Below are 56,021 nucleotides of genomic sequence, written 5' to 3'. Positions count from 1 at the left end.
CGGGCAGCGCCCACACGTTCGCTGGAGCTGCCGCCAGCACCCGCGCCGTCGCAGGAGCTGCCACTAGCACCCTCGGTCAAACCGCCACTGCCGCTTGCATCGGTGTCGCTGGCGCCGGTGCCGTTGCCGAGGATCGCGTCGGCGAAGGTGTCGGCCCGGAGCTGGGTCAGGGTCCTGCCCTCGCCGGGGCCCCGCAGGTCCCGGGCGGTCGCGGTGAGCCTGTTCCACCCCGCCAGGGCCTGGTCCGCGGGAAGGCACGCGGAGAGCCAGGCCATCCCGTCCTGGTCCGCCCGGAACTCCACCCGCCGCTCAGACACCCCCTTGACGTGGCGTGCCTCGATGCTCTCGGCGTGGTGGCGTTCCCGCCAGGTCCGGGCCTTGGCCTTGAACCGGTGCGCCGGCAACGCACCCACCGGGCAGCCCCGTGCTGGGTCCGGGGCGTCCGGGTCCAGGAAATGGCCTTCCAACGCCGCCGCCCCCGCAGCATCCAGGCACGCCGTCTCATCCGCCATCACCACCGCGTGGCGCCAGGAGATCACCCCGCCCTGCAACGCCGACAAGGTCAGCGGCAACGAGGCAACAACGGCGTGGGAGGCCGTCAGGAACGACGACGCGGCGCGCGGCCCCAGGGCCAACACGCACCCGATCTCCGCCGCGACCGCCATCTCCTGCGCCCGCACGGGAACATCCGGCCCGGCAACCACGTCGGCGCTCTCCGCGTACGTCACCGCAGCCCTGGCCTTCAGGCCAGCGAACCCGGCCTCGACCGCCCGGGCACCGGCCAGAATGTCCAGGCACCCAGCCGCCACACCAGCCAACGGATCAGCCGCAGAAAACGGCTCCGAACCGGCTCCTTCCACCTCGGCATTCAGCACCGCCAGGGCAGCACGGATGTCCTCATAAGCCGTAGCCACCGCTGCCCTTCTTATAAACCAATCATGACGAGGGGGTACGACATTCAGAGGACTGCCGGGCTTGTCCCCGGCAGTGGGGGGTCAGTTAAACATGGGTTCCGGTCCCGGATTCTTTACGTTCAGGGATGGCAGTCCTCCGTGCCACCGACCATGCTTTTTCGTCATATCCGAAATTGATTGACAGTGAGCGTGGCTGGAGTCACACTGTTGCATATGGTGATTGGTGTTGCGTTAGGTGCTTCCAGATTCTTCCGGTGTCATCGCTTCTTTTGCTGATGGACCTCCCCGCATTCGCGAACAGGACGTCTTGGCACACCCTGTTGCCCCGTCTGCTCCGTAATCACCGCAAATCGCTTATTACACAGCCCTATCGGGAGGAAACACATGACTACCTCAGTGAACGCGCCCCTCAGCGCACGCGGAAAGCTCGCCTCAGCATTGCCTGCCGAGCAGCTGGCTGAAATTACCGAGTTGTTCGCCCTGCGGCGCACCGGCTACTCCCTTGACGCCCCGTTCTACACTGACCCCACAATCTTCAAGCTCGACATGGAGGCCATTTTCGGCCAGCACTGGATCTTTGCCGGCAGCGTTGCCGAGCTGCCGGAGCCGGGCGACTACATCACGGTCGACTACGGCCCCTACTCCCTGATCGTGCTGCGTAACGACGACGGCGAGGTCAACGTCCTGCACAACGTCTGCCGCCACCGCGGTGCACGTGTCCTGACCGAAGCTGCCGGTTCCACTGGAAACCTGGTCTGCGGCTACCACTCCTGGACCTACTCGCCCGAGGGCAACCTGATCCACGCCTCCGCCCCGGGGGAGGCCAAGTTCGACAAGAACTGCTTCGCGCTCAAGCGTGCCCACAGCCGTGAAGTTGCCGGCCTCATCTTCGTCTGCATCGCGAACGAGCCGCCGGCGGACTTCGACGAGACCGCCAAGATCTTCGAGCCCTACCTTGCGCCGCACGACCTGTCCAAGACGAAGATTGCCTACCAGCAGAACATCATCGAAGAGGGCAACTGGAAGCTCGTCATGGAGAACAACCGTGAGTGCTACCACTGCGACGGGCACCCGGAACTCGCCTGCTCGCTGTTCCCCACGTGGGGCCTGACCGAGGGTCTGATCCCGACCCACCTCGAGGAAGTATGGGACCGCAACAAGGAAGCCCAGTCCGCCCTTGAGGAGCGGTGCCGCCGCTATGGCCTGCCCTACGAGGTGGTGGAGGAACTCGACACCCGCATTGCCGGTATCCGCATCTCGCGGGAATCCCTGGACGGCGAAGGCGAATCGTTCTCCGCAGACGGCCGCAGGCTCTCCAAGAAGCTGCTCGGCGACCTTCGGGACTTCCGCCTGGGCCGCTGCTCGATGCACCTGCAGCCCAACAGCTGGTTCCACTTCCTGGGTGACCACGTCATCACGTTCGGGGTTTTCCCCATCAACGAGCACCAGTCCTTGGTCCGCACCACCTGGCTGGTGGCTGACGACGCCGAGGAAGGCGTTGACTACGACCTCGAAAAGCTCACCTACACCTGGAAGCAGACCAACCTGCAGGACAAGGCGTTCGTCGAGCTGTGCCAGCAGGGTGCTGCCAGCCCCGCGTACGAGCCCGGCCCTTACATGAAGAGCGAATACCAGGTGGAGGCCTTCATTAACTGGTACGTGCAGCGGGTGCAGGAGCACTTGGCATGATTGACGTCCTCACTCAGGCGCCGGTCCGGGAACCACAGCGCATCCGCGGCCTTGAAATGCCGTGGAACCGGGTGATGGGCAGCATGGAAGGACCGGCCAGCGCAGCCAAGGCGCTGGGCCCGTGGCATCCGCAGGAGTTCATGGCCGAATGCGTCGAAACCGTTCCCGAAGCGGGCGGCATGATGACCTTCGTCTTCCGCCGTTGCGACGGCGCGCCCCTGGCGTTCCGCGCGGGCCAGTACGTGAATATCGCTTTCCCCGTGAACGGCGAGGACCAGGAACCGGTGGACCGCAGCTACTCGCTGTCCAGTTCACCCACGGAACCGTGGACCTTCAGCGTCACCGTCAAGCGCGACCCGGGCGGACTGGTTTCCCCGTGGGTGCACGGGAACGTCAGGCCCGGAACTGTCCTGGACATGCTGGGACCTGTCGGGGCCTTCCACCTGCCTGACGCCGATCGGCGGGCACGGTACCTCTTCCTGGCCGCGGGCGCAGGCATCACACCCATCATGTCGATGCTGCGGACCATCCACTCGTTGCCCGGAACCGCCGATGTGGTGGTGCTTTACCACGGCGCGGAAGCCGGCGGCTTCGCCTTCCACCGGGAATTGGCCTACATCGCGTCGGTGGACTCGCGCGTCAAGGTCTTCTACGCCCTTGGCGACCGCGGCAGGCCCGAGGACTGGGAGGGCTTCACCGGAAGGCTGACGGCGGCCATGATCGACGAGGTGGCACCCGACGCCAACGGCCGGCAGGTGTACGCCTGTGGACCCGAGGGGTATTTGAACACCGCCACCGAACTGCTCAAGAACGTGGGCGTCGACGATACGTCCATCTACATGGAGTTCTTCTCCGGCGACCGGCAGACCCTCCTCGAATACCAGGCCGAGCTCGCCCTGGCGGCGGACATCGCCGAGGAAATCGCGGACGAGATCGCCGAGTCCGCCGAGGACTATTTCGAGAGCCAGCCGGCGGCGTTCGGGATCTATGAACCCGGCTACGACGATGACGGAACCCTGCAGGCCACGGGACTGGCGCTGGAAGCTGCAGCCCCGGCCTCCGCGGAAGCCGCCTCCGTGGACGCCGCCGGAGCCGCAACCGAAGCCGCCACCCCGGATGCGTCCAGCTTCGACACCGTGGGAACCGGAAGCCTCACCCTGTCTTTCATGCGCACCGGAATCAATGTGCGGATCGACCCGGAGGAACCCATCCTTGGGGTGGCGCAGCGGGCGGGTGTCCGGATCGGCGCCAACTGCAAGGAGGGCATGTGCGGCTCCTGCAAGGTGGTCAAGCTGTCCGGGGAGATCGACATGAACCACCAGGGTGGAATCCGCAAACGGGAAATCGATGCCGGCAAGTTCCTTCCCTGCTGCTCCACCGCGCGCACCGACATGGTGATCGACGCCTAGCCGCTTCCCTGAGCCGCCGGCGCCGCGCGCCGTCCCAAGTTTCACGCAAGTGAAAGTCATAACCACACGGAAGGTCTGATGCAGCCGGCGTCAGGCCTTCCGTGGCAATTGAACCCTAACCATAGGAGCCACGCCCATGTCAGGTAACAAAGCCGTTGCATACAAGGAGCCGGGGGTCGTCGAGGTCATCGATACCCCGTATCCGTCGTTTGAACTGAAGGCCGGCCCCGGTGTCAATCCCGCCAACGTCGGCCGGAAGGTGCCGCACGGGGTCATCGTGCGCACCGTGAGCACCAACATCTGCGGCTCGGACCAGCACATGGTCCGCGGCCGGACGACGGCCCCGGCCGGCCTCGTACTGGGCCACGAAATCACCGGCGAAGTCATTGAGGCCGGACCCGACGTCGAATTCATCAAGGTGGGGGACATTGTCTCCGTCCCCTTCAACATCTCCTGCGGGCGGTGCCGGAACTGCAAGGAGCGCAAGACCGGGATCTGCCTGAACGTGAACCCGGACCGCCCCGGTTCTGCCTACGGCTATGTCGATATGGGCGGTTGGGTGGGTGGGCAGGCGGAATACGTCCTGGTTCCCTACGCCGATTGGAACCTGTTGCGGTTCCCGGACCGGGACCAGGCCCTGGAAAAGATCATGGACCTGACCATGCTTTCCGACATCCTCCCCACCGGCTTCCACGGCGCAGTCACGGCAGGCGTCGGCGTCGGGTCCACCGTCTACGTTGCCGGTGCTGGCCCCGTCGGGCTTGCCGCGGCCGCCAGCGCCCAACTGCTGGGAGCTGCGGTGGTCATCGTGGGCGACCTCAACGAGGACCGCCTGGCCCAGGCCCGGTCCTTTGGCTGCGAAACCGTCAATGTGGCCAACGGCGACCCGGCAGACCAGATCGAGCAGATCCTCGGCGTCCGGGAGGTCGACTCCGGAATCGACGCCGTCGGCTTCGAGGCACGCGGCCACGGCCACGGCGCCCAGGAAGCACCTGCCACCGTGCTGAACTCGCTGATGGACCTCACCACCGCCGGCGGCTCCGTGGGTATCCCCGGCCTCTACGTCACGGGGGACCCGGGAGCCGCGGATGAAGCCGCACGGAAGGGCAGCCTGTCCCTGTCCCTGGGAACCGGTTGGGCGAAGTCCCTGTCCTTCACCACGGGCCAATGCCCGGTGATGAAGTACAACCGGCAGCTGATGATGGCCATCCTCCATGACCGGATCCAGATCGCCAAGGCGGTCAACGCCAAGGCCATTTCGCTTGACGACGCCCCGCGCGGGTACGCGGAGTTCGACGCCGGCGCGGCAACGAAGTACGTCCTGGACCCGAACGGCTACCTCAACAACTGATGCGCGGTTCCCGTTTGTGAAGAACGGCAAGGTTCCAACGGCGGCGCCCCGCTCAGCAGGGGTGCCGCCGTTGGCATGCCGGGGTGGAACAGCGCGCGCTCCGCGGGCAACAAAAGAGGCGGTTGGGCCTGCCGGTCTCAAGCAGGCCCAACCACCTTGTGGTGGATGGGGCAGATCAGCCGCGGAGGCGCTCCATGCCCGGGTCAAAGAGCGGCTCGGCGCTGACGGTGGCGGCTACGCGCCGGCCGAAGTACTCGATCTCCACGGCGTCCCCCTCGGACACCGACGAGGGCAGCCAGGCGTAGGCAAGGGGCTTGCCGACGGTGAAGCCATACGCCGCGCTCGTGACGTAACCAGCGGCTTCCCCGGCCACGTACACCGGTTCCTTGCCCAGCACCACTGACGTGCCGTCGTCGACCGTCAGGCAGCGCAGCATCTTCGCCGCCGGCTGCTCGCGGAGCGACGCCAGGGCCTTGGCGCCCACGAATCCGGTCTTGTCCTTGGCCACGGAGAAACCGAGGCCCGCTTGGTACGGGTGGTGCTCGGACGTCATGTCCGTGCCCCACAGCCGGTAGCCCTTCTCAAGGCGCATGCTGTTGAAGGCGCCGCGGCCGGCAGCGATGATGCCGTGCTCCTGGCCCGCCTCGAACAGCAGGTCCCAGAGCTTCAAACCGTACTCGGCGGTGGTGTAGAGCTCCCAGCCGAGTTCGCCGACGTAGGAGAGCCGCATGGCCGTGACGGGGATGCCGCCCACCGAGATTTCCTTGGTCCGGAAATACTTCAGGCCGTCATTGGTGAGGTCGTCGGTGCTGACCTTGCCAATCACTTCGCGGGCCAGGGGACCCCACAGGCCGATGCAGCAGGTGCTGCCGGTGATGTCGGTGACGTGGACCCACTGGCCGGGGTCGGCGGCGGACTGCCGGCGGGCTTCCACCCGGAGGTAGTCGAAGTCAACGTTGCTGTTGACGCCCAACTGGAACTCTTCCTCCGCCAGCCTGGCCACGGTCACGTCACTGCGGATGCCGCCGTCGTCCGCCAGCAACAGGCAATAGGTCACGGCACCCGGCTTCTTGGCGATGTTGCCCGTGCTGAGCCGGTGCAGGAGTGCCTGCGCGCCCGGGCCGGCGACAGAGAGGCGCTTCAGCGGCGTCATGTCGTAAAGTCCGACGGCGGTGCGCGTCTTCCACGCTTCGGCGGCGGAGATGGGGGAGTGGAACATTGCGGACCAGGAGTCCCGCTCCGGGGTCTGCCATTCGGCTGGGAGTTCTTCGAGGAGCGCGCGGTTGGCTTCGAACCAGTGCGGGCGTTCCCAGCCGGCGGATTCCAGGAAGAACGCGCCCAGCTCCTTTTGGCGGACGTTGAAGGGGCTGACCCGCAGGTCGCGCGGGGATTCACGCGGCTGCAGCGGGTGCATGACATCGTAGATTTCCACGAAGTTCTGTTGCGAGGTTTCGCTGACGTAGGCGTCCGAGGTCTGCACCTTCTCGAAACGGGTCAGTTCGCAGCCGTGCAGGTCTGTCTGCGGCTGGCCGTCGATGATCAGTTCTGCCATGGCCTTGGCAACGCCGGCCGAGTGCGTGACCCACACGGCTTCGGCCACGAAGAAGCCCTCGAGGTCAGGCGCCTCGCCCATGAGCGGTCCGCCGTCGGGGGTGAAGGAGAAGATGCCGTTGAAGCCATCTTGGATTTCGGTGCTGCGCAGTGCCGGCAGCAGGTCCTGGCTGTCCTCCCACGCGGGAACGAAGTCTTCCAGGGTGAAGTCCAGCCGGGAGGGCATGCGGTGGTCGGACATCTCCCCGGCCGGGACCTTCGGCAGTGCAGACATGTCCACCGGCATCGGCCGGTGCGCGTAGCTGCCGATGCCGATGCGGTCGCCCCACTCGCGGTAGTACAGGTCCTTGTCCTGGTAGCGCAGGATGGGCTTGCCGGCTCCCTTCGGCAGCTCGTTGACGCCCTCAAGTTCGGCGAGCGGCGTGGTGACCGCGTACTGGTGGGCCAGCGGCAGCAGCGGAACCTCCAGGCCCACCATCTTGCCGAGCTCACGGCCCCAGAACCCTGCGCAGGACACCACGATATCGGCAGGGATGAGACCGGCGGAGGTCTCGACGCCCGTGACTTTGCCGCCCTCACGGGCGATGCCGGTGACGGTGGTGGACCCGCGGTAGGTGACGCCGTGTTCGCGTGTTCGCTCGATCAGCAGCTGGACGGCGCGGGCCGCCAGGGCGAGGCCGTCGGTGGGGATGAGCAGGCCGCCCAGGACTTCCCGGCCGCCGCTGAGCTTCCCCGTGTTCAGCAGGGGGTAGATCTTTTCGCATTCGTCGGCGTCCACGATCCGGCTTTCGACGCCCCAGGAGGTCATCACGCCCATCTTGCGTTTGAGGTCCGCCAGGCGCTCCGGAGTTGTTGCCAGTTCAAGGCCGCCCACCTGGTTGAAGCAGGACTGGCCATCCTTGCCCAGGGCGAGCAGCTTGTTGACGGTGTAGGTCGCGAATTCCGTCATGGTCCTGGACGGGTTGTTCTGGAACACGAGGCCCGGAGCGTGCGACGTGGAGCCGCCGGCCAGCTCCAGCGGGCCCTGCTCGACGACGGTGATGTCGTTCCAGCCGCGGCTTGCCAGCTCGTCGGCGATGTTGGTGCCGACGATGCCGGCTCCGATGATGACGACGCGGGGTGATGCGCTCATAGTTCGTGGTTCTCCTGGTTGGTGCGTGGCTCCGCGCTTCGCTATAAGCAACGCGCATCACTATATGCAACACGGTGGCGCAGCTCACAGGGAATGTCAAGGGTTTAAGGCTTTGTTGCGTCGGCTGCCGTCACTGTTTCAGCGGTGTTTAGCCGGCTCCGTGACAGGCGCGCTGGATGCAGAACGGAGGCCTCCGCCGCTGGTGCGGCGAAGGCCTCCTGTGTGTTGCGGCGGGTTGCCCGGTGTCAGTGCGAGAAGTTGGTTGAGATCTCGGCGAGGGTGCGCCCCTTCGTCTCAGGCGCGAGCCATTGCGAGAGTATTGCGCCGAGTAATGCGACCGCCGCGGCCACGACCATGCTTGGACCCATACCGATGTTGCTGATCGCCCAGGGCAGGGCGAAGGTGCCGAGTGCGGCTCCAATACGGCTGAAGGCTGCGGCGAAGCCCATGCCGATGCCGCGCAGGTCGCCGGGGAATACCTCGGCCGGATAGACCTGGGTCAATGTGGTGTAGCCGGCATTGAAGAAGGAGAAGGCGAGGAACAGGGCGAGCACCAGGATCGCCGGTGCGTCCGCCCAGACCCCAATGACCAGCAGGATGCCTGCGCAGAGCCACTGCCCGGGCACGGTGAGGATCCGGCGGCCGAGCCTGTCGATCAGAAGCACGCTGGTGACGACACCTGCGGCCGCAAGGGCGGACAGCCCCACTCCACCGGCCCAGCCGCCGCCGAAGCCGAACTGGGTGAGCACGTCGTCGGCGAAGGTCGCGATCGCGAAGTACGGGGTGACCGCGCAGAACCAAAAACCCGAGGTGAAGACGGTGGCGCGCCAGTGTTCCTTCGAGAACAGCATTCCGAAGGAGGCGTTCTTGATTTTGGTCCTGCCCTTTGCGGCCTGGGCCTCCTGGATCATCCGCAGGTCAATCTCCTCGGTGATGCTGTCGTGCATCTGCGGCGATTCGACATATTTGTGGGCGATTGCGAGTGCTTCGTCACGCCGTCCCTTGGTGATGAGCCAGCTTGGCGATTCGGGGAGGCCGATGCGGGCGAGGAACAGGACGAACGCGAGGATGGTGCTCGTCCCGATGACGACGCGCCAGGGGGTGCCGGCCTCGTGCAGGAGCGTGCCGATGATGAATGCCATCATGAAACCGACGTACCAGGCGATCAGGGTCAGCCCGAGCAACCGCCCGCGGAGCTTCGGAGGGGAGAACTCGGACAGCAAGGGGCCGCCGATCGAGTACTCGCCGCCGATCGCGACACCCATCATGAACCGGATGATGGCCAGCTGGATCACGGCACAGTCTCCGGAGGTTACGAAGAACTGGGCCGCTGAGGCAACCAGGAACAGACCCATGTCCACCAGGAACATGGGCTTGCGTCCGAACTTGTCAGTAGCCCAGCCGGCCAGCGGGGAGCCGACGAAGATCCCGGCCAGCGGGCCCGCGGCGATCATGCCCAGGGACAGTGCGTCGAGCTGGAGGTCTGACCGCATGGGGCCGGTGACGGGTCCGATGATTCCGAGGATGTAGCCGTCGAGGAACATCCCGCCGATAAAGACAGCGACGAGCCGCACCATGAAGCGGCGTTTGAATTTGGCTGGTCCCTTCGGCACTGCCTTGATCGATGGTGCTGGCACCTTTGAAAGTCATAAACAGTTTCCTTTAGTGATCTGGCGCTGCGGCATGGATGCGGACAGCGTGTGCGGCCGATGCGCGGGCCGGGCTCCCCTTCGGATCGGCCTTCATAAGTTTGTCCGTCTGCTTCCAGGGCCATCGCGGATGGCGTCGGAAGGGCGGGAGGAGCATATCCAGGTGAGCTACGTTCCGTGATAATCAACAACGTTCGCTGTATGCAACAAGATCGTGCGCTAGCTCACACTCAATGTCAAGAGTGTGTCCTGTGGAAGACGAAGCACGTAAGCGTCCTGCCGCGTGCTCCGGGGGCACGCCCGTGGCGGGGTCCCGTTTTCCGAAAACGGTGCTTCGATGAGGAATACCTCCCCAGGTCTTAGGCCCATCGAAGCACCTTTCACGGAGAACGGGACGCCCGTTGCCAACGCCGTGGCGTTCTTAGCCCGCGGCTTCCAGGACCCGCGTCTCCAGGGCCTTGGGCGCCGGCGGCGCGGATGACACTTGCCTGCGTGCGGCCTCCACAGTGTGAAGGAGCAGCAACGCCGTGGTCACTGAGCCCACGCCGCCGGGAACCGGAGTGAGCGCCGCTGCCGTCCCGGTGACGCTGGCTTCGTCCACGTCACCCACCAGCGAGCCGTCGGGAAGGACGTTCGTGCCGACGTCGACCACCACCGTCCGGGAGGAGACGTCGCTGCCTCCCAGCAGTCCGGCGCGGCCGGCGGCCACCACCACCACATCGGCATCCTTCGTGTAGCGGGCCAGCGGGCCCGACCTGGAATGGCAGACCGTCACGGCGGCGTCGCGTGCCAGCAGCAGGAGGGACAAGGGTTTGCCCACTACGGCGGACCGGCCCACCACCACAACGCCCTTGCCCGCCAGCGGAATCCGGTAATGCTCCAGGATTTCGACGACGGCGCGCGCGGTAGCGGGTGCAAAGGCCGGCTGACCGACGGCAAGGCGTCCCAAGCTCAGTGGATTGGCGCCGTCAATGTCCTTTTCCGGGGCGATGAGGCCCACCAGGTTGTCGGTCCGGACACCGGGAGGCAGCGGTGTCTGCAGGATGATGCCGTTGACGGAAGGTTCGGCGCTGAGGTCCCGCAGGACGCTTGCCAGCACCGGCTCCCTTGCGTCGTGTCCCAGGTCGATGATCCGGCAGCCGACGCCGGCGCGGTCTGCTGCCCGCTCGATGGAACGGACGTACCAGTGCGTTGATTCGTCGCCGGTTGCCATGACCACTGCCACGACCGGTCGGACGCCCTCACGTTGCAGCGACCGGACCTCTTCCTGGACCTCCTGCTGGAATAGACCGGCCAACGTCTTCCCCGAAAGTACTGTTGTGCTCAACCAAGGATCCTTTCGCGCACGCGGGCCGAGAGGGCATCTGCCGCCAAGACCACCTTTTCCTCAATGCCGTCCGTCTGCCGCGCAAGCCGGGCGCGTGCCTCCGGGTCCTTGACCGCCACGACATTGATGTCGATGTTCACGCGTGCAGTAGTGGCGGCTGCCCTGGCGGCATCGGCGGCCGCCGCCACGTCGCTGATGACGTTGGCGTTGGCGACCTCGAACAGCTCCGTGGCCAGGTCCACGATGTCGCCGGACACCTTGACCAGCCGGGCGGGTGTTTCTGCCGCCTGGATGAGTGCGGACTGGATCCCGGCTGCACGTGCGGCCTTGAAGTCATCGGTGCCGGACGGGAGCTTGTAGGAGTCGATAACTGCCTGGAACGCCGCCTCGTCCGCCTCGGCCAGCTGCAGCGCCTCCTCGATAAGGCCGTCGGCTTCCGCCGTGATGCGCTGCACCAGGGGCGCGTGCTGCTCGTACTTGGCGCCGGTGGTGTACCGCGCCACCATGGCCACCAACGCTGCACCCTGTGCGGCGTGCAGCGCCGCGGCAGCACCGCCGCCAGGCGTCGGCTGCTTGGCGGCCAGCCGGGCGAGGTAGCTGCCGATTGACTCTGAGCTGATCATGGCCCTACCCGCGGAGCCGGGTCATGGTCGGGTCGTACAGCGGGTCCTGGGTGACCGTGGCGACGATCCTGCGCCCGAAGTACTCGATCTCCACGGAGTCGCCGATCGAAACTTCGGCGGGCAGGTAGGAGTAGGCGATCGGTTTCCTGACCGAGTAGCCGTAGGCGGCGCTGGTCACGTAGCCAACTGCCTGGTCCTTGTAGAACACCGGTTCCTTGCCGAGCACCAGGCTGCGGCCGTCGTCGACCGTGAGGCAGCGCAGGCGACGCGCGGAGTTCTCCTCGGTGCGGCCTTCCAGGGCCGCCTTCCCGACGAAGTTGTCCTTGGCCATCTTCACCGCGAAGCCCAGTCCGGCTTCGAAGGGATCGTGCTCGGTGGTCATGTCCGTGCCCCAGGAGCGGTAGCCCTTTTCCAGGCGGAGCGAGCTGAATGCGGCCCGCCCGGCCGCGATGACGCCGAACGGCTGGCCGGCCTTCCACAGTGCATCCCAGAGGCGCTGGCCGTTGTCGGCGCTGGTGTACAGTTCCCAGCCAAGCTCACCGACGTAGGACAGTCGCATGGCGGTGACCGGGACGCCGCCGATGACCACCTGCTTGGACCGGAAATACTTCAGGCCGTCGTTGGAGAAGTCGTCGCTGCTGACCGCACCGACCACCTCCCGGGCCAGCGGGCCCCAGAGGCCGATGCAGCAGGTGCCGCTGGTGGTGTCGCGGACCTGGACCCAGTCTTCGGCGCTGCCGCTTGCTGTCTGGTGCCGGGCTGCCCGGTCGAAGTAGGCGGTGTCGATGTTGCCGTTGGCGCCAAGCTGGAAGGTCTGCTCGTCCAGGCGGGCCACGGTGATGTCGCTTCGGACCCCGCCCTGCCCGTCCAGCAGCAGCGTGTAGGTGACGGCTCCGGGCTTCTTGTCCATTTCTGCGGTGGTCAGTTCCTGCAGCAGCTTCAAGGCGCCGGGCCCGGAAATTTCGAGGCGCTTCAGCGGGGTCATGTCGTACATGGCGACGGCGGTGCGCGTCTTCCAGGCCTCAGCCGCGGCAATGGGCGAGCTGAACATGCCGGACCAGGAGTCGCGGGCCGGCGGCTGCCAGTCAGCGGGCATTTCCTTGAGGAGTTCGGCGTTGGCCTCGAACCAGTAGGGCCGCTCCCAGCCGGCACCTTCCAGGAAGAAGCCGCCCAGCTGCTTGTGCCGGGCGTGGAAGGGGCTGACGCGCAGATTCCGCGGCGAGAGCTTGGGCTGCAGCGGGTGCAGGACGTCGTAGATCTCCACGAAGTTCTGCTGCGAGGTTTCGCTGACGTATTCCGGGGTCAGCTGGACGTCCTCGAAGCGGTGGATGTCGCAGTCGCCCAGGTCGATGGAGGACTTGCCGTCCACCAGGAGCTCGGCCACGGCGCGGGCAATGCCCGCCGAGTGGGTGACCCACACGGCTTCGGCCACGAAGAAGCCGTCCAGTTCCTTGGACTCACCCACCAGCGAGCCTCCGTCCGGGGTGAAGGAGAAGATGCCGTTGAAACCGTCCTCGATTTCGCTTTCGCGCAGGGCAGGCAGAATCTGCTTGGTGGCCTCCCACGCCGGGAGGAAGTCTTCCACGGTGAAGTCCAGGCGGGACGGCATGTGGTGTTCGCTGATCTCGTCCGGCTTGAAGCTGCCGAGTTCATCCAGGTCCACGGGCATGGGCTTGTGGGCGTAGGAGCCAATGCCGTACCGGTCGCCGTGTTCGCGGTAGTAGAGGTCCTGGTCCTGGTGGCGGAGGATGGGGAGCTGTGCACCGTTGGGCAGCTCGTTCTTCCCCTTCAGGGCCGGCACCGGCGTGGTCTTGACGTACTGGTGTGCCAGCGGCAGCAGCGGCACGGACATGCCGATCAGCTCTCCCACCTTTGCGCCCCAGAACCCGGCGCAGGAGACCACGATGTCTGCCGGGATCACGCCGTCGGGCGTCTGGACTCCGGTGACGCGGCGGCCTGACTGTTCGAGGCCGGTGACTTCGGTGTTTCCGATGTACATAACGCCGGCTGCCTCGGTGCGCTTAATCAGCAACTGGACCGCGCGGGCGGCGCTGGCCAGGCCGTCGCTGGGAACGTGGAGGCCGCCCAGGATGTCCTCGTCGTTGATGAGCGGGTAGAGCGCCTTGCATTCTGCCGGGGAGAGGATGAAGCCCTCGATGCCCCAAGCCTGCGCGTAGCCGAGCTTGCGCTTCAGGTCCGCGAGCCGGGTTTCGGTGGTGGCGACTTCCAGGCCACCCACCTGGTTGAAGCAGCCGACACCGTCTTCGGTGAGGGACAGCAGTTTCTCCACGGTGTACTTGGCGAACAGGGCCATGGACTTGGAAGGGTTGGTCTGGAAGACCAGTCCCGGAGCGTGCGAGGTCGAACCGCCGGGCATGTTGAGGGGCCCCTGGTCCAGGACGGTGATGTTGTTCCAGCCCCGCGTGACGAGTTCATCCGCGAGGTTGGTGCCGACGATGCCGGCTCCGATAATGACAATGCGTGGCGACGATTCCAAAGTGGTTTCTCCTGCTGCTTTACGGATTGTGCCTGGGTAAGGGCCGGTGCTCACCGGAACACCACGGTGCTGGTCTGGTCCAGCAGCACCCGGTGCTGGCAGTGCCAGCGGACGGCGCGGGAGAGGGCCAGCGCCTCGGCGTCCTGGCCCACGGTGGACAGTTGCGCCGGGCCATAGGTGTGGTCCACGCGGATCACTTCCTGCTCGATGATTGGACCCTCATCCAGGTCCGCCGTGACGTAGTGGGCGGTGGCACCCACCAGTTTTACGCCGCGGTCGTAGGCCTGGTGGTAGGGGCGCGCGCCCTTGAAACCGGGGAGGAACGAGTGGTGGATGTTGATGGCTCGGCCCTCCAGGGCGCGGCACAGGTCATTTGAGAGCACCTGCATGTAGCGGGCCAGGACCACGAGGTCGGCGTTGAACTCATCCACCAGCTCCAGGAGCCGGCGCTCGGCGTCGGCCTTCGTGTCCGGGGTGACGGGGACGTAGATGAAAGGCAGCCCTGCGGCTTCCGCCATGGCGCGGTGGGTTTCGTGGTTGGAAACCACCGCTACCAGCTCTGCGCCGAGGCTGCCGCCGCGCCACCGGAAGATGAGGTCGTTCAGGCAGTGGCCGAACTTGGACACCATGACCAGGACGCGCTTGGGGGTCTGGCCGTGGAAGCTGGCCTTCATGTCGAAGCGGCTGGCGATGCCGGCGAACTCTTCTTCGAGCATCGCTGGCGTGTAGCTGGGGGAGCCGGAGAACGCTGTGCGCAGGTGGAGCGTCTCGCGCAGGCTGTCGTCGAACTGCTGGTGTTCGTCGATGTTGAAGCCACGTTCGAAGAGGAACGTGGTCACGGCCTGCACAATTCCGGCCTGCTCACGGCAGGACAGGGTCAGCACGAACTTCTGCGTCTGCTCTTCCTTGAGCGCCGGCAGGGTGGCGGTTGCTGAAGCTGTTTCGATGAGGGTCATGTCCCTCCTCCTTCTTCTAGATATATTCAAAAGCTGCGGACTGATATATTAGATTGGATGCCAGCGTATACTGGTCCACAAGCGAGGTCAATAGTTTTTTCCAGGTTGCGAAGAAGGGGCTCAGCATGGCAATCGAAGCTTTGGCGGCGGCGGACGACGCCGGCAGGAAATCGCTGGCGGATGTCGCCTATGAGAGCATCCGCGACTGGTTGCTGATGTTGGAAATCAAGCCGGGCGAACTGCTCAACGACGAGCCCTTGCCAAGAATCTGGGCATGGGGCGGACTCCGGTGCGCGAAGCCCTGAAGCGGCTGGAGCTGGACCGGCTGGTGAAGACCTACCCGCGGCGGGGTACTTTCGCCACCCGGGTGGACGTGACGGACCTTTCCTTCATCTCCGAGATCCGGGCCCAGCTTGAGCCCGTTGCGGCCGCCCGGGCCGCCCGGGTGGCCTCCCCTGCGGTCCGGGACGGGTTGCGGGCCACGCTCGAGAGGGTCGAGGCATTCGACGTTGCCGCGGCAACCGTGACCGAGACACTGCAACTGGATGCCCGGGTGCACCGGGGTATCTATGCTGCCGCTGCCAACCCCCACCTGGAGGACATCCTGATCCGGTACGACAACCTGGCAACGCGGATCTGGTGCATGGTGATCGACCGCCTGCCTGACCTGTCGCACCACGTGCGCGAACACCTCGATCTGCTCCGGGCCGTTATCGACGGCGACGAGGAGCGGGCTTCCGAGCTTGCCAAGGTCCACGTGAGCGGCTTCGAACATGCGGTGCGCGAGGCGCTCTTCAACGCCTAGGTCCACTGCATGGGCCCGGCTGCCCGGCCGCAGCGTGGAAGCCTGGCTGCTCAGTGAGCTTGCGTGCGCGGCTGCAAAGACCAAGGGAAGCAGTCCGGCGCTGAAGTCCTCCGGGCTGCTTCCCTTTGTATGTCACTGGGAACGCGTGTCAGCTAAGCCAACCATCCACCACGCTCTGGTGGGCATCCACCCACTTCTTTGCCGCCGCTTCAGGCGTCATGCCGCCCTGGATATCTGTCGCAACCGAGTTCTGGTCCTCGTTGGTCCAGGTGAATGCCTTCGCCAGCTTGGCGGCCGGCGAGCCGCTGTCCGCCAGCTTTTTCGACATGACCTTGTTGAGCTTGTAGGTCGGGTAGTCGCACGCAACCTTCTCGGGGTTGGAGTCGCAGCCCTCGGTCCACGCCGGCAGGTTCACCTTCTTCAACGGAACCTCGGAAAGGAACCACTGCGGCTCGTAGAAGTAGCCGAGAAGGGGGGTCTTGTTCTGCTGCGCCGTCCGGAATGACTGGATGAGTGCCGCTTCCGATCCGGCGAAGACCACCTTGTAGTCAAGGTTCAGGTTCTTCACCAGTGCCTCGTCGTTGGTTACGAAGGCCGGGTCGCCGTCAAGGACCTGTCCCTTACCGCCGGACTCCGATGTGGTGAACATCGAAGCGTATTTATTGAGGTTCTGGCCGTCGGTGATGTCCGGGTACTTCTCTGCCATCCATGGCGGAACGTACCAGCCGATGTGCCCTTCATTTCCGGTTGGGCCGGCATCGACGGCCACCTTCTGGTCGGTGATGTACTGCTTCGCCAGGTCGGCGTGCCCCCAGTTTTCGATAATGAGGTCCACCTCCCCTGAGGCGAAGCCCTGCCAGGAGACCTGCTCATTGAGGTCCTTCTGGACGACGCTGCAGCCGAGCTTGTTTTTCGCCACGTAGCTGTAGACGGCCGCGTCAGCGGTGTAGCCCACCCACGCGTTCATGGCGACGTTCACGTTGCCGCAGGGCGTTCCCGTGGCACCGCCGGCCGCAGCGGCCTGGTTGACCGATGCACCGCCACAGCCTGCGAGGAACAGGGCGGCGGCAGCAGCTCCGGCCATTGCCGGCAAGGTGCGTTTTATCAGCCTTTCAGCTTTCTTCATGGTGGGTCTCCTTGATAGGGCATACGGGACTTCTCGCCTGCGAGCAGGCAAGTTTTCAGGGGGAATTCGGGGGTAAGCGGCGCTGGAACGCTTACGTGGCGGACGTGGACACCGGGATTCTGCGCGCCGGGGCGGCCGCGGCAGCCTGCGTCATCCTGTCCATCATGATTCCGAGGAACACGATGGCCAGGCCGGCCGCGAGGCCCTTGCCGAAGATGGAGCTCTGGACGAAGCCTGCCACGACGTCGTAACCGAGCCCGCCGGCGCCCACCAAGGCTCCCACCACCACCATGGCCAACACGTAGATCAGCCCCTGGTTCGCCGCGAGCGCCAGGGATTGCCTGGCCATGGGCAGCTGCACCTTGGTGATCACCTGCCACGGCGTCGAACCGCTGGCGATTGCCGACTCGACGACAGTTGGGGAGATCGCCGCGATTCCATCGGCGGTGATCTTGATGGCGACCGGGGCGGCGTAGATGATGCCCGCGATGATCGCGGTGAAGCGGGTGGCTCCGAAGAGGCCAAGGAAGGGCACGAGGTAGACGAAGGAGGGCATAGTCTGTCCCGCGTCGAGCAGGGGCCGCATGAGCTGGTCAACGCGGCTGGACCGGCCCATGGCCACGCCAAAGACAATTCCCAAAACCATCACCACGGCGGTGGCAACGAGGGTTCCGGCGAGGGTAACCATGGCGTCACTCCAGAGCCCGAGGTAGATGATGACTCCCAGGCAGGCAGTTGTTACGGCAGCGAGCTTCCAGCCGCCCAGTGCGTAGGCCACGATGGCGATGACTGCGACGAGGATGAAGAAGGGCGTCTCGGTCAGCAACGACTGGAACGGGTTGAGGATTGCTCCGGTAACACCTTCACGCAGGGAGACCGTGAACAGCGACACGTTCGATTGCAGCCAATGGCTGGCCGTGTTCACCGCCTGGACGATGGCCGGTCCTACGTTGAGGTCCTGGGGAAAGGCTGCTGCCCACAGCATGGTCCTGGACAACTGCACCATGACCAGGACCACGGCCAGCGCGATCCCGAGGAGTCCCGCGCGCGCCTTGCGGCCCAGGCGGCGTTTGGCGGCTGCGCCGGGTTCCGCGCGCCGGCTGGCTGCTGTGGTCACCCGGTCCAGCACGATGGCCAGCAGGACGATGGAGAGGCCGGCATTGACTGCAGTACCGACGTCCAGGGACTGCAGGGCCCGGACTACCGTCTGGCCAAGGCCCGGAGCGGCGATCAGGGCGGCGATGGTCACCATGGACAGGGCGGCCATGGTCCCCTGGTTGATACCCATCACGATGGTCCGGCGCGCCATGGGCAGCTGCAATGTCAGCAGCCGTTGCAGGCCGGTGGTGCCGAGCGAGTCGGACGCTTCGCGGGTGTTCTCCGGAATGCGGCGGATACCGTGTGCGGTGAGGCGTATGACGGGTGGAGCAGCGTAGATCACCGTGGCGATCACCGCCGACGCCGGCCCGATCAGGAAGACCAGGGCAAGCGGAGCGAGGTAGACGAAGGTGGGCAGCGTCTGCATGAAATCCAGCACGGGGGTGATGACCCGGGCTACCCTGCCGTAGATGCCGGACAGTACGCCAAGCGGGATGCCCACCAGCAGGGTCAGCAGCACGGACGTCAAAACCAGGGCGAACGTGTAGGTGGCTTCCACGAACAGCCCTTGAAATCCGAAGAAGACAAAGACCACTGCCGTCAGCAGGGCTACCCGGACATTGCCGACGGCGAGTGCGATCCAGGTGAGCAGGCCTACCGTTCCCAGCCAGCCGATTTCCGGAAGGCGCAGGCCGGTGGAGGTTGCTGCGAAGGTGGTGGTAAACAGGTTCGCTACCGCATCCACGGCGGTCCGAAGCGGCGTGAAAAAGTAGAGGAAAACCGGGTTGTCAGCACGGTTTGCCGCCACCCAGGCGTTGAATTGGTTCAGCGAGCGGTGCAGGTCCGTCAGTTCAGAGGCCGGCAACGCCAGGGTTGCCGTGCCGTTGAGGAGCAGGAATCCCAGGATCCAGAGTGCGCCGGCGGCCAGCAGGAGGACTGTCTTTCGGCTCGGCCTGCGGCGTGCTTCAAGGATGATGGGGGCAGCCTGGATGGTGTTCTGTTTTTCGAGGAGGGCAGACATCAGGCCGCCGCTTCTGCCGGTTGCAGCACCGAAAGAATGCTGTCGCGGTCGATCTGTCCGGTGATCCTGCCGCCCTCTTCGACCAGGACCGGGCAGGTGGAGTGCATGACGGCCGGGATGGCGTCGCGGATGATCATCCTGGAGTTGAGCACCGCTGCGTCCCTGGGCGTGGTGTCGGCCAGCGGTCGCGTGATCCATTTGAGGGTCAAGACGTCGGCACGGGGGACTTCCGAGACGAAGTCCTCGATGTATTTGTCCGCCGGGGAGCCTACAAGGTCGTCACCGGTGCCGCACTGGACAGGCTCTCCGTTGCGCATGATCAGGATCCGGTCTCCGAGTTTCAGCGCTTCGGCGAGGTCGTGGGTCACGAACACCATGGTCTTGCCCATTTCCTTGTGGAGCCGGATGACTTCCGCCTGCATGTCACGCCGGATGAGCGGATCCAAGGCCGAAAAGGGTTCATCGAAGAGAATGGTGTCGGGGTCTCCGGCCAATGCCCGGCCCAAGCCGACCCGCTGTTGCATACCGCCGGACAGTTGGTCCGGGTAGTGCTGTTCGTAGCCTTTAAGCCCAACCAGTTCAATGATTTCCCGGGCCCTGGCGTGGCGTTCGTTCTTCGCCGTTCCGCGTATCTGCAGTCCGTACGAGACGTTGTCCAGGACCGTTCTGTGCGGCAGCAGGCCGAAGTGCTGGAAAACCATCGACACTTTCCGCCGGCGAAGCTCCCGAAGTTCAGCCACGCCTGCCTGCAGGACATCGTTGCCGTCCACCAGGACCTGTCCGGATGTCGGTTCGATGAGCCTGGTAAGGCAACGGATCAGGGTGGATTTGCCTGATCCGGACAATCCCATGACCACGAAGACTTCGCCTTTTGCCACGTCGAAGCTCAGGTTGCGGACCGCGGCAACGCAGCTGGTGCGTTCGAGCAGTTCTGCGGAGCCAAGGGCGGACAGTTCCCGGTCTCCCGGGATCTTCTCTCCCCCTGGTCCGAAGACCTTCCAAAGGTCGCGAACTGAAATGGCGGGGTTGTTCATGGCTGTACTCCTGCTTGGGTGGAGGCTGGAACCGCATGCTTCGGGTGGGGTAGAGATTTTGCCGCGCGCCGGCGCAGGGAGAATCCGTTCCGGCTTCGGGCCCAACGTCGGGGACGTTTCGAGTTGTGCTCGCTGCACGTCGTCGAAACGGGGGTAGGGCAGCCAGGCTGCGATCGACTCTTCTGCAATTCGGGTGACTAAATGAGTTGTGTTAGCAGCAACGCACTTCGTCTTACGCAACAGAGTGATTTACGCCACCCCCTTTGTCAAGGGTTCTTCTTTGAAATCCGGATGTTACGGTGCTGCCGGCCGCGCCCCCGGAGAACTATTGACAGCGCCGTATTCCAGGGCTAGCAGTTGCGCAATGCGCTATTAGTTGCGCAAGCAAGGTCAGTTGAGCCAACAACGGGCGCGGCAGAGGCGCGGGGTGTGGTGGTGGAATGAGCCCGCGCTGATCACCGCACGGGTCGTTAAACGCAGCCGGTGGATGGGCTTGTCGGAACCGGATTCCGACAAGCCCATCCACCGGTATGGCTTTAGTGGCCGTGGTAGCCCATGTTGGCGCTGACCTTCAGGCCTGCTTCCTTTAATGTATCCAGCAGGCCTGGAATTTCTTCCGGGTCGAAGCGGAATGCCGGCCCCGAAATACTGATGGAGCCAATCACTGTTCCCTGGTGGTTGCGCACGGGAACGGCAACGGCATTCAGGCCGATCTCGAACTCCTCGCGCACCACGGCATACCCGTCGGACGCTGCCTTGAGCAACTGCGCGTCCAGTTCCTTGCGGCTGGTGATGGTCCGGGCGGTCCGGGCAGCCAGGCCGGTCTCCTTCAGGATGCGGTCCCGGTCGTCGGCTTCCAGCGCGGCCAGCAGGACCTTGCCGCTGGACGTGGCGTGCAGCGGCGTCAGGCTCCCCACCCAGTCGTGGGTGGCCAGCGTTGAGGGTCCCATTGCCTGGTCAACGTTAACGGCGTAATTCGAACGCAGCACCGCCAGGTTGACGGTCTCCTTGAACTCGTCCGCGAGGCTTTCCAGGACCGGCCTTGCCTCATGGACCAGGCTGAGCCGCCCGGGAATGGAACTGGCCAGCCGGAGGATCCCGAAGCCAAGCTGGTACTTGCCCCGTTCGCTGTTCTGATGGACCATTTGGCGGGTCACGAGGGAACCCATCAGCCGCGAGACGGTGGACTTATGGATCCCCATTTCCTCGGCGATCTCGCTCACGCCCGCATGGCCGTCCCGGGCCAGGATCTCCAGGACGGTCAGGGCGCGCTCCACGGATTGCACCCCGCCGGACTGGCCGCCCTCGGCGTCGGTATCAGATTCAGGGTCTCTATTCGAAGCCATACTTCCAGATCCTATGCCGGAACTGTGACCGCCGTGACATTCGGTTTACGTGCTTGACACGCCGGCCCTGACGGCCGGGCTAGCTCCCGCGGTACGTTGAGTAGGCAAACGGGCTCAGGAGCAGGGGGACGTGGTAGTGCTCAGGGCCGGTCACTTCGAAGACCAGGTCCACTTCGGGGAAGAAGGTGGCTGTCTGCAGCCCGGCGTAGTACTTTCCGGTGGCGAAATTCAGTTTGTACTGCCCGGGTGCCAGCTGCTCGGGGCCCAGGTCCTTTGCCCGGCCGTCCGCGTCGGTGCTGGAAGCGGCCAGCTCGCGCCAGGTGCCGGCGTCGTTCCTTGAAAGGACGACGGCGACCCCCGCCGCCGGGCGCCCTGCGCCGGTGTCGAGGATGTGGGTGGTGACGTGGGAAACGCTCATTCGCTGATCAGTCCTTCAAGCCGCAGCACGGCAATTTCGCGCAGCTGCTGGGCCACGATGGTGTCTTCTTCTTCGGGGGAGTTGGCGAGCCGCCGGTTCAGGGCCTGCAGGATTTCCGGCGCGGTGCGTCCGGCGGCCCGGATCAGGAAGACCCGGCCGAATTTTTCCTCGTATTCCCGGTTCCCCCTGGCGAGGGCCTCTGCGGCGTCAGTATCCGCGGGGTCAACCCCGGCCTGCTCGGAACGGGACATGGACGCCTCGGTGCCGGCCGTCGTCGGGCGTTCCCCGATCCGCGGGTGGTGGGCCATGGCGGCCTCGACTTCGGCGGGTGTGAACGGCTTGGCCGCGTCCGCGGCGAAGGCCAGGAGCCCGTCGCGGCTGGCGAACGGCCGGGCTCCAGCCACGGCCTCCACCCAGCGGGTGACGTCGATGCATGGCCGGAGGGTGGCCTCGGCCGCGGCGGGCTCCGCGGTGTTGAATTCGGCAAGCTTCATGCTGGCGTATTCCTTGGTGGTGATGCTGGCATCCATGGTGACGGCTATGCGGATGCCGGGTGACCCGGCGCCGATCATCCGAGCGGCTTCCGCATCATGGAACTGTTATTTCAGCATACGTAATATCTAAGGACAGGCTGGCGCCCGTGTCAAGAGCGTACATCAGCCGTTTGGGCCAGCCGGTAGGATCACGGAAGGGCCACGTGCCCACGCTGATGATACTGGGGGCATAAGGGAATTATGGACGGGGCGGCTATGCAGATGCTGACCGATCAGGAAGCAGGACGCGACGCGGGCCTGTGGGCGTACGGACTTGTGCCATTGACGGCGGGAGACACGGCGGGCCTGATTGATGTCGGGGCCCGCGAGGCGCTCGACAACCTGGTGCGCCTCGCCGCCTCCCTGTGCGGGGTGCCGTACAGCGTGGTCAACATCATCACCTCCAGTGAACAGGTCCAGATCGCTGCGTATGGCATCGACCCCGGAGTTTGCGCCCGCGAGGATTCCATGTGCGCCGTGGTCTTCCTCGACCACAGCACCACGGTGGTCCAGGACGCCTCCCGGGATCCCCGGTTCGCCGCCAACCCTTTCGTCACCGGCCGCATCGCCGACGTCCGCTTCTACGCATCAGTGCCGTTGGAGACATCCTCCGGACTGGTCCTTGGGTCGCTGTGCGTGTTCTCCGATGAAGCGAAACTCCCCGCGCCGGAGCAGATCGAACTCCTGGAGGTGCTGGCACACCAGGTGGTCGAACTCCTGGAACTGCAGCACCGCACCCTCCAGCTCAACGACGCCCTGGCCGAACTTCGGCGCAGCAACGACCTGCTCTCCGAATTCGCCGGCCGGGTCAGCCATGACCTTCGCACTCCACTGACTACCATCCTGGGCTACGTGGAGCTGGCACAGGACGATCCCGGAATCACGCCGTCAGACCCCTCCGCGGAATACCTGGACCTCATTGGCACCGGCGGCCGGCGCATGCTGGCCATGCTGGAAGAGGTCCTTTCCTATGCCAGGGCCGACGGCGAAATCCGCCCCGAACGGGTATCACTGCTGGCCGTCACCGCCGAGGCCGCGCAGGACCTGGGGGTGGACCTGGGCTACGGCAGCGGCATCTCGTGCGAGGACGCGGAAATCTTCGCGGACCGGGCCCAGCTGCGGACGCTGGTGCAGAACCTGTTGGCGAATTCCTTGAACTACGGCCGCGCCGACCGTGCGCTGCGAATATCCGTCAGCGCCAGCGAAGGACCCCAAGGCGCCACCCTCACCGTGGCCGACAACGGCAAGGGGATCCTGCCCGCTGACCGGGAGCGGGCCGTCCAGCCGTTGGTCCGCCTGAACCGGCCCGGCGACGGGCCAGGGACCGGGCTGGGGCTGGCGACGTCCCGCCGCATCGCCCAAGCGCACGGCGGCGAACTCGCCATCGGTGACACGCCGGGCGGGGGCGCAGCGGTATCGGTGCTGTTCCCCGCCCGGCCGTAGCCGGCCGGGACCCTCGTCCTGAGAGGACGGCCCGGGACCCTAGTCCTGGGAGGACGTCCGGGACAGCACCCACGTGTTGGTGCCGTCCTGGCGTTCAAACGTCACTGTGGTCACCAACGCCTCGATCAGCGCCAGGCCCCGCCCTGATTCGGCGTCCTCGTCCGGGGTGGAAGCCTCCATCGGACCGAACGGCGGCTTGGCATAGTAGGCACTGACACGGGCCTGCAGCAGCGCGGGCTGCACGGTGGTTTCCACGCCCAGCTCCACGTCCCGTTCCCCGGCCGGCTCGGCATGCTGGACGATGTTGGACGCGGACTCGATCACCGCGGTGGTGAACGTCATCTGGTCCATGTCGTTGACGAATGGAACGTCCAGCCACAAGCTGTCGAGGTCGTTGTGGACTGCTTCGATGGCATCCTCGGCGGCCGCTCCCCGGAAGCTGCGCGAGGCAAGGATCTCAGTCATTGCCGAACGCCTCTTCGGCCGTGGCGTACGCCGTGAGGACCTTGTCCATGCTGGTCAGCTTCAGGACCATGTTCACCTGAGGCTGCACCGCGGCGATCCGGAGGTCACCGCCTGCCTGCCGCGCCGCCTTCAGGCACCCGATCAGCGCGCCAAGGCCCGAGGAGTCCATAAACGCGGTGTTTTCCAGGTTGACCACGATCCGGTTCGATCCGCCGGCGATTACGTCGGTGACGAACTCCCGCAGCTTTGGCGCGGAGACCATGTTCAGCCGTCCGTCCGCCTTGACCTCCGCGTATGAGTCTTTGACCTCATAACTGAACTCCATCAGGATTCCTCTCTTGTTTCAGGTTCTGCGGCCGGTTGGTACCCCTTGTAGAGCACGGCGCGGACCAGGATGCTCATGACCACCAGGTCAAAGACCACCCAGATGACATTGACCAGGGTGCCCAGCGGTTCCGCCAGCCCGGTGGCCAGGCGGATGATGCCGACGACGGCGGCGACGGCCAGCAGGATGGACACCACGATCTGGGGCCGGATCAGGCTCCAGCTGGGTCCACCGCTTTGGCGCGCCTTGGGGGTGACCGCAAACCCGAGGGGACGGCCGAACCATACGTTGCGGGCCGCCGTCGTGCATGCCTTGATCCACGTGGGGAACAGGGCAAGGCTGTACTGCTGGCCGCGCCAGGTGGGGATGCCGCGGCCGGCCACGGCGAACAGCAGCTGGTTGACCACCATGAACGGGATGAACCGGATGAAGAAGTCCCAGCTCAGGCTGCTCACCGGCAGGATGCCCAGCAGCAGGTAGATGATGGGGGCGGCAAAGTAGATGACGGCAGCGAACCCGCTCAGGTACGTCCACATGGTGGCGAAGTACATCAGGCGCTGGCCCAGTTTCAGCCCCTTCTGGACCAGCGGGTTTTCGCGGAGCAGCACCTGGATGGTTCCCTGCGCCCAGCGCAGCCGCTGGGTGAGCATGGTCTTCAGGTCCTCCGGCGCCAGGCCATAGGCCAGGATTTCGTGGTGGTAGACGCTCTCCCAGCCCATCGCGTGCATGCGCATGGCGGTGGCCATGTCCTCGGTCACGGAAATGGTGGCCAGCGGCATCACCGGCTGGGCCTCGCCGGTCCGCTCCACGGTCAGGGCGTCCAGCACGGCCTGGACGGACTCCAGCGCGCCCAGCGGCGACCAGTCGCGGGCGGACATGCGCTGGACGGCGTCGTCCGCCACCACGGGCACGCCGGACTCACCCACGTGCGCCAACTCCATGGCGGCGATCTCTTCGAGGTCTGCCTGCAGCGCTGCGACGTCGGCCTGGACCAGGGTCTGCACCGCGGCGTCCACGCGGCGGCGTACCCGGTAGGTGACCTCGGCAAGTGGCCGGCCGGCATCCACTTCCTGCTGGGCTTCCCGGGTGGCGGCCTCCACCTCGTCCAGCACCTCGGCCACCAATGTTGATTCGATGTCAGTGGACTTGCGGGCCTGCCGGATGGCTGCGCGCGACGCGGCCAGGGCACGCCGGATGCTCTTTTCGGTTTCCTTGACGTAGCCCACCAAGCCCAGCTGCATCAGGGCCTCCCGGCGGAGGATCGCGTTGGAGCCGCAGAAGAACGCGGCGTTCCAGCCGTCCTTGCCCTGCTGGATGGGGCCGTAGAACAGGGGCGCCTGGCTGCCCAGGGGGTCGCTGGCCGGGACGTTGCTGAAGTACTGGGGAGTCTGGACCAGGGCCACCCGGCGGTTGTTGAAATAGCCCAGGGTCTTTTCCAGGATGTCGGGTTCGGGGATCTGGTCCGCATCCAGGATCAGGAGGAACTCGCCGTGGGTGACCATCAACGCGTTGTTGAGGTTTCCTGCCTTTGCGTGCCGGGGGAGGTCCTTGGTCCAGTCCTCGCTGCGGGTGACGTAGCCCAGGCCGTGCTGTTCGCAGAGGGCCTGGAGTTCCGGCCGGGCACCGTCGTCAAGGATCCAGGTGCTGTGCGGGTGCCGGATCTTCTGGGCCGCCAGCGCCGTGGTCAGGACCATGTCCAGGTCCTCGTTGTACGTGGTGATGAAGACGTCCACAGTGGCGTCATGGGGCGGATCGGGGGCGCCCTTGCGGATCTTAAGGTTCCACACGGTCATCCCGAAGAGCATGACGTCGATGAGGCTGTAGGTTTCCGCGGCCACCAGCGGCAGCGCGATCCACCACGCGTCCCAGTTCAGGGAGGACATCCAGCGCCAGGCAATGTAGTTCAGGCCCGTCAGGACGGTGAGGACCACCACCAGGCGGGTCCAGAAACGGGTCATGCGGCCGCGTCCTCAGCGGGCAGCCGGCGGACCACGACCACCGTGACGTCGTCCTCCGCCGTGTCGGCCGGAGCCAAGGCCAGGATGGCGCCGCTGGCCTCTTGCGCGGAGCCCGCGGACTGCGTGGCCGTCCGGACGGCGTCGGTGAAGTCCTCCACCGATGCGAAGACGTCCAGGACGCCGTCGCTCACCACCACCAGGGTGTCCCCGGGGGCCAGTTCCAGTTCCGCATGCGGCCATTGTGTCCCGGGCCAGGCGCCTACCGGTGGTCCGCCGGAGGGAAGGCGTTCGGCCGGCCCGACGGGCTGGATATGCAGCGCCAGGCCGTGGCCGGCGTCGACGTAGCTGACCTTTCCGGAAGCTGCGTCGAGCCGGGCATGGAACAGGGTCACGAAGGAGTTGGAGGAATCCAGGTCCGTGGCGATCGCCTTGCTGGCGGAGGCGAAACCGGCGTCGAGGTCCTGCCGCTGGCCGGTGGAGCGCATGACGGCCCGGACGGTGGCCGCGATCAGTGCCGCGCCCATGCCCTTGCCCATGGCGTCTGCGAACGTCAGATGGAGGCCTTCCGGCGTTTGGTACCAGTCGTAAAAGTCGCCGCCCACGTTGCGGGAGGGGCGGAAGATGCCGGCCACGTCATAGCCCTCCACCCGGATGTCCTCCTTGGGCAGCAGGCTCTGCTGTACCTCGGTGGCGCGTTCCAGCTCGCCCCGGGCCGCGGATTCGGCGGCGGCGGAGGGCCGGCGCCGGAACAGTGCGTTGATGCGGGACTGCAGTTCCCGCGGGCTGAACGGCTTGCTGATGTATTCATCGGCACCGTTGTCCAGGCCCGTCAGCTTGTCCAATTCGTCGGCCCGTGCCGTGAGCATCACGATGAATGCGTCAGAGAATTCGCGCAGGAGTTTGCACACCTCCAGACCGTCGAGGTCGGGCAGGTTCAGGTCCAGGGTCACCAGATCAGGCTTGCGGCGGCGGACTTCCTCCACCCCCGGCAGGCCTGCGCCGGCGTGGGTGACATCGAAGCCCTGCTTCGCCAGGACACGGACCAGCAGGCCGCGGATGTCCGGGTCATCTTCGATGACCACCGCACGGCGGGATTCGGAGGGAGAGACCATAGGCTCTACTTAACCGTATTAAGTCGCACGGAGCATGTCTTATGCTTCACAGTTTCCGGTGACTTGCCTGACAGGGCGGTTTGCGGTCCCTCTGCCCCTGCAAAGGGGCCCCCACCCAGCAGATCTTGCGGAAATCTTGGCACCTGCTTGCCGCGACGTTGAGGAACCCCGCGCACACTCGAAGGAACGCAGCAGCTTCCGGGCATCAGGATACGACGACGACCGCGCGGAGGCTGTACAGCTTGCGGAAGGCGGGGAAGCCCATGGAAGAAGTCAGGAACAGAGGGGCGGATAAGGCCAGGGCCCTGGTCCGCCTGTACTTCCACTCACGGAAAGTCCGGGCCGCGGCCAAGGACCTGGAGCAGGCGCTCGCCGAATCGCGGGAGGTTTCGAGCTGGCCCGGCGACCGCCTCCCCGTGGGGGAGGAAATGTCCCGGCTCGTGGAGAAGCTGACCCGGCGGCTCAAGGTGGAGACCGAGGCGCACAGCAGGTTCGCGAATCTCTTGAAGACTGCGGGAAGTGGGCATTCCTTAGCGGCACTGTAGGTGCCAGACTTAGCAGCAATCGATTGGCTGGGGATAGTCAGGAGATTGCAGTGGGCTTGTTGGCAGGCTGGGCGTACCTTTTGGCGGGACTCATGACCATGGACGCGCTGTTGTTGGCGCTGTGGGCCATGGAGGTTGACTGGGGGAAGTACTGGCGCCGCAAGTAGTACCTGCCACGTCCGGGTCCCGGGCCGGGAAGGTTCAGGCCAGCTCCAGCCTCATCAGCACACGGGGGAAGCCATTGAGCACCGACCCCGTGTCCGCGGCCTTGGCGAACCCGGCGCCTTCGAAGAGTTTGCGGGTGCCCACGTAGGCCATGGTGAGGTCGACTTTCCTGCCGCCGTTATCCACCGGATACCCCTCAATGGCCGGCGCCCCGTAGGAGCGGGCCATCTCCACCGCACCGGCCAAGAGGACGTGCGAGATGCCCTTGCCGCGGTGTCCGGGACGGACGCGCAGGCACCACACGGACCAGGCGTCCAGTCCGTCCACGTGCGGGATCTTCCGGTTCCGGGCGAAGCTGGTGTCCGCACGGGGGTGGACCGCTGCCCACCCAACCACCTCGCCACCGTCGTACGCCAGGACACCCGGCGGCGGGTCCTGGGCCACCAGCTCCTTGACCAGCGAGCCACGTTCCTCGGCGCGCAGCGCGACGTTCTGCCTGGACGGAATCCGGTAGCTCAGGCACCAGCAGACCGTCGCGTCCGGGCGCTTGGGCCCCACCATGGTCCTGACGTCCTCGAATACAGTTGCCGGGCGTACCTCGATGGCCATCCCGCCATCCTTCCACCGGCTCCTGGCCGCAGGCAACGCACGCGGAAGTGCCGCCCCGGGAACGCCGAACGCCCTTGCACCAAGTGCAAGGGCGTTCGGGAAAAGCTCCGGGAAGCGGTGGCGGGCCTAGATGCCGAGGGCTTCCTTCAGGCGGGCGACGTGCCCGTCGGCCTGCACCTGGTACTGGGCCAGGGTGACCTTCCCTTCGGGGTCCACCACAACGGTGGAGCGGACGATTCCTTCGTGGATTTCGCCGTTGACCAGCTTCTCGCCCCAGGCTCCGTAGGCCAGGGCGACAGCGTGGTCGGGGTCCGAGAGCAGGGGAAGGTCAGGGAGAAATCACCGGTGAAGCCGGCCAGGGCCTCCTGGGCGTCGGGGGAGACGCCGACAACCTCGTAGCCCTTGCCCTGCAGGGAGGACAGGCTGTCGCGGAAGTCGCAGGCCTCGGTGGTGCAGCCGGGAGTGGCGGCTTTGGGGTAGAAGTACACGATGACGTTCTTGCCACGGTAATCGGCCAACGAGGTCTCGCGGCCCTGGGCGTCCCGGAGGGTGAACTCAGGAGCCGGCGTACCGGGCTGAAGCTTGGTGGTCAGGGTGGGGCTCATGGCGTTCCTTTGTAAGACTCGGTCAGTGATGGCCAAACATCCAGTGAAGCGGTTTGCCGCTTGGTGATACAACTCCTGCGTCATATGCAGTATTCCGCCGGACCACGAACGGTTGCGTGCGGACCGGGAACAAACTGGTAGCCGCCGCCGCGGACGGTGGCCACGGCATGGCGGGCATTGCCCAGCTTCCTGCGGATCCTCCCCACATACACGTCGATGGACCGTGCGGTGGCTCCGGGAAACGCCAGGGACTCCAGGAACTGTTGCAGTTCCTCCCGGCCTACCGTGCGGGACAGGTGGGTCACCAGGTAGTGCAGCACCTTGTATTCGACGCCGGTGAGGGCCACCGGCGTCCCGTCCAGCAGGACGGCATCGGCCGCGAGGTCCACGGCCACCCGGCTGACGGGACCGGCCGACGGCGGGAGCAGGGTGCCGTCGTCGTCCCCCGACTGTGCCGGGCACGGATCCTCCGCCGCGGAGGGAGTGCGGGAGGAGTGGTTTGCGGCTCCCTCCGCGGCGGACGTGGGGGCTCCGGCGGCAGGCCAATGGACTTCCGCCTCCGGAGCAGTCTGCAGGGCTTTGGCGAGGACCATACGGGCGGCGTGGCGCAGGAGTTCCGGGCTCGCGCCTTCAGCCGGAACCACCCACAAGGCCAGCCCGTAAGCGGTGGCCCGCCTGGCTGGAACCTGGTGCGCGGCCGCCGGCCGCGGATGATGGGCTTCCACTGCCATGGCCGGTCCTTATACGCCGCCGCGGCGGATCAGCTTGCCCGTGGGGGTCTGGCCGTCCACCATGGCGCCGCGGAGGAAGGTCTTGCGGACCACGCCGGACAGGGCCTTGCCGTCGTAGGGAGTGATGGGGTTCTTGTGCTTGAGCTTGGAGACGTCCACCACGAAGGCCTCGTCCGGAGCGAAGACGGCGAAGTCTGCGTCGTAGCCAAGGGCCAGCTGGCCCTTGTTGCCGAGCCGGGCCAGGTTGGCGGGCTTTTCGGCCATCCAGGACACTACCTGCTCCAGCGGGATGCCGCGCTGCCGCGCCTCGGTCCAGATCAGGGACAGGCCCAGCTGCAGCGAGGAGACGCCGCCCCAGGCCACGGCGAAGTCGCCGTTTTCCAGGTCCTTCAGGTCCAGGGTGGAGGGGGAGTGGTCAGAGACGATGCAGTCGATGGTGCCGTCCTGCAGCCCCTCCCAGAGGAGCTCCCGGTTGGAGGCCTCGCGGATGGGCGGGCAGCACTTGTAGGCTGTGGCGCCGTCGGGGATTTCCTCCGCCATCAGGGTCAGGTAGTGCGGGCAAGTCTCCACGGTGAGCTTGACGCCGTCGCGCTTGGCGCTGGCGATCATGGGCAGGGCGTCCGACGACGACAGGTGCAGGATGTGCGCCCGCGCACCGGTCCAGCGGGCCCGTTCAATCACCTCGGCGATGGCCTTGTTCTCGGCGCCGCGGGGGCGGGAGGCCAGGAACGTGGAGTAGTGGTCGCCGCCGGGGTGCGGTGCGCGGTCGATTGCGTGCGAGTCCTCGGCGTGGACGATCATGAGCGAGTCGAAGGACTTGAGTTCGGCCATGTCCTCCTCCATCTCGTCCGCGTCCAGGTGCGGGAACTCGTCCACGCCGGAGTGCAGGAGGAAGCACTTGAAGCCGAAGACGCCCTCATCGTGCAAGGGCCGCAGGTCGGCCTTGTTGCCGGGGATGGCGCCACCCCAGAAGCCGACGTCGATGAACGCCTGGTCCTCGGCCACCTCGCGCTTGAGCTTGAGGTTTTCCACGGTGGTGGTGGGCGGGACGGAATTCAGCGGCATGTCGATGATGGTGGTCACCCCGCCGGCTGCCGCGGCCCGGGTGGCGGACGCGAAGCCCTCCCATTCGGTGCGGCCGGGCTCGTTGACGTGGACGTGCGTGTCCACCAGGCCCGGGAGCAGCGTCTCGTCGTCAGCGAGTTCGATGACTTCGGCACCGGCAAGGCCGTTGCCGAGCGGTTCGAGGGCCACGATTCTGCCGTTGCGGACCCCCACCTCCCGTGGGGCAATCCCGGCGGTGGTCAGGATGCGCCGGCCCCGGATGACGAGGTCAAAACGTTCTTCAGACACGGAGGTCCTCCTTGGTACTTGCGGTGGCAGGCCTGTTGGCCGCCAGCCCCGCACTGATTTGGGTGCCCAGCTGCTCCAGCAGCGGCCCTGCCTCTGCTATGCACCTGTTTACATCTGATTCGAGCGCCGTCAAAGCGTAAACATCGTCGAATCCTGCGGCCGCCGCCTGCCCGTGGTCCAGGGTGGTCCGGCCGCAGACGGCGATGACCGGAACGCCCTGCGCCGCCGCGGCCCGGGCAACACCCATGGGGGTTTTGCCGAGCAGGCTTTGTTCGTCCAGGCTGCCCTCGCCGGTGATGACCAGGTCGGCGCCGGCCAGGCGGTCCGCCAGTCCCGTGAATTCAAGCACGACGTCGATGCCCGGCCGCCGCGTTGCGGCCAGGACGGCGATGGCGGCGTAACCCACGCCGCCGGCCGCCCCGGCTCCGGGAGCCTCTGCGGCCTTGACGGCGCGGAATCCGATTTCCCTGGCCAGGACTTCGACAAACCTGGCCAGGGCGGCGTCGAGCATGCCGACGTCTTGTGGTGTGGCACCCTTTTGCGGGCCGAAAACCGCCGCGGCGCCCTGGGCGCCCAGCAGGGGGTTATCGACGTCGGATGCCAGCACGAAGCGGGTGTCCACCAAGCGCGGTTCAAAGTGGGTGAAATCGATGCTGTGCAGGTTGGCGAGCGCCGCACCGCCGGGTGGGAGTTCGTTGTTCCTGCTGTCGAGGAACCGGGCGCCGAGCCCCTGCAGGAGTCCCGCGCCGCCGTCGGTATTCGCGCTGCCCCCAACGCCCAGTACGATGCGGCGGCAACCGGCGTCCAAGGCTGCCCGGATCAGCTGCCCGGTTCCCAGGGACGTCGCCGCGGTGGCTGCTGCCGAGTCCGGCCTGCCGCCCTTGCTGGTCCGCGGCACCAAGGCGAGCCCGGACGCGGTGGCCATTTCGATGACCGCCTCGTGGCCGCGGACCGCGAAGTCCGCCTCCACCGGCTGCCCGGTGGGCCCGGTGACCGTTGCCGTGCGGCGGGTGAAACCGGAGCCGACGGCGGCGTCGAGGGTGCCCTCGCCGCCGTCGGCAACCGGAATCCGGACCACGTCAAGGTTGCCGCCCGCGCCTCGCTGCAGGCCCTTCGCAAGGTGGGCACACACGTCCGGCGCGGAGAGGGATCCTTTGAACTTGTCCGGGGCAATAACCACGCGCATGGTTATGCCTGCAAGGCCAGGATGGCGGTGGGGGCGTCGGCGCTGCTCTCTGCCAGTTCCTCGAACTCGTTCACGGCGTTGATTTCCACGCCCATGGAGATGTTGGTGACCTTCTCCAGGATCACTTCCACCACCACGGGAACCTGGAACTCGCCCATCAGGGCCTTGGCCTTGTCGAAGGCGGCGGCGAGGTCGCTGGGGTCCTCCACGCGGACGGCCTTGCAACCCAGTCCTTCGGCCACCTTGAGGTGGTCCACGCCGTAGCCGCGGGTGTCCTCGGAAAGGTGCGCGCTGTTGATGTTCTCGAACGCCAGGGAAACGTTCTGCTCCATGTTGAAACCGCGCTGGGACTGGCGGATCAGGCCCAGGTAGGAGTTGTTCACCACCACGTGGATGTACGGGAGGTTGAACTGCGCGCCCACGGCCAGTTCCTCGATCATGAACTGGAAGTCGTAGTCACCCGAGAGGGCCACCACAGTCTGGTCCGGGTTGGAGCGGGCGACGCCGAGGGCGGCCGGGGCGGTCCAGCCCAGGGGGCCTGCCTGGCCGGCGTTGATCCACTTGCGCGGGCCGAACACGTGCAGCATCTGCGCGCCGGCGATCTGCGACAGCCCGATGGTGGACACGTAGGTGGTGTCGCGGCCGAAGGACTTGTTCATCTCCTCGTACACGCGCTGCGGCTTGATGGGGATGTTCTCGAAGTGGGTCTTGCGGTGCAGCGATGCCTTCCGGTCCTGGCATTCGGCAACCCAGGCGCTGTAGTCCGGCAGGGAACCGGCAGCAGCCCGTTCCTTGGCGAGCTCAACCAGCCCGGCCAGCGCCGCGCCGGCGTCGGACGCGATGCCCAGGTCAGGGGAGAACACGCGGCCGATCTGGGTGGGCTCGATGTCGATGTGCACGAACGTGCGGCCGGCCGTGTAGGTTTCCAGGCCGCCGGTGTGGCGGTTGGCCCAGCGGTTGCCGATGCCGATCACGAAGTCGCTCTGCAGGTAGTTCTCGTTGCCGTAGCGGTGCGAGGTCTGCAGGCCCACCATGCCGGCCATCAGCTGGTGGTCATCCGGAATGGTGCCCCAGCCCATCAGGGTGGGGATGACCGGCACGTTCAGGGTTTCTGCCAGCTCCACCAGCTGCGCGGAGGCGCCGGCGTTGATGATGCCGCCGCCGGCCACAATCAGCGGGTGCTTGGCGGCGAGGAGCATGTCCAGGGCCTTTTCCAGCTGTTTGCGGGATGCCCTGGGCCTCTCGACGGGAAGGGGCTCGTAGGTGTCGATGTCGAATTCGATCTCGGCCATTTGCACGTCGATGGGCAAGTCCAGGAGAACCGGGCCGGGGCGGCCGGACCGCATCAGCTGGAACGCTTTCTGGAAGGCGCCCGGAACCTGGCCCGGCTCCAGGATGGTCATGGCCATCTTGGTGACGGGCTTGGCGATGGACTCGATGTCCACGGCCTGGAAGTCTTCCTTGTGCAGCTTGGCCACGGGTGCCTGGCCGGTGATGCAGAGCATGGGGATGGAGTCGGCCCACGCGGCGTAGAGGCCGGTGACCATGTCGGTGCCGGCGGGGCCGGAGGTGCCGATGCAGATGCCGATGTTGCCGTCCTTGGCGCGGCTGAAGCCGTCGGCCATGTGGCTGGCACCTTCGACGTGGCGGGCCAGGGTGTGGCGGATGCCGCCGTGGGCGCGCATTGCGGAATAGAAGGGGTTGATGGCGGCGCCTGGCAGGCCGAACGCCTCGATGGCGCCTTCCTTTTCCAGGATGGCCACCGCTGCATCAACGGTACGCATCTTGCTCATGGGGTGCTCCTTGAAAGCTTGTGGTCGGGCCCGGTGGTTGAGCCCGTCGAAACCTGTTTTTGGGTGTGGTGGTGGGACCGCCGTCGTAATCCACGACGGCGGGCTCCCTGCTTCGGTGCTTGTTCCCGCGCTTTTTTGTCCCGGCTGCGCGGGGGAGTGGTTACTTCCTGCCGCTGAGCTGGAGGACCTGCTTGAAGAGTCCGGAGTGGTCCAGTGCGCCGTCGCCCTGGTTGACGGTGGCGGCGACGAGCTGGGCGGCGATGGCGCCGAGCGGGATGGCCACGTTGGCTTCGCGGGCGGCGGAGGTGACGATGCCCAGGTCCTTGTGGTGCAGGGCAAGGCGGAAGCCGGGGTCGAAGTTGCGGTCCAGCATCTTCTGGCCCTTCTGCTCCAGGACCTTGGAGCCGGCCAGGCCGCCGCCGAGGACTTTGAGGGCGGCGTCGGTGTCCACGCCGTAGGCCTCGAGGAAGGCGATGGCTTCGCCGAGGACTTCGATGTTGACCGCGACGATCAGCTGGTTGGCTGCCTTGACGGTCTGGCCGGAGCCGGAGGGGCCCACGTGCACGATGGTCTTGCCGACGGCGTTCAGGACGTCCTGGGCGTCGTCGAAGTCTGCCTTGTCGCCGCCCACCATGATGGAGAGGACGGCGTCGATGGCGCCCTGTTCGCCGCCGGAGACCGGGGCGTCGAGGGGGCGGATGCCGGCTTCCTTGGCGTCTGCGGCGAGGCGGACGGCGACGTCGGGGCGGATGCTGGAGGCGTCGATCCACAGGGCGCCCTGCTTGGCGTTGGCGAAGACGCCGTCCTTGCCGCTGACCACACCTTCAACGTCGGGGGAGTCCGGCACCATGGTGATGACGACGTCGGCATCCTTGACCGCGTCCGCGATGCTCGACGCGCCCTGGCCGCCTTCGGAGACAAGCTTCTCGATCTTGTCCTGGCTGCGGTTGAAACCGGTGACGGAGTGGCCGGCCTTGACCAGGTTGATGGCCATGGGCAGGCCCATGATTCCGAGTCCGATGACTGCGACGTTGCTCATGATGGTTCTCTTTCTGAAGTCTTGAGGATCTTGCGTTTGTGCGGCGGTGGTTACCGGACGGCGTGTTCGCGGATGGCCCAGCTGAAGGCGGTTTCCTGCGGTTCCTTATATTCGAGGCCGATGTACCCCTGGTACCCGAGTTCGCGGCTGCGGGCGATCCATTCTCCGAGCGGGAGGGTCCCGGTGCCGGGTGCGCCGCGTCCGGGGTTGTCGGCGATCTGGATGTGGCCGAAGTCCTTGGCGTGGTTTTCGATGACGGATTCGACGTCGTCGCCGTTGACGGCCAGGTGGTAGAAGTCGGCGAGGAGCTTGATGTTCCCGACGCCGGCCTCCTCCTTGACTCGGGTGATGACGTCGAGTGCGTCGTTGGCGGTGAGGAGCGGGTATTTGGGTGCGCCGCTGACCGGTTCGAGGAGGACGGTGCCACCGATGCGGGCAACGCCTTCGGCTGCTGCCGCCAGGTTCTTGACGGCCAGCTCGTCCTGCTCTTCGGGGGTGAAGCCGTCCTGCCGGTTGCCGTAGAGGGCGTTGAAGGCCTTGCAGCCCAGTCGCTCGCCGATGCCGGTGACGACGTCGATGTTGTCCTTGAACTCGGAGCAGCGTCCCTTCCAGGAAACCAGGCCGCGGTCACCGGCGGGCATGTTGCCGGCGTTGAAGTTCAGGCCGGTGAGCTGGACGCCGGCATCCGTGATGGCGTTCTCGAACTTCGTGATCTCGCTGTCGGCCGGGACGGAGGTTTCGAAGGGCCACCAGAATTCGACGGCGTCGAAGCCGGCTGCCTTGGCGGCCGCCGGGCGCTCGAGCAGGGGCAGCTCCGTGAGGAGGATGGAGCAGTTCACTGTGTACGTCATCGTAGGTCCTTCCGAGGAGGGGCTTTGATCTATCTTCCCTTGCTTCCCGGCCTTCACCGTTTCCGCTTTGTGGAATTTAGATTCTGCTTTATGAAAAGTGTAGGGATCGCAGGGTGGGCTAGTCAAGGGGGCGCCGGGGGCAGGACACTGGAAGGAGCTAAGCCCGCTCGTCAGGAATGGAGCCAATCGATCATGACCGGTGCCCGCCTGCGCGTTCTGGCTTGGGTGGTCGCCCTGGCCGGATTCCTTACGGCCTGCACACCGACGACGGGCCTTCCGGAGGCGGCCACCGCACCTGTGTCAACGGCTGCGCCATCCGGAACGGCGCCTGCCGGTCCGGTGGTGGCCGAAGCTGGGGGCGCCCCGACTCTGCCGCCTGCGCCAACGACGGCATCGGCCCCTGGTTTTTCGCCAGCTGCGGAGGCGCCCTCGGCTCCGCCTGCACCGGCTCCGCAGCCCTTCGCCCTGAACCTGTACCGGGAAGGTGACTTCGTTCCCCAGTACACCTTCGACTGGTGTGTTGCCGCGAGCATCCAGATGGCCCATAACCTCATCGACGACACCGGGGGAAGCGGCTGGGCTGACAGGGCGCAGCAAAGCGATTTGTGGGAGATGGCCCGCGCCCGCTCGTCCGACTCGTTCAATGGCGCCAACCCCTATGGCTGGGCGCAAGTGCTGACCGAATCGGGAATGGGTCCCTATCGGGTGGTCAGCATCCCGGACTATGGCGAGGCGCTCCGCACGGCCTCGCGCGCCATGGCCGAGACGGGAAGGCCGGTGGGGTTGGTCATGTGGAGCGGCCGCCATGCTTGGGTCATGAGCGGGTTCGAGTCGCTGGGCGATCCCCGGCAATTCCCCGACTTCTCCGTGACGGGCATTCACGTCCTGGATCCCCTGTATCCCTACGGCAGTACGCAGTGGGGGCCATCGCCGGCGCCCAACAGCCTGCTCAGCCCCGAGCAGCTGGCGACGCAGTTCGTGATCCGCGAGCCGCGGCGCTGGAGCAGCGGACTGCCGGCCGGGTACCTCCTCGTGTTGCCGGCGGCTGCCTGACGGAGTGTGAAGCCAGGGAGGGGCCGCCAGGTGCTTCAAGGGCAGGGCGCTCCCTGCACAGCCAAAAGTCCCCGGCGCCAGAATTCGCGCCGGGGACCTTCTGCGGAGGGGCAAGCTAGTGCGTCAGGTCCTTGCCTTTGGTTTCGGGGATGGTGAACACGAAGGCCGCACTGATCACCAGCAGGAGCACCGCATAGACGTTGAACACCTGCGGTGCGCCCAGCGAGGACCCCAACCACTGCTGCAGGTAGGGGGCCGTGCCGCCGAAGACCGCCACGCAGATGGAGTAGGGGACGCCCACCCCCACGGTGCGGATCGACGTCGGGAACAGCTCTGCGTAGACCGCCGGGACGATTGCTGCGCTCGCCGCCACGAAAATCAACATCACCGACATGCTCACCGCCAGCTGCCAGGCGGAGTCCTTCAACAGCCAGGTCATGGGGAAGTGCAGCACGGCCGAGCCGATGGCGCCGGCCCAGAGGACTTTCTTGCGGCCGATCCGGTCTGAGAGCTTGCCCCAGACCGGCAGCGCAGCGATGAAGACGATGTTGGCGACCACGCCTGCCCAAAGTGCCTCGCCGCGGTCGATCTTCAGCGCCGTGGTGGCGTAGCTTGGCGCCACCACACCCCAGATGTAGTAGATCACCGTGAGGCCAACGGTAAGGCCGATCACCTGCAGCGCCTGCTTGCGGTAGCGGACAATCTGCGGCCAGATCGCCGCACGCTTGGCCGTGGTTGCTTCACCCTCGAACGCTTCGGTTTCATGCAGCCGTGACCGCATGATCAAGGCGTACAGGCCCATGGCCGCGCCGATCAGGAACGGGACCCGCCAGCCCCAGGCGTTCATAGCCTCCGTGGTCAGCGCCATGTTCAGGACAGCCCCCAGGAGGGTGCCGAACAGGATCCCCACGGTTCCGGACGTGTAGATCAGCGTGGCCCAGAATCCGCGGTACTCCTTGGGTGCCATTTCGGACAGGTACGTCTGCGACGATGGCAACTCCCCGCCGTGCGCCAAGCCCTGGACCAGCCGGGCCACCAGGAGCATGAGTGACGCGAACGCGCCCACGCTGGCGAAGGTTGGCGCAACACCGATCATCAGGCTGCCCAGCGAAGCGAGGCCCACGGCGAGCGTCATGGAAGTCTTCCTGCCCACCCGGTCGCCGATCCAGCCGAACAGGAACCCGCCGAACGGCCGGGCCACGAATCCGACGGCGAAGATCGCCAGGGTGGACAACACGGCCGATGCCGGGTCTTCCTTGCTGAAGAGCTGGCTGGCGATGAAGGGGGTGAACGTGGCATAGATTGCCCAGTCGTACCACTCAACGGCGTTTCCGATGCCGGTGCCGACGATGGTTTTCGCGGTGGACATGCGTCCAGTCTGGGGCTTGCTTACTGCGACGGACATGGTGTTCTTCCTGGTCGGTTGGGTCTGGGGGAGAGGAGGTTGCGCTGGTTCCGGAGGCTAGGAGGCCGGGGCGAGGGCGCCCAGCCGCGACATGGCGAGTTCCGCGTACAGCGCGGCCCCGTCAGCCAGCACGCCGTCGTCGAACGTTGCGTACGGTGAGTGGTTGAACGGTGAGGTGGCCGGATCGCCGCCGGGGGCCACGGCGCTGAGGCCTACGAAGGTGCCGGGCACCTCGGCCAGCACCCTGGAGAAATCCTCGGAGCCGCTGAGCGGGGTTGCCCAGCGTGAGAGCCGGCGCTCGCCGAACAGTTCGGTGATCACCTTTTCGGCCGTGTGTGTTTCGTCCTCGCTGGTGATGGTGAGGGGGTATTCCTGCAGGTAGTCGACGGCCACTTCCACCCCGTGCGCTGCGGCGATCCCTTTCAGCAGGCGCGGGACGGCGTCCATCATCTTGTGGCGTGACGCCTCGGAAAAGGTCCGGATGGTGGCCTCGATGCGGGCGGATTCGGGGATGACGTTCCGTTTGGTGCCGGCGTGGAGCACGCCCACTGACAGGACCACGGGATCGAACATGTTGAACTGCCGGGTGACCATCACCTGCAGGGCGGTCACCATCTCCGCGGCAACGGTGACCGGGTCCTTCGCCGAATGCGGCGCGGAACCGTGGCCGCCTGCGCCGAGCACCGTGACTTCCAGCCCGTCTGAGGCGCTGAGCATGACGCCGGGCTTGGTGCAGAAGGTGCCGTGCGGCTCCAGCGAGGAGAACACGTGCATTCCGTAGGCTGACTGGACGCGGGTTCCGGCGGCGTCCAGGACACCTTCGCGGATCATGTAGCTTGCGCCGTCGAACCCTTCCTCGCCTGGCTGGAACATGAGGACGACGTCGCCGCCGAGCAGGTGCTTCTTGTCGGCCAGGAGCGTGGCGGCTCCCACGAGCATGGAAGTGTGCAGGTCGTGGCCGCAGGCGTGCATGGCCCCGTCCGCCTGCGACGTAAAGTCGACGCCGGTCTTCTCCTGCACGGGCAGCCCGTCCATGTCGGCGCGCAGCAGGACTGCGGGACGGGGACCGGCGGCCTCGCCTCCGGGGTGCCCTCCGCGCAGGACTGCGGTGACCGACGTCGTGTCCTTGCCCAGCGTGATCTCAAAGGGGAGTCCGTCCAGTGCCTGGAGGACCTTCTCCTGGGTGCGGGGGAGTTGGAGCCCGATTTCCGGTTGGCGGTGAAGGTCGTGGCGCAGGCGGATGAGGTCTTCCTGCAGGTCCTTGGCGTCGACGGTCGTGGGCACGTGGCACTCCTTGGCAATTGGCATTCGGGCTTGGAGACTATTCTGGAGTGGCGTGGTTCACACTCAGCAAAACCGCTGGAATTATGCTTGAAACTGCGCATTGGGACAGGATTCGCGCATTGGGAGGGCCATGTCAGAAGAGCTGAGCGAGGACGATCTTGCCCTGATCCAGGTCCTGCAGGCCGCCCCGCGGCTGGGCTGGGCGGATGCTGCCAAGGTCCTCGGCGTACATCCCACCACGTTGGCCGCCCGCTGGGAGCGGCTGACCTCAAGCGGCGCATCGTGGGTTACTGCCCACCTGGCCGGGGATCCGAAGCAGATGCTCCTGGCCTACGTTGCGGTGGATTGCGAGATGACCCGGCGTGAAAGCGTCACGGCCCAGCTGGCAGCCATTCCGGAGATCGTCACCGTGGAAGAGGCGGCCAGCAACCGGGACCTGATGCTCACCGTCATCACCCGCTCGCTGGAGGAATTCAGCGACAAGATCGTCTCCAGGCTCAAGGCCATCGAGGGCCTGACCAAGTACCAGGTGGCCCTTTGCACGCGGCTGCACAGCAGCGGGGACGACTGGCGGCTGAACGTCCTGAGCCGGTCCCAGCTGGCTGCGCTCCGGGCGCTCGGCAGCCAGCCCGGGACCGAACCGGGGCCGGCCGCGGGCCGGCTGGCTGAGAGCCACCTCGACCTCCTGCCGTTCCTGGCGCGGGACGGCCGTGCCACCGCCGCGGACATTGCGCGCGCGCTGGGCCGCCACCCGGCCACGACGCAACGCCAGCTGAACCGGGTGCTGGCCAGCGGCATCCTGTCCTTCCGCTGCGAAATCGCCCAGCGCTATTCGTCGTTTCCGGTGACGTGCCAATGGTTTGTCAACGTACCGGCAGGCGGGCATGAGGCCGCGGCGGCGGAAATACGGGCTATCAGCAATGTCAGGCTGAGTGCCTCAACCACCGGACCCACCAACTTCGTGATCATCATGTGGCTGCATTCGCTCGCCGACATCATGTCTGCCGAGTTGGCGTTGCAGCAGAAGGTGCCCGGCATCGAGATCGTCGAAAGTGCAGTGATGCTGCGGACAGTCAAGCGGGTGGGCTGGATGCTGAGGGAAGATACGACGGCGACCGGCGCCGTGGTGCATGAAGCGAGCCTGGGCGCAGCAGAGTGAGTCCGCGGTGCGCTACGCCGTGCGGCCGTCGCCGGCCTCGATGCTTGCCTGCCGCATATTCTTCCTGTCCCGGAGGCTGAAGAACACTGCTCCCGCGGTCCCGATGCCCAGGGCCACGAGGATGCTGGGCCCTGCTCCGCCCGCCGGCCCGAGGGTGGCCGCCAGGATCTGGCGCGACAGCACGGCCATCTCCTGGAAGTCGCCAAGGTAGACGCGGGTCCCGAGGACGTAGTTCACGCTGGTGAAGAGCGCTGGAACAAGCCAGAGCAGGGCCACGTCGGCTGCCCACACCAGGAGCCGGACGAGCGGCCTGAATCCACAACACGCCAGGGCCAGGCCAACCAGGACCGCCGGAAGCCAGCGCCAGGCCATGCTGATCGGGGCGGGGACGGCGTCCGCGCCCGCCATGAAGGTGGTGGCTGCGGCCAGCCAGGAAGCGAAGGGCACCGCCATGAAGCCGACGCCCAACGCGGCCACGGCGCGCGACCTTGCTGCGAGCATCAGCAGCGCCAAGGCGCCGGCAGCTGTGGCCGCGATGGTGCCGCCCAGCAGGCCGGCGAAATACAGGGCTGAACTGGATCCGGGCGCCAATCCGTCGTTGAGTGCGGTGAACGATTGGACGGTGGCACCTATATGGACCAATAGCACACCAAACAGGGCGCCCGCCGTGGCAAGGCCGCGGCGGCACGGTTTCCATACGCGGAGGGCCAGGCCCGCAGCCGCTGCGCCGACCGTCAACAAGGCCACAATGGTGGTTCCCCGGTACTGGCTCAGCGGCAGGAACGTGAGGGGCATGTCCGCCGGAAGGGCGTCGCTGGCCCACAGATTTTGCAGCGGGAGCCGGGCCCCCGTGACCAGCCACGGGGCGAGTCCCACGAAGGCGGCAGCGATGCCGAGCAGGATGGCGGTGCCGGTTTCCGCGGCCGGATTCCGGCCCGCGGATGTGAGGTGGGTCCGGCCGGGGCGCCGGGAAGCTGGGTCCGAGACGGCTGTTCCGGTGTCCTGGAGTGGGCCGGTCTTGTCCTGCGCGGGGTCTTCCATGGGGTCCCTTTGTTCGCCGATGTTGCTTGTTCGCCGGGGCTGCTGGCTCGCCGTTGCGGCCCTTGGCTGGATGGACTATAGCCGCAGCAATAATACGGCGTTTGGAATAAATACTTTAATACTTCCGCATTACGGATTTATCTTTCCGGAAACATGGATTCCCTAGTTTTGGGATGACCCTGCGGCGTTCCGGCGCCGCCATCCGAAGCAGACGCCGCTCCCGTACGGTGTCCCTCCCAACGAACAGGCACACAGCATGAAGATCACCGCCTCCGCCACCACGCGGCCGCCGGCCCAGGATGCACGCAGGAAACCGTTGTACAGGTCCCTTTTCGTCCAGATCCTCGTGGCGGTGGTGGCGGGCGTCCTCATCGGCCACTTCTGGCCGGACCTCGGCGCAGGACTCCGCCCGCTCGGCGACGGCTTCATCCAGCTGATCAAGATGATCATTGCGCCGCTGATCTTCCTGGTGATCGTCAGCGGGATCGCCGCGGTCAGCGACGTCAAGGCCGTGGGCCGGGTGGGCGTCAAAGCCCTGGCCTACTTCACCGGCGCTACCCTGTTCGCCCTGGTCTTCGGGCTCGTCGTCGCCAACCTGGTCCAGCCCGGCGCCGGCCTCAACATCGATCCCGCCACCCTGTCCCAGGACGCACTCAACGCCAAAACCTCCACCGCTCCGCCCAAGGATGCCGGTGCTTTCCTGCTCGGCATCATCCCCACCAGCGTTATTGGCGCCTTCGCTGGCAACAACCTCCTCCAGGTCCTCTGTTTCTCCGTCTTCTTCGGCGCGGCGATCGTCGTCGTCGGCCGTGAACGCTGCCTGCCTGTAATCACCCTGATGGAAACCGTGCTGGAACTGTTCTTCAAGATCATGGGCTGGGTGATGCGTGCCGCGCCGGTGGGAGCGTTCGGCGCCATGGCCTTCATCATCGGCCAGTACGGCCTCGAGTCCCTCGGGACCTACGCGGTGCTGATCGCCGCCTGCTACGGCGCCGCAGTGGTGTTCATCGGACTCCTCTTCGTGGTGGCATGGGCCTACCCCCGGGTGCCGTTGTGGCAGTTCCTCAAGTACACCCGAGAGGAATTCCTGCTGGCCCTGGGCACGGCATCCACGGAGTCCGTCCTGCCGCGGATCATGACAAAGCTGACCAATGCGGGCTGCTCCCGCGCCACCACGGGCCTGGTGGTTCCCACCGGCTACTCGTTCAACCTCGACGGCGCAGCCATCTACCTCTCCATCTCCCTGCTCTTCCTGGCCCAGGCCTTTGGCTACAACCTTGACCTGGGCCAGCAGCTCGCGGCCCTGGGCATCCTGATGCTGACGTCCAAGGGCATGGCTGGAGTTCCCGGATCTGCCTTCCTCGCCCTGTCCGCCACCGCTGGTGCGCTGGGCATCTTCCCGGTAGCCGGCGTAGCGCTCCTCCTCGGCGCCGACCGCCTCATGGACTCCATGCGTGTGGTGGTGAACCTGCTGGGGAACTGCGTGGCCACGTTCGTAGTGGCCAAATGGGAAGGACAGTTCGACCGCGAGGCCATGGTCCGGGCTTTCGCCGGTGGGGACGCGGCGACGGAATCCGCCGGTGGAAGCACGACGACGGCAGTGGCCGGACAGCCGCACGTTGCCACGCTGCCGCACGGGGAAGCGGCGGGAACCGGCGCCGAGATCACGCACCCGGGCGCAGTCTCTGCACAGCCGGCAACCGCTTCGCCGGCGGCAGGCCGGTAGGTCCTGTCGCCCCGCTTTCCTGGGCTGCCTTCCGCACCCGCGCTGTCGGCCCCGGCCTGACCGACCGTCCCCGGAGACTGTTGTCCGGCCCGTGTTGCACACTGTCCCTATGACTTTTGCCAATGTGGGAATGCTCGGAACCAAGCCCGGCCAGCGCGATGCCCTGGTGGCCATACTGCTCCGGCCCAAGCCCGGGATGAGGGAAGCCGGCTGCCTGCTGTACGAGGTGGGGATCAATGACGACGTTCCGGACACGGTGTTCGTCTCCGAACTCTGGGAATCCGCGGAGGCGCACCAGGCATCACTGCAATTGGACAGCACGCGCGCAGCCATCGCCGAGGCCATGCCGCTGCTGTCCGGGGAAATGGCCGGCCACCGGTTCACGGTATTGGGCTCGCCGCTGTAGTAGGGCCGGTGGCGCCACTCGTCGCAGTGCCCGGAAGCCCGGGGCCGGAAATTGGGTTCGGCTTTCGGGTACCGGTCCAGCCTGAGTGGACTACGGTAATCGGGGTAAGGAGGACACATGAAACCGCTGCCCGCGCTTGAACTTGTCACCCGCCTCGAGGATGCCGACTGGCTTGATCCCCTGGCCAAGAGTGTCCGGAAAGCCGTAAAGAAGGTCATCCCGGCCCGTTGGGCCCGCGATGTCCTGCACGGCGTCCCTGTCGGCCACCCGGTCCATCCCCTCGCCGTCCAGGTGCCAATTGGCGCTTGGCTTTCGGCCGGCGTGCTTGATGCCGTTCCGGGAGGCGAGAAGGCCGCCGGTCTCCTGATTGGAGTCGGCGCGGCCAGCGTGGTTCCGTCCGCCCTGGCGGGGTTCACCGATTGGTCGCAGCTGCACCCGCAGCAGCAACGGGTGGGGCTGGTGCATGCGGCGGCCAACGTCACGGCTACCGGCCTCTACCTTGCCTCGCTGGTCCAGCGGGCAAGGGGCAGCCAACGCAGCGGCAAGGTTCTGGCGTACCTGGGGCTGGCCACGGTGAGCGCCGGTGGCTTCCTGGGTGGCCACCTCACCTACCGGCAAGCCGCCGGGGTGAACCACAGCGAGGAAATCCCGCACCGTTTCCCGTCCGGCTGGCATCCCCTGGCGCCGCTGGTTGACCTCCCCGAAGGCGGCCTCCACAAGCGCGACGTGGCCGGGATCCCGCTGCTGGTCCACCGCGAGGGTGACACCGTCAACGTCCTGTCCGACGTTTGCAGCCACCTTTCCGGACCGCTTCATGAAGGCAAGGTCAAGGACGACGGCGGGGACCCGTGCGTCGTCTGCCCCTGGCACCGGAGCACTTTTTCGCTGCGGACCGGCGAGGTCAAGGCCGGGCCTGCCACTGCCCGCCAGCCGGTCTTCGAAACGCGCACCAACGGCGGCCTCGTGGAGGTGTGCCTGCCAGGGGCTGACTGAGCGGGCAGCCTCGGCCCGCGAGCCAAGGCCGTTCGGCCCTACTGCGCGATACGGAACGGCGAAAGAATTGGCTTATGGCGGGTGCCGGCGGAGTGGAACCACGAGTCAACGCCGCAGCGTCAACATGGAGCTGCGCTCGGTGATTCGCCACGCGGGGGTGCGACTGGACGATGCGTGTTTCTGAACCCCGGGAGATCGCTTCCGGCCTCCTGCTCCTGACCTCCGGCAGCGGGCCGATGGCTTCGAACTTCTACCTTGTCCGGTCCGGGCCGGCCTGGGCGCTCGTCGACTGCGGTTGGGGAGGCAGCGCGGGACCAGCACGCATTGCCGTTGAGCGCGTCCTCGGGCCGGGGGCGAAACCTGACGCGATCTTCCTGACCCACATCCACCCGGACCATTCCGGCGCCGCGGGCGCGTTGGCCCGCGCGTGGGAGGTGCCGGTGTACGCCCACCAGGCCGAGTTGCCCATGGCGGCCGGAAGATATGTTCCAGCGCGGTCCATGCCGCTGGACCGGTGGATCACAGCCCCGCTGATGTGGTCGCTGCCGGCCCGTGCGCGTCGCAGGATTGAGGCCGCGGGTGACATTTCGGACCTCGTGCGGCCCCTTCCCCGCAGTGGCGAAGCGCCGGGCCTGCCCGGGTGGGTGGCGGTGCCCACGCCGGGCCATACCGCCGGACACGTTGCCTACTGGCGCGCAGGCGACGGCGTCCTCCTCACCGGCGACGCAGTCGTCACGGTGAACCTGAACTCCTTCGGCGGGATCCTGCTGGGATTGCCTGACCTGTCCGGGCCGCCTTGGTACACCACATGGAATATGGACATGGCGAAGGACTCCGTTGCGCGGCTCGCTGGACTGGGACCCCGCCTGCTGGCACCCGGGCACGGGCAGCCCTTGGCTCTTGGGATCGTTCCCCGGTTGAGGGCCCTGGCCGCGAAGGAGCCAAGGCAGCGGACCGCATTTCGGCGGCGCGCCGCGGGAGCACCCGGGGCTGTCTAATGCGCAGAGATCGAAGCGTCGCCGCTTTGCGGCTGCGGCTCCTCCGGGGCTGTCAGGCCTAAAGTTCTCAGTCAGCACAGGAACCACAACAAAATGCTCAAACGGAGGCCATCATGACGAGCGATAAGAACCGGCCTGACGTCTTTACGCGTTTCACCACCAGGACGGCCAAGATACTCGGACACGCCTGGGTATTCGTCCTCGCCGTGGCTGTACTCATCGTGTGGGCCTTGACCGGTCCGCTGCTGGGGTTTTCAGACACCTGGCAGCTGGTCATCAATACCAGTACGACCATCGTGACGTTCCTGATGGTGTTCATCATCCAGAACACCCAAAACAGGGACACCGCCGCCCTGCATGTGAAACTCGATGCGCTGATGCTCGAACTCAAGATCAGCAACGCGAAGCTGTACGAGGCCGAAGAGGAAGGCGAAAAAGAAATTGAGCGGCAGCGCCGACGGATCGAGGAAGCCGCCGAAGACGGCGGATAGCAGGGTTCCTCGCGTAGTTGCTGGACGAGCCGGCAGCGGCTGCATAGCCTGAAATTGACCGCACCAACGGAACTGCGATAGGGCGGAGGTCCCCTCATGACCATCAAGCTGAACGACGCCGCGCTGCGTCTGGCCCGGAAGCTGATCAAGGACTCCAGAATCGCGCACGATGCCCGCGACGACTGGAGCGAACATGCACCGGACGCTGACCAGGAAAATGCGTTCGTAGACAAGCATGGCTACACGGAATACGCCACCTGGCACCTTGGCGAAGACAGCGACAAGACCCCCGAAACGAAGGGCAGGTACAGCTTTCCCTTCGGGGATTTCCGCCGGCTGCACAGGTGCGCCGTGCTGGCCATCGAAAGCCGGGCCGCCCAAAACAACTACGACGACATCGCCACGGCGGCTAAGTCCCTGCTTGAGGAACTCGACAAGGACTAGTCGGCCCGGCCAGATCTGCCATGAACGCAGGTGATGAGCCCGGGACCATGCTGGACCGGGCCTAAGCACCCGCGGAGCCTGCCCCGATTGCTCAGCTGGGTGCGCTGACCCATTGGCCCCTGCGCAGCACTGCCGCCAGGCTCAGGTCGTGGTCAAGGACCACGACGTCGGCCTGCATCCCGGCGCGCAGGTCTCCGGCCTGCGCCGAGAGACCCAACAATGATGCGGGGACGGCGGAGGCGGAGGTGACGGCATCCCGCAAGGGAACGCCGGCAGCCACGCAGGAGCGGATGACATCCAGCAACGTGCTGGTACCCCCGGCAATGGCACCCGTGGCGTCAACCCGGGCTACGCCGCCGGCAACCGTCACGGCGAGGGAGCCCAGCATGTACTGTCCATCCTCCAGGCCGGTGGCGGCCATCGAATCGGTCACCAGCGTGATGTTCTCCGGCCCCACGAGGTCAAACACCAACTTCACGGTCTCCGGGGCAAGGTGCACGCCATCGGCAATCAGCTCCACCACCGCCTGCCCGGCCTTGGCCGCACTGAGGCTCGCCGATACCGGCCCGGGCGAGCGGTGGTGCAGTGGCGGCATGGCATTGAACAGGTGGGTCACCGTTGGGCGGTTCCGCCCGGTCGCGTTGCCGGCCGAATCCAAAGCCTCCGCCGCGAGCTCCAGGAAAGCTGCCGCCGTCGCATGGTCCGCTGCGGTGTGGCCCAGGGACGGAATGATCCCTTGGGTCGCAAGCCGGGCGGCCAGTTCGGGGGCGCCGGGCAGTTCGGCCGCCAGGGTCATCGATGCCAGGGTTGGCCCCGCCGCGGCCAGCATGCGGGCCACCAGGTCCGGATCAGGTTCCAGGAGCAGGCCGGGATCGTGCGCACCGCACTGGTGGCCCGAGAGGAAAGGACCCTCCAGGTGCGAGCCGGCAACCAACTCCTGGCCTGCCAGCTCCCGCAGCATTCCAAGGTTACGGACCAGGTCCCCGGGCCTTCCGGTGACCAGGCTCGCCACCAGCGTGGTGGTTCCACGGCTGTGCAGGTAGCGTGCCGCCCTGGCGGCGCCATCGGGATCGCCCTCCGAGAAATCCGAACCATAGGCGCCGTGGCAGTGTACGTCGACGAGGCCGGGCACCAGGACCCGGCCCGCGGGTGCTTCCGGCGGAAGTACCCCGGGGAAGCCCTGCGCCGGCGCGGCGAAGGTGACCAGGCCGCCGTCGGCCGCCACCACTCCGTCCGCAATATCCAGCGAGGCGGTGACTATGCGGCCGCGAAGAACAACATCATCGCCCATGATTCAAGGTCCTTTGTTCGTTGAAAGCATCGGTGGACACCGCAGCGGCAATGCGTGCTGCCAGTGTGGGATCCGCGGCGCCGGACCGGTCTCCGCCGCCCGCAGCGCCGCCGTGCCGCGGCCGCGCCGAGGTGTGCACGGCATGGACTCCGGCTTCAAGGAGCGACGGTACCAGCCCCAGGGTGACGCCCCCGCCGGCCATGACCTGGACCGAGGGCGCACTGCGGCGTCCCTGCTGCACAAGCCTGCCCAGCATCTCCAACCCCGCGGCGCAGTCGGGGCGCCCCCACTGGTGAGGACGCGGTCCACTCCGGCGCGCTCCAGCCGGGAGAGTGCCTCGGCAGGGTCGATGCCGGCCGCCAGGGCTGCGTCGAACGCGCGGTGGAATGTTATGGCGGCATCCGGCTTGACGGCCCGCGCTGCCGCCACGATGCGGCGGAGCGCCGGGACGTCCGGGCCGCCATCGGGGGACAAGACGCCAACCACCACGCCCGAGGCTCCGGCTGCCAGGGCCGCGGTGGCATCGCGCTCAATGACATCGAGCTCTTCCGGCGTATACGTGAAGTCGCCGGGCCGCGGACGCACCAGGACATGGACGGGAAGGCCCAGGCCGCACGCCTGCCCGATGGTGCCGATGCTCGGCGTGATGCCCTCTGTTTCCGCCAGGGCGCCGCACAGTTCAACGCGGGCCGCGCCCACGGCCGCGGCAAGCCGGACGCCGCCGGCATTCTCCACCGCCAACTCCAGCTGCGCCCCGGTCCCGGCCGTGGGCACCTGACCGGACCTCAGAGTCCCTGCCATGCCGGCTTCCGGTCGAAGGTGTCCTGGTAATACTCGCGGTGGGCGAGCCGTGAGGCCGCGGCCTCGTCCACCAGCACCGACACGTGCGGGTGCAGTTGGAGGGCCGACGCCGGGCAGGCCGCCGCGACGGGACCTTCGACGGCGGCCGCCACGGCTTCTGCCTTGGCCTCGCCCATAGCCAGCAGCAGCAGGTGCCGGGCCTCCCGGATGGTGCCCAGGCCCTGGGTCAGCACATGGTCGGGGACGTCCTCCGGGGCGTCAAAGAAGCGTGCATTGTCCTGGCGGGTCTGGCGGGTGAGCGTCTTGATCCGCGTGCGGGAGGCCAGCGAGGACATGGGCTCATTGAAGCCCACATGGCCGTCCGTCCCGATGCCCAGGATCTGGATATCCACCCCTCCGGCGGCGGCGATCCGGGCCTCGTAGGCGGCGGCCTCCGCCTGCGGATCCCGGGCCATGCCGTCCAACCCGTGGACCGCGCCGGCGCCGAAGTCCACGCTTGCCGTGAATTCATCCCGGATGACCGAGTGGTAGGACTGGGGATGACCGGCTGGCAGCCCCACGTACTCGTCCAGCAGGAAGGCCTGGGCCGAAGCGAAGCTCAGCCCGCCATTCCGGTGCCGGTCGATGAGTTCGCGGTAAGTCCCCAGGGGTGTGGATCCGGTGGCCAGTCCCAGGACGGACGGGCCGCGGCGGACCTGTTCCTCGATGGCATCCGCGGCCGTGCGGGCCACGTCGTCAGGGGTGGGCAGAATGATGATTTCCATGCGGTGTGATGCTTTCGGCTGGAGGGTGCTGTTGGTGGGCGGTCTACTTTGCGGCTTCGGTTTCCACGGTCACTTCGTCGTCCTCACGGCCCGGCGTGCGCAGGTTCCAGCGCTTGATGACGAACGAGAAGAGGAAGTAGTAGATGGCCGCGTAGCCCAGGCCGATCGGGATCAGCATCCACGCGTTCTGTGCTTTGCCGAAGTTGAGGACGAAGTCGATCAGGCCGGCTGAGAACGTGAAGCCGTCGTGGATGCCCAGTGCGTTGACCAGGGCCATGGACGTTCCGGTCAGGGCGGCGTGGACGACGTAGAGCGGGAACGCGACGAACATGAACGAGTACTCAAGGGGCTCGGTGATGCCGGTGAAGAACGCCGTGAGTGCGGTGGAGAGCATGATGCCGCCCACGATCTTCTTCTGCGACGGCTTGGCGTGGCGCCAGATAGCAAGGGCCGCGGCGGGCAGGCCGAACATCATGATGGGGAAGAATCCGGTCATGAAGGTGCCGGCGGTGGGGTCGCCGGCGAAGAAGCGGTTGAGGTCGCCGCGGACCAGGTGGCCGGAGGCGTCCGTGTAATCGCCGATGAGGAACCACACGCCCGAGTTCAGGATGTGGTGGAGACCGGCGGGGATGAGCATGCGGTTGGCGAAGCCGTAGATTCCGCCGCCGAGTACCGCGTTGCCCGCCACAGCCTGTCCCACTGCGGAGAGGCCTGCGTTGAAGAGCGGGTACAGCAGGGCCAGGACGACGCCGGCCACCAGGCTGGTGACGGACGTCAGGATGGGGACCAGGCGGCGGCCGCTGAAAAAGCCAAGGAAGTCAGGCAACTTGGTGCGGTAGAACCGCTGCCACAGGCCGGCGGACAACAGGCCCACCACGATTCCGGCGAGGACGCCGTAGTTGATCATGGCCGGCTTCCCCGCGGGGTCCAGTTGCCCGTCCAGGACCAGGGGAGACATCGCCTTGAAGACGCCGTCGATCACCATGTAGCCCACCACCGCCGCAAGTGCGGTGGAGCCGTCTGCCTTCTTGGCCCAGCCGACGGCGATGCCCACCGCGAAGATGAGGGGCAGCCAGGTGAAGACGGCGTTGCCGGCGGCGGAGATGACGGACGCGCCGCCTTCGAAACCGGGGATGGCGCCGAGCAGGTCGGCCTGGCCGATGCGCAGCAGGATGCCGGCGGCGGGAAGGACTGCGATGGGGAGCATCAGGCAGCGGCCGAGCCGCTGAAGGGTGGCGAAGGCCCTGTTTGGCTTCTTCTCTGGGGCCAGGGCGGTGGTCTCGGATGTTGACATGGTTGCACCTCTGCGGGGTTCGGGTGGGGGCTTGTGAAGAACGGGTTCCAGCCGGTACTGTCTGGTTATGACCAGTTCAGTGTGATTCATCCCACGGTCCGGTGTCAAGGAAGGAAAATTCCCTCCAGGACGGGCCGCCCGTGGCGAAAGACGCCATCATTGGTCGTACCGGGGCCGCCGGCCCAGGTGTAGGAAGATGTGCTCCGTACGGGCACCGTCAGAAAGGGCAGCCATGTCCAAAGCAGAAAAAATCATCGAAGGCCTGGGCGGAGCCGGCAACATCGTGGAAGTGGAAGCGTGCATCACGCGGCTGCGCACCGAGGTGAAGGACTCCTCGCTGGTCAACGAAGCGTCGCTCAAGGCTGCGGGAGCCCATGGCGTCCTGGCCGCCGGCACCGCCGTGCAGGTCATTGTGGGCCCGGAGGCGGACACGCTGGCCGAAGACATCGAGGACCTCCTCTAGTGGCGCAGTCCTTGCCGGTCCAGGCCCCAATCGGCGGGTCGGTCATTCCGCTGGCCGACGTGCCGGACCCCGTATTCGCAGGCCAGATGGTGGGTTCCGGCGCAGCCGTTGAGCCGCCCGCCGGGGTGGCGTTCGACGTCGTGTCCCCAGTCGCAGGGAAAGTGGTCAAGATGCTGCCGCACGCGTTCGTGGTGGTCGAGTCGTCAGGCCGTGGCGTCCTGACGCATGTGGGCATCGATACCGTCAAGCTCAAGGGCGAAGGCTTTAAGGTGCTTGTGGCCCAAGGGGACGTGGTCGCCGCCGGCGAGCCGGTCATGCATGTGGATCCCACTGCAGCCCTGGCCGCGGGCTACTCAATGGTGAGCCCCGTCGTCGTCCTGGATACCAAGCCGGACACAGCCACCTTGGTGGAGGCCGCCAAGGTCACGGCAGGCGAGCTGTTGTTTACGCTCGGCTGAACCGCCTCACAAGCGGACCTCCATGCTGAGGGAGTAGCGGTCCGAGCGGTACCAGGAGCGCGAATGCTCGATGGCCAGCGCGCCCGAATAGGACACGCGGTCAAACGCCAGCACCGGTGCTCCGGTGCCCGTCCCCAGGAGGGCTCCGATGTCGGCCGGGGCGCCCTCGGACCGGACGCTTTGGCGCGCCCGGTCGATCTGGTGGCCGAACTGCGCAGCCAGGGCCTTGTAGACGGAGCCGGTGAGGTCGATGCCCAGCAGCCCCGGCGCATGCTGGGGGTTGTACCAGGCGTCGTCCACGCTCACCGGGCGGCCGTCCGCAAGGCGGAGCCGCTTCAGGTGGAACGCCTCCGCGCCCGGGGTGAGGCTGAGTGCGGCTGCCGTGTCCGCGGGGGCCGGGACTTGTTCGGCCACCAGGACCACCGTGCTCGGGACGTGGCCCATCGCCTCCATCTCCTGCGTGAAGGAGGCCAGGTGCAGCGTGGACTGGACCGGGGAGTCCGCCACGAACGTCCCCTTCGCCGGAACCCGCACCAAGTGCCCTTCGTTGACCAGGCGGCCGATCGCGGCGCGCACGGTGATGCGGCTGACGCCGTAGGAATCCATGAGGGTCCGCTCGCTGGGAAGCCGGGCGCCGGGCTCCAGCTCCTCCTTGGCAAGTTTGAGGATGATGAGCCGGAGCTGCTCATGCTTGGGGACCTGGGTGTTATTGATGGGCGCGGTCGCCGCCTGCGCCGTGTTGCCTGGTGTGGCGGACATCCAGCCCCTCCTTAGTCTGGAGCGGTCCGGTTAGGACCACTTCCTCGGATTATTCCACACGGAGCCGTCAAGGGGGCGGCGTGCTGGCGGCGGGGGGCCGGACGCCTGGCCGGCAGTGCCAGGAAAGAGGGGAAGGCCAGGACGTTGCTGTCCTGGCCTTCCCCTCTTTTGCCTTTACCTGCCGGGCAGGATGCCTACTGTGCCTTGCTGCCGAACCCTACGCGGGCACTCCCGTCCGCCGGGAGTTCGGGGATGACGTCGCGGGTTGGCGCGCCGCGGAACTTCGGCGAAGGATCCTGGCCCTCGGTCAGGCGCTGCAGCTCCTGGCCTTCGAAATCCTCCTCCTTGCCGAGCAGGATCGCGGAGTCATGGTTGGTGATTTCACCTTTGAATGCCCGCACCATGACGCTGTGGTCGAACTGGCCCTCCCACTTGGACACCACGAACGTTGCCACGCAGTTACCCAGCAGGTTGACCACAACCCGCATGGAGTCCATGAGCCGGTCGGCGCCGAGGAGGAGCGCGACGCCGGCGACCGGGAAGATGCCCAGTGCGGCGGCGGTGGCCGACAGGGCCAGGAACGACGATCCCGGAACCCCTGCCATGCCCTTGGATGTCAGCAGCAGTACGCCCAGGGCCGCCAGCTGCTGGCCGAGGTCAAGGTGGTGGCCGAAGGCCTGGGCAAGGAACAGCAGGGAGATCGACAGGTAGATCGCCGCACCGTCCAGGTTGAAGGAGTAGCCGGTGGGAACCACCAGGCCCGTGGTGGCCCGGGAGCAGCCCGCGTTGGTCAGCTTGGTCATGATCCGGGGCATCACCGCTTCGGTGGAAGCCGTGCCCAGGGCCAGCAGGAATTCTTCCCGGGTGTATTTGAGGAAATGCCAGAGCGGCACCCGGGCAAAGCCCCAGGCCACGACGAACAGCAGGCCAATAAACACCAGCGCAGCGCCGTAGCAGGCAGCAATCAGGACCGCATACGTGCTCAGCGTATCCAGCCCGTATTGGCCGATGATGAAGGCCATGGCACCGAACGCGCCGAGGGGAGCCACTTTCATGATCCAGGCCATGATCTTGAAGATCAGTTCCAGGACCGTTTCCATGACGTTGACCACCGGCATGCACCGCTCGCGGCCGATCACGACGATCGCTGCCCCGAAGAAGACGGAGAAGAAGAGGACCTGGAGGAGGCTGTTGCTGGCGAAGGCGCCGATGACGCTGGCGGGGATGATGTCCAGGATGAACGACGCCGCATCCTTGGGTGCCGCGGACCCGGTCTTCGCGTCCAGGTCCGCCTGGGAGAGGGTGGACGGGTCGATGTTCAGCCCGGCGCCCGGCTGGACGATGTTGCCCACGATCAGGCCGAAGACAAGGGCGAACAGTGTGGCCCCGGTGAAGTAGAGCAGGGCCTTGACGCCAACCCGGCCGACCGCCTTGACGTCGCCGACGGCCGATATTCCGGTGACGATCACCAGGAAGATCAGCGGCGCGATGATCATCTTGATGAGTTTAATGAAGCCATCTCCGAGGGGCCTCAGTTGGGATCCGAGGTCCGGCCAGAAATGCCCGATGAGCACACCTGCCACGACGGCGATCAGAATCTGGAAGAAGAGCGACTTGTACAGCGGCTTCCTCTTCGCGGGCACCGAACTCGCCTTCAGTGCCTCAGGGTTAGGGATCTTCATTGACCTTTGCCTATCAATTGGGAACAGCCCGTTTTCGGGGCTCGTTTCCAACGTAATCCCGGTCACACTTTTCCGCAAGAGGAAAACCAAATTCCACAATACGGAAGGCTAATCCGGCTTTGTGACTGCAGGCAGGGTCAGCCGCGAGATTATGTCGGCTGCCAGTTCATGGGCCGGGACCGAAGCGTCCAGCTTCACGAACCCCGCGTACTCCGGCAGTTCCCGGTATCCCGACTGGAATGAGGCGAGGTCATCAAGGGTCTCGGAATCCGTGCCACGGGAAACGATGCGGCGGTAGGCATCGGCGGGTTCGATGTCCAGGTGGAAGATGGCGTCCGGTTCCGGGAGGCGGGCCAGCAACCATGGAAGGAACCGGCCCCGTGGCAAGCCAACTCCCAACCTGGCGGCCAGCAGGGACATGACACGCCGGCCCGCATGGTTGTTGAGCAACCGGGCCCGGCCTCCCCGGGCCCGGACACCGGCGACCAGGGCACGGGCCGCCGTCGACTTCCCCGATCCGTCGATGCCTGTCAGCACAATGATCATCCGGCCTCCTCCGATGCCCCGTTTAACGCCGCGCCGGGGCGCAACGTCCCGGGTGAGGCGCAATTCACAGGGTGGGGAACGGCCGGGGCCCGGGCAGGCCGCCCGGAGCCAGCCGCCTACATGACCCCCGTAGGTATCAGCAATGCCCAGGCCAGTGCCGGCGCCACCAGCACCACTGCGCCCGCATAGAACATCAGCTGCTTGTAGACCCGCTGGCGGTCGTCGTCGCGGGCGTTGGCCACCACCAGCGCGCCGTCGGTGGAGAAGGGGGAGACATCGACGACGGTGGCGGCGACGGCCAGCG

The 56,021-nt window shown here is 66.3% G+C and carries 50 protein-coding genes and 2 pseudogenes (2 of these 52 running past the window's edge); 16 read left to right on the top strand and 36 right to left on the bottom strand.

What is annotated here, in order from left to right; genetic code table 11:
* Positions 1-929 carry the 5' portion of an HNH endonuclease signature motif containing protein gene (locus ACX5I6_RS02595; protein WP_461841657.1) on the bottom strand. 640 nt of this gene lie to the left of the window's left edge, so only the first 929 of its 1,569 coding nucleotides appear in the window; its start codon is at positions 927-929; its stop codon lies beyond the left edge, outside the window.
* A gap of 369 nt (positions 930-1,298) precedes the next feature.
* On the opposite strand from ACX5I6_RS02595, the gene ACX5I6_RS02590 reads away from it, so the two are divergent.
* The 3 genes from ACX5I6_RS02590 to fdhA all read left to right on the top strand — a co-directional run bounded on the left by ACX5I6_RS02590 (position 1,299) and on the right by fdhA (position 5,363).
* Positions 1,299-2,603, top strand: coding sequence for an aromatic ring-hydroxylating oxygenase subunit alpha (locus tag ACX5I6_RS02590; protein WP_461839368.1), 1,305 nt, complete (start codon positions 1,299-1,301; stop codon positions 2,601-2,603).
* Entirely contained in the window at positions 2,600-4,012 is a 1,413-nt protein-coding gene (locus ACX5I6_RS02585) for a ferredoxin reductase (protein WP_461839367.1), read from the top strand. Before ACX5I6_RS02590 ends, ACX5I6_RS02585 begins: the two co-directional genes overlap by 4 nt.
* A 136-nt stretch (positions 4,013-4,148) precedes the next feature.
* Positions 4,149-5,363 carry a formaldehyde dehydrogenase, glutathione-independent gene (fdhA, locus tag ACX5I6_RS02580; RefSeq protein ID WP_461839366.1) on the top strand — a complete coding sequence of 405 codons (1,215 nt, stop codon included), beginning with the start codon at positions 4,149-4,151 and terminating at the stop codon, positions 5,361-5,363.
* A gap of 175 nt (positions 5,364-5,538) precedes the next feature.
* Here the strand turns inward: fdhA and ACX5I6_RS02575 are convergent, their stop codons facing one another.
* The 6 genes from ACX5I6_RS02575 to purU form a co-directional block, all read right to left on the bottom strand.
* Complete coding sequence (locus ACX5I6_RS02575) at positions 5,539-8,046, bottom strand: GcvT family protein (protein ID WP_461839365.1); 2,508 nt, start codon at positions 8,044-8,046, stop codon at positions 5,539-5,541.
* A gap of 245 nt (positions 8,047-8,291) precedes the next feature.
* The gene (locus ACX5I6_RS02570) at positions 8,292-9,683 is read right to left on the bottom strand and encodes an MFS transporter (RefSeq protein WP_461839364.1); all 1,392 of its coding nucleotides are present in this window, start codon (positions 9,681-9,683) and stop codon (positions 8,292-8,294) included.
* A gap of 433 nt (positions 9,684-10,116) precedes the next feature.
* Positions 10,117-11,022, bottom strand: a complete 906-nt coding sequence (locus tag ACX5I6_RS02565; RefSeq protein WP_461839363.1) for a bifunctional 5,10-methylenetetrahydrofolate dehydrogenase/5,10-methenyltetrahydrofolate cyclohydrolase — start codon at positions 11,020-11,022, stop codon at positions 10,117-10,119.
* Entirely contained in the window at positions 11,019-11,645 is a 627-nt protein-coding gene (locus ACX5I6_RS02560) for a cyclodeaminase/cyclohydrolase family protein (RefSeq protein ID WP_461839362.1), read from the bottom strand. The genes ACX5I6_RS02565 and ACX5I6_RS02560 overlap by 4 nt, the downstream gene beginning before the upstream one ends.
* A 4-nt stretch (positions 11,646-11,649) precedes the next feature.
* A complete protein-coding gene (locus tag ACX5I6_RS02555; RefSeq protein WP_461839361.1) occupies positions 11,650-14,142 on the bottom strand; it encodes a GcvT family protein in 2,493 nt (830 codons plus the stop codon).
* A gap of 50 nt (positions 14,143-14,192) precedes the next feature.
* The gene (gene purU, locus ACX5I6_RS02550; RefSeq protein ID WP_285247848.1) at positions 14,193-15,098 is read right to left on the bottom strand and encodes a formyltetrahydrofolate deformylase; all 906 of its coding nucleotides are present in this window, start codon (positions 15,096-15,098) and stop codon (positions 14,193-14,195) included.
* A 125-nt stretch (positions 15,099-15,223) separates the two neighbouring features.
* Between purU and ACX5I6_RS02545 the strand changes: the two are divergent.
* Positions 15,224-15,903 (top strand): annotated as a pseudogene (locus ACX5I6_RS02545) (GntR family transcriptional regulator).
* Positions 15,904-16,051: 148 nt separating this feature from the next.
* Here the strand turns inward: ACX5I6_RS02545 and ACX5I6_RS02540 are convergent.
* The 6 genes from ACX5I6_RS02540 to uraD form a co-directional block, all read right to left on the bottom strand.
* A complete protein-coding gene (locus tag ACX5I6_RS02540) occupies positions 16,052-17,029 on the bottom strand; it encodes an ABC transporter substrate-binding protein (protein ID WP_206073928.1) in 978 nt (325 codons plus the stop codon).
* Between the two features lie 91 nt (positions 17,030-17,120).
* Positions 17,121-19,148, bottom strand: a complete 2,028-nt coding sequence (locus ACX5I6_RS02535; RefSeq protein WP_461839360.1) for an ABC transporter permease — start codon at positions 19,146-19,148, stop codon at positions 17,121-17,123.
* Positions 19,148-20,182: a quaternary amine ABC transporter ATP-binding protein gene (locus ACX5I6_RS02530; RefSeq protein ID WP_461839359.1), complete on the bottom strand. Its 1,035-nt coding sequence runs from the start codon at positions 20,180-20,182 to the stop codon at positions 19,148-19,150. The genes ACX5I6_RS02535 and ACX5I6_RS02530 overlap by 1 nt, the downstream gene beginning before the upstream one ends.
* Before the next feature lie 536 nt (positions 20,183-20,718).
* On the bottom strand, positions 20,719-21,528 hold the full coding sequence (locus tag ACX5I6_RS02525) for an IclR family transcriptional regulator (protein ID WP_461839358.1): 810 nt from the start codon (positions 21,526-21,528) through the stop codon (positions 20,719-20,721).
* A 79-nt stretch (positions 21,529-21,607) separates the two neighbouring features.
* Positions 21,608-21,946 carry a hydroxyisourate hydrolase gene (gene uraH / locus ACX5I6_RS02520; RefSeq protein WP_461839357.1) on the bottom strand — a complete coding sequence of 113 codons (339 nt, stop codon included), beginning with the start codon at positions 21,944-21,946 and terminating at the stop codon, positions 21,608-21,610.
* Positions 21,943-22,440 carry a 2-oxo-4-hydroxy-4-carboxy-5-ureidoimidazoline decarboxylase gene (uraD, locus tag ACX5I6_RS02515; RefSeq protein ID WP_461841656.1) on the bottom strand — a complete coding sequence of 166 codons (498 nt, stop codon included), beginning with the start codon at positions 22,438-22,440 and terminating at the stop codon, positions 21,943-21,945. The genes uraH and uraD overlap by 4 nt, the downstream gene beginning before the upstream one ends.
* Positions 22,441-22,695: 255 nt before the next feature.
* Here uraD and ACX5I6_RS02510 point away from each other — a divergent pair, with 255 nt between their 5' ends.
* A complete protein-coding gene (locus ACX5I6_RS02510) occupies positions 22,696-23,922 on the top strand; it encodes a GAF domain-containing sensor histidine kinase (RefSeq protein ID WP_461839356.1) in 1,227 nt (408 codons plus the stop codon).
* 39 nt (positions 23,923-23,961) lie between these two features.
* Here the strand turns inward: ACX5I6_RS02510 and ACX5I6_RS02505 are convergent, their stop codons facing one another.
* Genes ACX5I6_RS02505 through ACX5I6_RS02490 form a run of 4 tightly spaced genes read right to left on the bottom strand, consistent with a single transcriptional unit; the run spans position 23,962 to position 27,782 of the window.
* Positions 23,962-24,387, bottom strand: coding sequence for an ATP-binding protein (locus ACX5I6_RS02505; protein ID WP_285247840.1), 426 nt, complete (start codon positions 24,385-24,387; stop codon positions 23,962-23,964).
* Positions 24,380-24,712 (bottom strand): STAS domain-containing protein, encoded by a 333-nt coding sequence (locus tag ACX5I6_RS02500; RefSeq protein ID WP_018771766.1) that lies wholly within the window; start codon positions 24,710-24,712, stop codon positions 24,380-24,382. The genes ACX5I6_RS02505 and ACX5I6_RS02500 overlap by 8 nt, the downstream gene beginning before the upstream one ends.
* Entirely contained in the window at positions 24,712-26,670 is a 1,959-nt protein-coding gene (locus ACX5I6_RS02495) for a glycosyltransferase family 2 protein (protein ID WP_461839355.1), read from the bottom strand. Before ACX5I6_RS02495 ends, ACX5I6_RS02500 begins: the two co-directional genes overlap by 1 nt.
* The gene (locus tag ACX5I6_RS02490) at positions 26,667-27,782 is read right to left on the bottom strand and encodes a PP2C family protein-serine/threonine phosphatase (RefSeq protein ID WP_461839354.1); all 1,116 of its coding nucleotides are present in this window, start codon (positions 27,780-27,782) and stop codon (positions 26,667-26,669) included. The genes ACX5I6_RS02495 and ACX5I6_RS02490 overlap by 4 nt, the downstream gene beginning before the upstream one ends.
* A gap of 263 nt (positions 27,783-28,045) precedes the next feature.
* Here ACX5I6_RS02490 and ACX5I6_RS02485 point away from each other — a divergent pair, with 263 nt between their 5' ends.
* Positions 28,046-28,327, top strand: a complete 282-nt coding sequence (locus ACX5I6_RS02485) for a hypothetical protein (RefSeq protein ID WP_461839353.1) — start codon at positions 28,046-28,048, stop codon at positions 28,325-28,327.
* Between the two features lie 201 nt (positions 28,328-28,528).
* Here the strand turns inward: ACX5I6_RS02485 and ACX5I6_RS02480 are convergent, their stop codons facing one another.
* The 8 genes and pseudogenes from ACX5I6_RS02480 to ACX5I6_RS02445 form a co-directional block, all read right to left on the bottom strand.
* Positions 28,529-29,101 carry a GNAT family N-acetyltransferase gene (locus tag ACX5I6_RS02480; protein ID WP_461839352.1) on the bottom strand — a complete coding sequence of 191 codons (573 nt, stop codon included), beginning with the start codon at positions 29,099-29,101 and terminating at the stop codon, positions 28,529-28,531.
* Positions 29,102-29,227: 126 nt separating this feature from the next.
* Positions 29,228-29,706: pseudogene (gene bcp / locus ACX5I6_RS02475) on the bottom strand (thioredoxin-dependent thiol peroxidase).
* An 80-nt stretch (positions 29,707-29,786) separates the two neighbouring features.
* On the bottom strand, positions 29,787-30,437 hold the full coding sequence (locus tag ACX5I6_RS02470; protein WP_461839351.1) for a winged helix-turn-helix domain-containing protein: 651 nt from the start codon (positions 30,435-30,437) through the stop codon (positions 29,787-29,789).
* A gap of 9 nt (positions 30,438-30,446) precedes the next feature.
* The gene (gene allB / locus ACX5I6_RS02465; RefSeq protein ID WP_461839350.1) at positions 30,447-31,790 is read right to left on the bottom strand and encodes an allantoinase AllB; all 1,344 of its coding nucleotides are present in this window, start codon (positions 31,788-31,790) and stop codon (positions 30,447-30,449) included.
* The gene (locus ACX5I6_RS02460) at positions 31,783-32,976 is read right to left on the bottom strand and encodes a glycerate kinase (protein WP_461839349.1); all 1,194 of its coding nucleotides are present in this window, start codon (positions 32,974-32,976) and stop codon (positions 31,783-31,785) included. Before ACX5I6_RS02460 ends, allB begins: the two co-directional genes overlap by 8 nt.
* Positions 32,977-32,978: 2 nt before the next feature.
* The gene (gene gcl, locus ACX5I6_RS02455) at positions 32,979-34,769 is read right to left on the bottom strand and encodes a glyoxylate carboligase (RefSeq protein ID WP_461839348.1); all 1,791 of its coding nucleotides are present in this window, start codon (positions 34,767-34,769) and stop codon (positions 32,979-32,981) included.
* 160 nt (positions 34,770-34,929) lie between these two features.
* Entirely contained in the window at positions 34,930-35,808 is an 879-nt protein-coding gene (locus ACX5I6_RS02450; protein WP_461839347.1) for a 2-hydroxy-3-oxopropionate reductase, read from the bottom strand.
* Between the two features lie 50 nt (positions 35,809-35,858).
* Positions 35,859-36,659, bottom strand: a complete 801-nt coding sequence (locus tag ACX5I6_RS02445; RefSeq protein WP_461839346.1) for a hydroxypyruvate isomerase family protein — start codon at positions 36,657-36,659, stop codon at positions 35,859-35,861.
* Between the two features lie 192 nt (positions 36,660-36,851).
* On the opposite strand from ACX5I6_RS02445, the gene ACX5I6_RS02440 reads away from it, so the two are divergent.
* Positions 36,852-37,712, top strand: coding sequence for a hypothetical protein (locus tag ACX5I6_RS02440; RefSeq protein WP_461839345.1), 861 nt, complete (start codon positions 36,852-36,854; stop codon positions 37,710-37,712).
* A gap of 115 nt (positions 37,713-37,827) precedes the next feature.
* Here the strand turns inward: ACX5I6_RS02440 and ACX5I6_RS02435 are convergent, their stop codons facing one another.
* Together ACX5I6_RS02435 and ACX5I6_RS02430 are read right to left on the bottom strand one after the other, a co-directional pair.
* Positions 37,828-39,081 carry an MFS transporter gene (locus ACX5I6_RS02435; RefSeq protein ID WP_461839344.1) on the bottom strand — a complete coding sequence of 418 codons (1,254 nt, stop codon included), beginning with the start codon at positions 39,079-39,081 and terminating at the stop codon, positions 37,828-37,830.
* Positions 39,082-39,174: 93 nt separating this feature from the next.
* Positions 39,175-40,401, bottom strand: a complete 1,227-nt coding sequence (locus ACX5I6_RS02430) for a M20 metallopeptidase family protein (protein WP_461839343.1) — start codon at positions 40,399-40,401, stop codon at positions 39,175-39,177.
* Between the two features lie 130 nt (positions 40,402-40,531).
* Here ACX5I6_RS02430 and ACX5I6_RS02425 point away from each other — a divergent pair, with 130 nt between their 5' ends.
* Positions 40,532-41,560, top strand: a complete 1,029-nt coding sequence (locus ACX5I6_RS02425; protein ID WP_461839342.1) for an Lrp/AsnC family transcriptional regulator — start codon at positions 40,532-40,534, stop codon at positions 41,558-41,560.
* 12 nt (positions 41,561-41,572) lie between these two features.
* On the opposite strand, the gene ACX5I6_RS02420 is transcribed toward ACX5I6_RS02425, so the two are convergent.
* The gene (locus tag ACX5I6_RS02420) at positions 41,573-42,601 is read right to left on the bottom strand and encodes a hypothetical protein (protein WP_461839341.1); all 1,029 of its coding nucleotides are present in this window, start codon (positions 42,599-42,601) and stop codon (positions 41,573-41,575) included.
* 256 nt (positions 42,602-42,857) lie between these two features.
* Here ACX5I6_RS02420 and ACX5I6_RS02415 point away from each other — a divergent pair, with 256 nt between their 5' ends.
* The 6 genes from ACX5I6_RS02415 (at position 42,858) to ACX5I6_RS02390 (ending at position 47,659) form a co-directional block, all read left to right on the top strand.
* Positions 42,858-44,327 carry a cation:dicarboxylate symporter family transporter gene (locus tag ACX5I6_RS02415; protein WP_461839340.1) on the top strand — a complete coding sequence of 490 codons (1,470 nt, stop codon included), beginning with the start codon at positions 42,858-42,860 and terminating at the stop codon, positions 44,325-44,327.
* 109 nt (positions 44,328-44,436) lie between these two features.
* Entirely contained in the window at positions 44,437-44,733 is a 297-nt protein-coding gene (locus ACX5I6_RS02410) for a putative quinol monooxygenase (protein ID WP_461839339.1), read from the top strand.
* A 117-nt stretch (positions 44,734-44,850) separates the two neighbouring features.
* Positions 44,851-45,726, top strand: coding sequence for a Rieske (2Fe-2S) protein (locus tag ACX5I6_RS02405; protein ID WP_461839338.1), 876 nt, complete (start codon positions 44,851-44,853; stop codon positions 45,724-45,726).
* A 170-nt stretch (positions 45,727-45,896) separates the two neighbouring features.
* Complete coding sequence (locus ACX5I6_RS02400; protein ID WP_461839337.1) at positions 45,897-46,724, top strand: MBL fold metallo-hydrolase; 828 nt, start codon at positions 45,897-45,899, stop codon at positions 46,722-46,724.
* 113 nt (positions 46,725-46,837) lie between these two features.
* Positions 46,838-47,215: a low affinity iron permease family protein gene (locus ACX5I6_RS02395; protein WP_018760881.1), complete on the top strand. Its 378-nt coding sequence runs from the start codon at positions 46,838-46,840 to the stop codon at positions 47,213-47,215.
* Positions 47,216-47,311: 96 nt separating this feature from the next.
* Positions 47,312-47,659 carry a hypothetical protein gene (locus tag ACX5I6_RS02390; RefSeq protein WP_461839336.1) on the top strand — a complete coding sequence of 116 codons (348 nt, stop codon included), beginning with the start codon at positions 47,312-47,314 and terminating at the stop codon, positions 47,657-47,659.
* Between the two features lie 91 nt (positions 47,660-47,750).
* Here the strand turns inward: ACX5I6_RS02390 and ACX5I6_RS02385 are convergent, their stop codons facing one another.
* From ACX5I6_RS02385 to ACX5I6_RS02370, 4 genes are read right to left on the bottom strand one after another with little or no spacing between them, the layout of a single operon-like run.
* Complete coding sequence (locus ACX5I6_RS02385; protein ID WP_461839335.1) at positions 47,751-48,950, bottom strand: N-acetylglucosamine-6-phosphate deacetylase; 1,200 nt, start codon at positions 48,948-48,950, stop codon at positions 47,751-47,753.
* A gap of 3 nt (positions 48,951-48,953) precedes the next feature.
* Positions 48,954-49,751 carry a copper homeostasis protein CutC gene (locus ACX5I6_RS02380; RefSeq protein WP_461839334.1) on the bottom strand — a complete coding sequence of 266 codons (798 nt, stop codon included), beginning with the start codon at positions 49,749-49,751 and terminating at the stop codon, positions 48,954-48,956.
* Positions 49,736-50,515: a glucosamine-6-phosphate deaminase gene (gene nagB / locus ACX5I6_RS02375; RefSeq protein WP_461839333.1), complete on the bottom strand. Its 780-nt coding sequence runs from the start codon at positions 50,513-50,515 to the stop codon at positions 49,736-49,738. Before nagB ends, ACX5I6_RS02380 begins: the two co-directional genes overlap by 16 nt.
* Before the next feature lie 43 nt (positions 50,516-50,558).
* Positions 50,559-51,809, bottom strand: a complete 1,251-nt coding sequence (locus tag ACX5I6_RS02370) for a PTS transporter subunit EIIC (protein ID WP_461839332.1) — start codon at positions 51,807-51,809, stop codon at positions 50,559-50,561.
* Between the two features lie 232 nt (positions 51,810-52,041).
* On the opposite strand from ACX5I6_RS02370, the gene ACX5I6_RS02365 reads away from it, so the two are divergent.
* Both ACX5I6_RS02365 and ACX5I6_RS02360 read left to right on the top strand, forming a co-directional pair.
* Positions 52,042-52,272, top strand: coding sequence for a glucose PTS transporter subunit EIIB (locus ACX5I6_RS02365; RefSeq protein ID WP_018760887.1), 231 nt, complete (start codon positions 52,042-52,044; stop codon positions 52,270-52,272).
* A complete protein-coding gene (locus ACX5I6_RS02360) occupies positions 52,272-52,730 on the top strand; it encodes a PTS sugar transporter subunit IIA (protein ID WP_461839331.1) in 459 nt (152 codons plus the stop codon). Before ACX5I6_RS02365 ends, ACX5I6_RS02360 begins: the two co-directional genes overlap by 1 nt.
* 6 nt (positions 52,731-52,736) lie before the next feature.
* Here the strand turns inward: ACX5I6_RS02360 and ACX5I6_RS02355 are convergent, their stop codons facing one another.
* From ACX5I6_RS02355 to ACX5I6_RS02340, 4 genes are all read right to left on the bottom strand, one after another.
* Entirely contained in the window at positions 52,737-53,489 is a 753-nt protein-coding gene (locus ACX5I6_RS02355; RefSeq protein ID WP_461839330.1) for a GntR family transcriptional regulator, read from the bottom strand.
* A 194-nt stretch (positions 53,490-53,683) separates the two neighbouring features.
* Positions 53,684-55,171 (bottom strand): cation:dicarboxylate symporter family transporter, encoded by a 1,488-nt coding sequence (locus ACX5I6_RS02350; RefSeq protein WP_133831829.1) that lies wholly within the window; start codon positions 55,169-55,171, stop codon positions 53,684-53,686.
* Between the two features lie 108 nt (positions 55,172-55,279).
* A complete protein-coding gene (locus ACX5I6_RS02345) occupies positions 55,280-55,717 on the bottom strand; it encodes a dTMP kinase (protein WP_461839329.1) in 438 nt (145 codons plus the stop codon).
* A gap of 116 nt (positions 55,718-55,833) precedes the next feature.
* On the bottom strand, positions 55,834-56,021 hold the 3' portion of the coding sequence (locus ACX5I6_RS02340; RefSeq protein WP_461839328.1) for an SLC13 family permease. 1,066 nt of this gene lie beyond the right edge of the window; the window shows 188 of its 1,254 coding nt (coding positions 1,067-1,254); its start codon lies beyond the right edge, outside the window; it ends in the stop codon at positions 55,834-55,836.

The organism is Arthrobacter sp. MMS24-T111 (assembly GCF_054888995.1).
The sequence above is the reverse complement of the archived record's forward strand: the minus strand, read 5'-3'. Positions and strand labels throughout refer to the sequence as shown.

Coding starts and splice junctions, on each gene's coding strand:
- ACX5I6_RS02395 (WP_018760881.1), top strand. CDS start 46,838: ATGACGAGCGATAAGAACCGGCCTGACGTCTTTACGCGTTTCACCACC.
- ACX5I6_RS02435 (WP_461839344.1), bottom strand. CDS start 39,081: ATGTCCACCGCGAAAACCATCGTCGGCACCGGCATCGGAAACGCCGTT.
- uraD (WP_461841656.1), bottom strand. CDS start 22,440: ATGAAGCTTGCCGAATTCAACACCGCGGAGCCCGCCGCGGCCGAGGCC.
- ACX5I6_RS02505 (WP_285247840.1), bottom strand. CDS start 24,387: ATGACTGAGATCCTTGCCTCGCGCAGCTTCCGGGGAGCGGCCGCCGAG.
- ACX5I6_RS02560 (WP_461839362.1), bottom strand. CDS start 11,645: ATGATCAGCTCAGAGTCAATCGGCAGCTACCTCGCCCGGCTGGCCGCC.
- nagB (WP_461839333.1), bottom strand. CDS start 50,515: ATGGAAATCATCATTCTGCCCACCCCTGACGACGTGGCCCGCACGGCC.
- ACX5I6_RS02480 (WP_461839352.1), bottom strand. CDS start 29,101: ATGGCCATCGAGGTACGCCCGGCAACTGTATTCGAGGACGTCAGGACC.
- ACX5I6_RS02385 (WP_461839335.1), bottom strand. CDS start 48,950: ATGGGCGATGATGTTGTTCTTCGCGGCCGCATAGTCACCGCCTCGCTG.
- ACX5I6_RS02540 (WP_206073928.1), bottom strand. CDS start 17,029: ATGAAGAAAGCTGAAAGGCTGATAAAACGCACCTTGCCGGCAATGGCC.
- ACX5I6_RS02490 (WP_461839354.1), bottom strand. CDS start 27,782: ATGGTCTCTCCCTCCGAATCCCGCCGTGCGGTGGTCATCGAAGATGAC.
- ACX5I6_RS02460 (WP_461839349.1), bottom strand. CDS start 32,976: ATGCGCGTGGTTATTGCCCCGGACAAGTTCAAAGGATCCCTCTCCGCG.
- ACX5I6_RS02415 (WP_461839340.1), top strand. CDS start 42,858: ATGAAGATCACCGCCTCCGCCACCACGCGGCCGCCGGCCCAGGATGCA.
- uraH (WP_461839357.1), bottom strand. CDS start 21,946: ATGAGCGTTTCCCACGTCACCACCCACATCCTCGACACCGGCGCAGGG.
- fdhA (WP_461839366.1), top strand. CDS start 4,149: ATGTCAGGTAACAAAGCCGTTGCATACAAGGAGCCGGGGGTCGTCGAG.
- ACX5I6_RS02425 (WP_461839342.1), top strand. CDS start 40,532: ATGTCAGAAGAGCTGAGCGAGGACGATCTTGCCCTGATCCAGGTCCTG.
- ACX5I6_RS02355 (WP_461839330.1), bottom strand. CDS start 53,489: ATGTCCGCCACACCAGGCAACACGGCGCAGGCGGCGACCGCGCCCATC.
- ACX5I6_RS02405 (WP_461839338.1), top strand. CDS start 44,851: ATGAAACCGCTGCCCGCGCTTGAACTTGTCACCCGCCTCGAGGATGCC.
- ACX5I6_RS02440 (WP_461839345.1), top strand. CDS start 36,852: ATGACCGGTGCCCGCCTGCGCGTTCTGGCTTGGGTGGTCGCCCTGGCC.
- ACX5I6_RS02495 (WP_461839355.1), bottom strand. CDS start 26,670: ATGACCCGTTTCTGGACCCGCCTGGTGGTGGTCCTCACCGTCCTGACG.
- ACX5I6_RS02525 (WP_461839358.1), bottom strand. CDS start 21,528: ATGGCTTCGAATAGAGACCCTGAATCTGATACCGACGCCGAGGGCGGC.
- purU (WP_285247848.1), bottom strand. CDS start 15,098: ATGACCCTCATCGAAACAGCTTCAGCAACCGCCACCCTGCCGGCGCTC.
- ACX5I6_RS02345 (WP_461839329.1), bottom strand. CDS start 55,717: ATGATCATTGTGCTGACAGGCATCGACGGATCGGGGAAGTCGACGGCG.
- ACX5I6_RS02390 (WP_461839336.1), top strand. CDS start 47,312: ATGACCATCAAGCTGAACGACGCCGCGCTGCGTCTGGCCCGGAAGCTG.
- ACX5I6_RS02530 (WP_461839359.1), bottom strand. CDS start 20,182: ATGAACAACCCCGCCATTTCAGTTCGCGACCTTTGGAAGGTCTTCGGA.
- ACX5I6_RS02500 (WP_018771766.1), bottom strand. CDS start 24,712: ATGGAGTTCAGTTATGAGGTCAAAGACTCATACGCGGAGGTCAAGGCG.
- ACX5I6_RS02410 (WP_461839339.1), top strand. CDS start 44,437: ATGACTTTTGCCAATGTGGGAATGCTCGGAACCAAGCCCGGCCAGCGC.
- ACX5I6_RS02420 (WP_461839341.1), bottom strand. CDS start 42,601: ATGGAAGACCCCGCGCAGGACAAGACCGGCCCACTCCAGGACACCGGA.
- ACX5I6_RS02585 (WP_461839367.1), top strand. CDS start 2,600: ATGATTGACGTCCTCACTCAGGCGCCGGTCCGGGAACCACAGCGCATC.
- ACX5I6_RS02350 (WP_133831829.1), bottom strand. CDS start 55,171: ATGAAGATCCCTAACCCTGAGGCACTGAAGGCGAGTTCGGTGCCCGCG.
- ACX5I6_RS02365 (WP_018760887.1), top strand. CDS start 52,042: ATGTCCAAAGCAGAAAAAATCATCGAAGGCCTGGGCGGAGCCGGCAAC.
- ACX5I6_RS02575 (WP_461839365.1), bottom strand. CDS start 8,046: ATGAGCGCATCACCCCGCGTCGTCATCATCGGAGCCGGCATCGTCGGC.
- ACX5I6_RS02450 (WP_461839347.1), bottom strand. CDS start 35,808: ATGAGCAACGTCGCAGTCATCGGACTCGGAATCATGGGCCTGCCCATG.
- ACX5I6_RS02535 (WP_461839360.1), bottom strand. CDS start 19,148: ATGTCTGCCCTCCTCGAAAAACAGAACACCATCCAGGCTGCCCCCATC.
- ACX5I6_RS02470 (WP_461839351.1), bottom strand. CDS start 30,437: ATGGCAGTGGAAGCCCATCATCCGCGGCCGGCGGCCGCGCACCAGGTT.
- gcl (WP_461839348.1), bottom strand. CDS start 34,769: ATGAGCAAGATGCGTACCGTTGATGCAGCGGTGGCCATCCTGGAAAAG.
- ACX5I6_RS02510 (WP_461839356.1), top strand. CDS start 22,696: ATGCAGATGCTGACCGATCAGGAAGCAGGACGCGACGCGGGCCTGTGG.
- ACX5I6_RS02445 (WP_461839346.1), bottom strand. CDS start 36,659: ATGACGTACACAGTGAACTGCTCCATCCTCCTCACGGAGCTGCCCCTG.
- ACX5I6_RS02380 (WP_461839334.1), bottom strand. CDS start 49,751: ATGGCAGGGACTCTGAGGTCCGGTCAGGTGCCCACGGCCGGGACCGGG.
- ACX5I6_RS02485 (WP_461839353.1), top strand. CDS start 28,046: ATGGAAGAAGTCAGGAACAGAGGGGCGGATAAGGCCAGGGCCCTGGTC.
- ACX5I6_RS02370 (WP_461839332.1), bottom strand. CDS start 51,809: ATGTCAACATCCGAGACCACCGCCCTGGCCCCAGAGAAGAAGCCAAAC.
- ACX5I6_RS02400 (WP_461839337.1), top strand. CDS start 45,897: ATGCGTGTTTCTGAACCCCGGGAGATCGCTTCCGGCCTCCTGCTCCTG.
- ACX5I6_RS02590 (WP_461839368.1), top strand. CDS start 1,299: ATGACTACCTCAGTGAACGCGCCCCTCAGCGCACGCGGAAAGCTCGCC.